The sequence below is a fragment of the Chryseobacterium sp. c4a genome, from assembly GCF_009900745.1.
Taxonomy (GTDB): domain Bacteria; phylum Bacteroidota; class Bacteroidia; order Flavobacteriales; family Weeksellaceae; genus Chryseobacterium.
On record NZ_WXVU01000008.1, the window covers coordinates 57,672 to 115,342 of the forward strand.

A 57,671-nucleotide genomic window follows, 5' to 3' on the forward strand; every position below is an offset into this window, starting at 1 on the left:
AAGCAATGACTGCTACGGCCCAGATCACCAATCTCCTCTTCATCGTGGAAAGGATCTTTTTGCTTCGTACTAAATTTTTTCTGATGGTAGAAACCCTATTCATATCGGGACTTTATGAATGTAAATATAGAAATAGATTTTAGAAGCTCATCTTCTATTTTCAACGAGACCGCCAAAACCAACCCTGAAACGTAAAATCGGGACGTTCAAATGAAGACTAACGTTTCATCACCTGAAAAATACATTTCATCATCATTTTATGCAACATCACAATATTTTTAACAAAAGACTACCTCCTCCTATCCTAGTTTTGCAGTATCAAAATCGGTACAATGAAAACAATAATTGTCTGCACAGATTTTTCTCGAGAAGCTGAAAATGCACTTCATTATGCAGCATCTATGGCTAAGGAAAACCAGTATCATATCGTTCTGTTTAATCTGCAAAGCATTTCCATTCATGCCTTGAATGCACAGGCCTCTGCTGATTTTTTCTATGAACAGACGCTTAAAAATCAAAAAAAACTTGGAGAGAAAGCAGCCGCAATCAGTACCCTGTATACTGTAAAAACTGGATATCATCTGGCATCAGGCAATTTTATTGAAGAGCTCAACACCTGCATACAAGCTATAAATTGCGATTTTATTGTTATGGGTATGGCTGAAAAAACGCTTGAACAAAGGTTATTGGGAAATACTGTCACCAAAGCAATTCACAGAATCAAAAAACCTATATTAATTGTTCCTGAGCATATAGAATACACGGGTATCCGAAAGATGCTATTTGCCTATGATACTCATAAATCAATAACCTGGTCGGCAATGAATGATATTTATTATTTCATTAATGAGTTTAATTCTGAGGTTGAGGTTTTCAATGTAAGTGAGAGGCTTGAAGATTTCGAGGAAGTTATTCACGATATAGATCTGAATTCCGGTTATGATCTTGATGATATTAAATACAGCTTCAAGATGATCCAATCTATTGAAATTATAAAAGCGATTGAAGAGGAAGTTAAATTGACCAGCGCAGACCTGCTGACCATGGTTCCTTACCGATATAATCTTGTAGAATCTCTCTTCCACCGAAGTAAAACAGCCATCATGGCGTATAAGAATAAAGTTCCATTACTATCAATCCCATTGAACATAGATTAAGACTCAATCAATAAAAATCACATTTGAATTATCCTTTTTTGCCTTTTTTAAGGGTTAAATTTTACACTTAATCTTGTTTAACATGACCGGAGAAAAACTCCGGTCATGTTTTTTATGACTATTATCTATTCATGATCATCAAATCGATTAATAAAATTCCGCTTACAATTTAATCCTTCATTTCAAGATAAATTGTATTTTTATAAAAGCACCAAAATATGTTATTATGAAATCTATTCTTTTTCATTACCGATGGTATATGATCTGTTTATTATTCTTTGGATCGAACCAATCATTTGCTCAAATAATCAATAAGGGAGAAAGCCCGGTTCAATGTTCCCAAAAGCTTAAATTGATATCAGACAGAATGATTTTTACAAAAAATCGTCAGGAAAAACCTATCGAAGCAGAAATCATTCTTGATCCAGCAAACTCAACCATAACAACAATATTAAAGGATCCGGATCAGAAACAACAATCCGAACAGACTTATCAGATTAAAAATATGAATTGCACCATAAATGATAATTTTACCTCCGGAAGAATCATTTATACTGTAACAAGTAATAATCCGGATGGCTCATTATCTACAGGCGAGTTTCTTTTGGAAGCTTCAAGACGAGGAGCTTTTTTCTCTAATACGATTGATCCACCTGAGAATAAAGCTGTTATTCCGATTGTGAGATTTGAAAGGTTGTAAATAAAAAACCACTTTGGATCTGAGGTTACTTTTTATTTTTAAGTCTTAATACATAAATCCTACTGCATTCTCAATATTTTAATACATTTGTTATAAAACATACTTCAAATGAATTTCGAGCAGGTTAATCTACACCTTGAAGCTTACAAGGAACATAATCAGATTCTGGATGCAGCAAAATATCTGATTCATTCTTTTGATCTGGAACATGAAAACTTTGCAGGCTTTGGATTCAGAGAAGAGCTTTCTCCTACTTCAATGCTTCTTACAGCAGAAGGAGAACTGGGTGGCCCTCAAACGGTGATGATTCCTAGAAATTTATTTGATTTCGATCTGAATCTTGTGCTTAATATGGTGGCTCACGAAATGCTCCATGTAAGGCAAAAAGCTCCGGGACAGGTAATTGAAGACAAAAATGAAAGAGAGTTTCAGGCGTATTATGAAATGCTTTTTCATAAGGTTTTCCCACAAGTTCCTGAAGTTTCGGACTTTCATAAGAAATTCTTTGGCGGAAAAGCCTTGGAATATTATAAAAGAATGGGGGAAGGTTCAGAATTACAACAAAAATATGCAGAACAGAAAATAGAAGTAGAACATTTAATTAATACATTACCATGAACGTAAAACCAGACATAACTTGGGCAGATTTTGAAAAAATAGACATCAGATGCGGAACGATTATCTCCGTAAATGATTTTGAAAAAGCCAGAAACCCCTCCTATCAATTGGAAATAGACTTTGGCGACTTAGGAATCCGAAAATCATCTGCACAAATTACTTCACTATATCAAAAAGAAGAGCTGGTAGGAAAACAGATTTTAGCAGTAGTCAACTTTCCTAAAAAGCAGATTGCCAATTTCTTCAGCGAATGTTTAGTCTTGGGATTATATGGTGAAGACAAAAAAGATGTCACTCTTTTAGCACCTTCATTACCCACCAAAAACGGAATGCAGGTAGGATAGCAAATAAAAAACACAATGATACAGAACATACCATTAGAAAAGGTCTTATTCCTTGATATTGAAACTGTTCCACAGGCTGAATCCTGGGACGATTTATCTGAAACCGACCAGCACCTTTGGGATAAGAAAACAAAATTCCAGAGAAAAGACGACATCTCTGCTGCAGAATTTTATGACAGAGCCGGAATCATGGCAGAGTTCGGAAAGATCATCTGCATCACGATCGGAATGGTGGAGAAGAATGAAACCTTGAAAATTAAAAGCTTCTCCGGACATGATGAAAAAAAGATGCTTCAGGAATTTGGAGAGATTTTCAACAGTCCAAGACTTTATAATGTGATTCTCTGTGCCCATAACGGAAAAGAATTTGATTTTCCATGGATTGCACGAAGATACCTCATCAATGGGATGCAGCCTCCCGCTCCATTCCAGATGTTTGGAAAAAAACCTTGGGAAATTCCTCACATAGACACTATGGAACTGTGGAAATTTGGGGATTATAAAAGTTTTGTATCCCTGGAATTATTGGCTCATGTCTTTGGTATTCCCACTCCGAAGGATGATATTGACGGCTCAATGGTTTCATCAATTTACTACATAGAAAAAGACTTGCAGCGAATTGTTGACTATTGTGAAAAAGATGTCTTAACTTTGGCAAATATTTTCCGACGTATGCGTCAGGAAGATTTGTTGAAAAGGAATATCAATTTAGATTAAAAAATGAAATTTACAGACGATCAAATTGCAGACATTGGTGAAGAAATCATCGGCGTGCTAAAAACCGTATATGATCCCGAAATTCCGGTAGACATTTACGAATTAGGGCTTATTTATGATGTACAGATCTCCGATGATGCTGACGTAAAAATTATAATGACTCTTACCACTCCAAACTGTCCGGTAGCAGAAACTCTTCCTCAGGAAGTAAAAGATAAAGTAGCCGAAGTAGAACACGTAAAAAGTGTTGACTTAGAGCTTACTTTTGAGCCAAGCTGGAATAAGGATATGATGAGTGAAGAAGCGAAATTTGAACTGGGAATGCTATAAATCGCTGGCATTTTCTGAGTAGATAAAATTACTATTACCATCATAACTCAGTAACCATGGTAAAAAAGATAGGAGCCATTGTTCCTGCTTTATTGGGAGTGTATATTCTTTATTTAGGATCTAAAATGCAGGCTCAACCTCCTTTTATAACAGGAATAGGGTTTATCATTATCGCTTTGCTGCAACTGAGTAAGAAGTAATATAGAATTAAAATATAAAAGGTTGTCATTCATGACATCCTTTTTTGTATTGTTAAACCTCAAATTCAGGCTATTCTTGTACTTCTTTTGCAATTTCTTTTCCTTCTCTTCTGCTCCACTCACTCCAAGATCCTACATAAAGATTCGGGATCTTAAAACCTGCATGAACTAATGCTAAAATCGTATGACACGCCGTAACTCCTGAACCACAGTGAATAATCAGATTGTCAGGTGTATTTTCTAATAATTGGCTATATTTTTCTTTCAGAACTTCAGGGCTTAGGAATAATCCATTTTCATCCAGATTTTCAGAAAAAGGAATATTAATGGCTCCCGGAATATGCCCTGCAACCAAATCAATAGGCTCAGATTCTCCTCTGTATCTGTAGGAATCCCTTACGTCAACGACTGTAGAAGAATTACTTTTCAATTCATTCTCAACATCTTCTAGGGTTGAAAGAGGCAGAGACCATTTTTCTTTTTTAATCAGTTCGGTCTTATCAAATGACTCTTCTCCAGATGAAAATTCTATAATATTCTTTTCTGCAGCCTGTATTCCCCCATCCAAAAGCTGTACGTTTTCAATTCCAAAGGATTTTAACATCCACCAAGCTCTTGCAGCCGCATTTGAACCGTTTTTATCATCATATACCACGATATGAGAATCTTCAGCAATCCCAAGATGAGCAAGGGTTTCTGCAAATTTCTCCAGGGTTGGAAGCGGATGTCTTCCTCCGAAAGCAGCATCATCTCCTATTTCAGCCAAATCTTTATCCAGATCAATGAATCTTGCTCCTTTGATATGTTTTTCAAGATAATTTTGCTTTACATCTTTACCCGTTCTTGCGTCAAGAATGATGAGGTTATGGGTTGAAAGGTTTTTTAATTCTGAAGGTGAGATTATTGGAGACATTTTGTTGATTAGTTTTTAAAGTTCATCTTTACTGGCATACTATATTTATCAAGCTTGGAAAAACCATTTATACATCTAGGTAATATTTTTTCAATTCTATAAAGTGTTAATTCAATCTGTTTGTTAAAATCATTGTTTTCTCCAGTTGTATTAACGTTTCTAATATATCCATCAGCTGTTGTGTAAAAAGTAGCAACACTTTCTAATGAACCACCCCCTCCTTCTAAATTTTCATCTGAAACTTTTGAAACAGTAGGTTTATATTTGGTTTTGACTAGAAGATCAGGCATTTTAAAGTTGCCCTCCATTTCACATTTTAAATATTTTCTGGGCAGTTTAAAGATATCTGATCCTAATTCTTCTCCTTTTATTTTTTCAAGTTGAGCATATTCTTCAATTTTCCTTCTTTCAATAATTTTAGCCTCTTCTCTTGCCATAATTTCATTACGCTCCTTCTTTGTCATATGGGACAATGAGTCTTTAGCTTTCTTCTGATACGAAATCAAGATCGAATCATATTTTTTTTCTAATAATTTCAGCTGTTTTACTTCATTTAATTGAGCATTTATTATACCCCCCAAAAAAAGAATAAGCAAAAAGAGTAGCTTTTTCATATTTTAAAAATGGAAAATATCTTTCGCTTTATTATAAGAGCTTTCAAAGTTTAAAAGATTCAACTTGTGCTCTGCTTTTTCAACACTCATAAAGTTGATCACCTGTTCTGTAGGCATATTCCCTACCAAATCATCTTTAGCCATTGGGCAACCGCCAATTCCTTTGATGGCACTATCAAATCTTCTGCAACCTTGATCATAAGCGGCTTTCAATTTTGAGTAAGAATCTTCATAACGGTTATGGAAATGCCCTCCGAAATTGATCTCAGGATATTTTGAAGGAATTTTTTCAAATAAAAGGGCAATTGTTTCAGGCGTTGCCACTCCTGTTGTATCGGAAAGAAGAATATCTTTAACTCCAATATCTGAAAATCTTTGTGCCCATTGATCTACATCCTCCCAGTTCCACATTTCACCATACGGATTTCCAAAAGCCATGGAGAAATAAATGTTCAGTTGTTTTCCTTCAGTTTTTACCAGTTCAAGCATTTTAACGATCTCTTCAAAAGCTTCTTCCTGACTTTTATTGGTATTTCTATGCTGAAACGTTTCAGAAATAGAGAAAGGGAACCCCAGAATATCCACAGACTGGTGCTTTAACGCTTTTTCAGCCCCTCTATAGTTTCCGATAATAGCAGAAACTTTGGTTTTGGAACGGGATTTATCGATATTCTCGGCTACTTCGTCAGAGTCAGCCATCTGGGGAATTGCTTTTGGAGAAACAAAACTCAGACAATCCAATACATCAAAGCCAACATCCATTAAGGAGTTGATATAATCTATTTTTTTATCAGTAGGGATAAACTCTCCCCATCCCTGCATTGCATCTCTAGGACATTCGGTAAGAAACATTTTTACTTTTTGATTTTCTCAAATATAATAAAACTAAACTACTTAGTATACTGTACATACAAATCTAACATTATTTTGATTTTCAAAGTTTTATATCCGATTTATAATTTCAATCACTGATATTCTATTACCCGGAAGCGATTTAAAGCAACGGATTTGGTTAATTATGGGCAGACTGATGCTTGCATTCCTCTACAAAACAGCCATTTTATTACAATGAAACACTCTATTTTCATTACTCAATTGATTTTTTTTTCATTCAAAAAAATAACACGTCAAGTTTTGGCGCTTTACCATTATAGTTTTACCTCAGACAAAAACAAAGAGATTATCATTGAGCAAATAAACATTTCTTCACACCAATTTAACTTATTAATAAGCAAAAAGTTAAAGTTATTACAAAATTGCATTTCACTCAATGAAGACCTTTTTTGAATAAAGTAATTTAATATATTGATTTAACCAAAAACAAAATTAACGCATGAAGAACACACCAATAACAAATTCTCACTCTACAGAAAAATAACTCTGTATTTTTTTAATCATTGCATCTGTATTTTTCACTCCTCATTTTTAAAGTTTTAATAAACTTTTTTTAAACCCGATTTCATATAGATACGCAATTGATTTCACAGACTAAGGTGTTGTATTCCATAGGACAACATCTAAGGAAAATATTACTGATAAATTAAAATATGATATACCATTGTAAATCTTAGCTTAAGACCGTATCCATTTTTATTTTATCAAAACATTATTAATACTTAATTAAATGACAAACAATACAAAAGATATAAATTCTTATTTCTTCACCGATGAGTCCTTTACTCAAGGGACTAAGTCTTTTGGACCAATTGACTCCAACCGATTTCAAATTACGACCACCATCCAAGGCGCATTGAATGCATATGCTGTGACGAGTGGAATATTATTATTTGGAATGCAGGAAGGATCTACAGACAAAATTAACATTCTCTTAAAACCTATAGAAGACGTAGGATTAGGAGTCAAAATTAAATATTTTGTATATAGAGGAATCACGGCCTCTGACATTTTTAAAAATCTGACAGGCACTCCTTTAGTTAACGACAGTAGTAGTCTCGCATTTGTTACCAAAGCATGCCAGGCTTATACAGCTTTTCACCAGACTATTGATGGCTTTGAAGGATCTCAAATAGGCCTAGTAAGTGGTACTAGTGGAACCAATACTGAAATCATTAAAAATTTTTTCAGTAAGGGCAGCTATAATTTATTACGAGTTGCAGCAGGTACATTGTTAGGTAAATTTTCGGCTGGAGCAGGTGGATTTGAAATTGTACTTGATGACGGAGATTATACACAGGTAAAATTAGGCCCTGCACCAGATTTCATTCCTGAATTAAAGTCCGACACCGGATTAGATTTTAATCGATCTTTTATCACTGCCAAAGAAACTATTTTAAATACAAATAAAGACACAAGCAATTTGAATCTTCCTGGTGTATTTGGTGCATCAAAAAATAATAACTTGGAGGCAAAGATATTCAGAGAGAGTATCTACAATTTTATAGACCCTGTCGCCTTTTATGGCTCCCATATAATAGAGGATACAGACCGTAAAGGTACCATTAAAGTTGGAGGAACGAATGCTTCCTATTCTTCCAAAAATGATATTTATAATAACCTTATCTTCAAATTCAAAAATAAGAATACGGCATATATTTATATCAAAGGAAAAAGAAACCGAAGTTTAAATTTTTATGACAGCACCAATACAGTAAAAATTAGATCTGCACCTCAGAATATAAGCGATCCTAACTGGCCAATTATTGTATTTTCCGAAAACCCTTCTACTAATGGTTTTGATATGGAAATTACCAATTCAACCCTGATGGCTTCCGTTAAAAGTACTTCCTATTTAAAAATAAAACCAGATAATAATGGTAATATTTCTAATGATTTTGATGCGGGATACTTGATCCCTAGATTTAAAGGATCCTATTTGTTGCCATTTATTCTAGAAACTGGAGGTAATAAAATTATTAGCAGCCTGATTTATATGAATTATAATGCTATTCCGGAAAAAACTGATATTTTATTTGGGCCTGTAAACCTTAGCTCAATTTTTGAAAGAGCTGACTTTACCAATAAAAAAGGCGCTGCCATCAACCATTTAAGCTCTGTTCTGGTAAAAGAGAATGGCGACAGTAGTCTTTATCATACAAAAATTGTCTTAGACGGCTATCTTGCGGACTATAATCCTTCTGGTATCCCTGCAGATCTTACAACAACATTAAGAACCTATATCCTAACTCCTCAGGAGACTACCCAGGAATTTGATGCTAATGCCAAGACCGACCTTACAGCAGCATACTACTGTAGTAGTACATCTGATGAATATATAAAAGCTGTTTATAACACAGGGGATATTTGGAAAGGAACTATAAAAGATGGAACAAAAACAATCACCAGTTTATTGTACCGTAGAAGCTCTTTTGAAGAAAAGATTCCTGTATTTCAGATAGGGATTTCACAGGATGATTATAACAAGCTTATTAACAATGTTTATACAATAGATGTTAATGCTACTAATTTTTTCTTTAATTTAGAAGATATTACCCCTTTATCTTCAAGCTTTATGAAATATAAGCTAAAAATACAATTTGATAAGAGTGATGGAACATTGGGAATAACCTCTGATACCCCCGCTAATTATGTTATTGTATATACAATTGACGGAGCTTTTTTCTTTAGTGAGCAATATTCTGCAAGCTTCACTAATTATAAAGAATTTCCAAAGGTAACTGCTGAGTTTTTACCAAGAGATAATTATGTGGGAGAATTTGGTTTTGACTGGTTGAGAAAGGGGGATATCGACGGAACAATTATGGATAAACCATTTAATAAGATTATTGCAGAGAATTTCACCAATGTTACCCCTCCTGTACCAGAAAAAGATGGAAATGTATTTGGTGGCTTATATAAATTTAAATTAGCAAAATATTTGCAGCTAAAAAACAGAAGTTATCAATCAATTCCTGTTAATTGGAAATTAACTACTGAAGGAGCTGATTATGAAAAAGATTTTAGTATTTCTTATTTAAATTTATACAGATTTGGAATTACTCCTAACCCAAGGGCACAATTGAGATTATTAATCCGAGCTAATCAGACATTATCCAGATTTTATATTAAATATCCAAAAGATCTATTTGCAATACGCTTGACTGATGGTTTGGTTACTCCAGATACTAATCCTATTGATTCTACAGGTCAGTTTAGGCTTCTTACAATACCATCCACACAGCTTCCCGCTGTTAATACTAGAAAATTGATTAATCTTGAAATAGAAAATTTAGCTAATATATCAAAAGATACAGAAATCACTATTCATAACGAAACGGATGAGCTATGTGGAAAAATTGTGGTGGTAAAGAACGATGAAGTACTTAGTAAAAAAATACAAATCGTGCAATTTAAAGACAATATGCCTAATAGCGTAAACACATTGTCTGCCCAAGATGCTAAAGTGAGAGGAATTCCAAATATTGATTTCTTCTTAAAACACGCCAATATAAAAGTAGATTATGAACCCTATATGGTAATAGATATTACCAGCGATGCTAATTTTAGTCCACTTCATCAGCCAAACCCACTTCCCCCTTATACATTAATAAATCCATCAATGGGTACGTCGAATAATGAAAATTTAATATCTGAATTTACCATCAATATGACCAATACGACTCCTGTAGGAAATGCTTCCAAAAAAGCCTTTGAAAATCATGTAGGAGCAGCCCTTAAAAATTACAGAAATCATCTCATCATGTGCTATACAGACAGAGCATCCAATACAAATACAAAAGGTTTTGCCCATGATGAAAAGTTTATGTTTATTCCAAAAGATATTCCCATTGATGCCTACGCTCATGAAGTCTATCACGCTCTTGGTATTCCTCATACTTTTGATAATAGCGCAGAATACGTTTACATGCATGGACTGTATAGCTCATTAAATAATACTACCCATAGCCTTACTACTCCTACAAACCCATTTGCCACCAATTATGGAAAGAATGATATCAGTGATAATCTAATGGACTATTTTATCACAAGAAAAACGACTTACAAATGGCAGTGGGATATTATGAGAAAAAAAATAAGAGAAATTAAATAAATTATAAACCTATATCCTAATATGAAAAATACACTTATTATACTATTTACATTTAATTGTGTACTATTCTCATGTCAGCATACCAAAACCTCAAAATTAAAAAAAATGAAATTTTTTGATAAAGAACTTACAATTCCGGATATAAATAAGAACTCTGAAAAACTATCTTCTGGTGAATTAAAAACTATTGAAAATAAAAATAAAATAGAAGTAGAGAGGACTAAAATTAAAAGAAAAGAAATTCAAAGCCTGCAAAATCATGATGTTTTACCGGACACTGTTTACATCAAGTCTACAGCACTTAATGCAGATAATAATGTTACTGAATATTTTTTCAATAATCAAACAAAGGACTTTGGAATTAATACTTATTTCGACAGTGACCCTCTTTTGCAGGATCAGGCTCTGCGCGATTCATATATCAATGCGCAACCTATGAAATTTTTGTTAAGTAAAACATATTATTCCAATGGTAATTTAAAAACTAAAAGGCTGACTTTCAGTTCCGTTATCATCAAAAATTATGAATATGATGAAAAAGGCCTTCTTATAAAAGAAGATGATCTAGCGAAAAGTTCTAAACTTTCAGTGTCAGATATTTTGAAAATTTTAGAAAAAAATGGTATTGAAATAAATTTTAAAATAAATCGCTTATCTGCATCCGCAAATACCTACTTATATTGTATAAATACGGATAAAGGTAAAATCTGGTATTTACAGCAATACGAAAACAATCAGGAAAGTATCATTTTTGATGAAACCGGTAAGATCATTAACCAAGTAAGGTATAGTAAAGATCCTGGAAGCTTTGTCGTTTTAAGTGTTCCTGCATACAGGAATATCTATAAAGATAAATCTATAGAAGAAGCAGAGAAGGAAACCGGTCTTAGGATTTTCCTTATGAAAGAATAAAAACCTCAGAAAATGATGGCCAATAATATAGGCTATCAATTCTTAAAAAAAAAATTCCATGCCAACACCAAAACAATATTATCCAAAGTTATCGGATCTGATAACTTTGGACAAGATTCCTGCGTCCCTAGAGTTCGTACAGAATCTTTCCCAGCAGATATTCGGTAAAGTTTATTATAAAGACTATCAAACAAGTGTAAGTCCGTTGGGGGATAGCGCTTTCCACAGCCTAAGTATCGTCACCAAAGAAAGAATAGATTTTAATCTGCCATTCGGTCTTAAGTTTGTTCTTAACAGGGATGCTCAAAACAATGACATCTCATCCTTCCCTGTTACAGTTCAGTATAACTGGCCCGTAATTGGTTATATTTCTCAATTTAATCTTTCCAATTTCTCATTTTCACCTGAAGAAATTTTCAGAGTTGTTCTGATAAGCTTAAATCTTTCAGAAGAACGTCTGATCACTGAAGCTTTAAAGATTTTTGTAAATACATCAGGAGATCCGATTAATCAATTTGTAGATGATATCAATTCTAAACTGGGAAGTAGTTTAAATACTCTTATTCCCTATCCTACTTCTTCAAACAGATTAGCTGAAGTTATCCGCTCCATTAAGCAAGCTTATGGGAAAAGTGCTGCATTTACAATTTTTGCCGCCTATATTTTGATTAACGGAAATATCAATGCTACAAAGAATAATTTAAAGCTATTTTTCAAAAACCTTCTTCCTGCTGATATTGATCAATATCTGCTTGACATTATCACACCTAAAGCTTTAGTAACTTTAGAAACCACTGCATCTATCGAGTTCCCAAGAAATATTCTAAAACCTTGGAAAAAAGTAGGCGATGTTTTAACTCCTGAAACAGATCCTAACAAAAAAACTGCCTTTGAATTTGCAAAAGCGCTTTTTTATGCAGATACAACAGAAGGAATTGGATATAACCTGGATATTGCAGGAACCTTAAATCCTACCTATTCCGAGATCGGAAATACAGGACTGCTTATTCAGATTGAAAGGCTGAAGCTTGACCTCAGCAAAACCAAGAACATCCCGGAAGCAGATGCTTATGGATATTCGCCTGATTTTACAGGAGTATATGCGAGAGCTGTTTCGGTAACACTTCCACCTAAATGGTTTACAAATGCTGATAATCCTGCCGGAAACACCTCTACTACGTTAAGACTGGGAGGTTATGATATGCTGATAGGAACCGGAGGCGTTTCCGGAACGATCATGCTTGAATCTGTTCCTGTTGCCAATCCCGGAACTTCATTTGAATATTTTAATGATAAGTTTTCTTTTAATTATCCTATTGGTCTGTACAGTAAGGATCCTGTTACCCAGGAATCCCAAACACTGACGCTGAATAATTATCAGGAGCTTAAAAATGCACTGCAGCAGATTAATAATACCAATAATGGTTCAACCGCTCCATACGAATTTAAGTTTCCGTTATCTTTAAAACCTAACGGACTATCGACTTCATTAACATTTAATAATCCTTCAGCCTATCAGACTTATTTGTCTGGTCTTAATAACAATTTTCTATGGAAAAGAGTGGGTGGAGAAAATGGTTTTAAAGTAGGTTTTAAATCGTTTGACATTACATTTAAACAGAACTCTGTAGTATCTTCCAATATTGCAGGTCGCTTATTCATTCCAAAGTTTACGGATTCACAAGGGCAGCCCGCAACGATAGATGTAAAAGGCCACATTGATGGTAACGGAGATTTTTCGCTTACCGCCTCTGCTGTACCTCCTTTTGATCCAACCATCACTTTACCGAACGTATTCAAACTTCATTTAAAGTCTGTTGAATTAGGAAAAGAAGGCGACAGATTCTATATCGGTGCCTCTGCAGATGTAGAGTTCCTGGGAGTTCTTGGCAACTTACTAAAAGGACAAACTTTAAGTATTTCGACACTTCGTATTTATAGTGATGGACATATTGACTTCCGCGTAAACGGAGGAAACCTTATCCTTCCTGAACCAATCAAGATCCCAATCGGCCCTGTAGAAGTATCTGTTACCGCCATCCACTTTGGTTCTCATGAAAGAATGAAAGACGGAAAAATGCGTAAATACAATTACTTTGGCTTTGATGGCGGAGTAAGTATTGGTCTTGCAGGTCTTGATGCCCGTGGAGACGGAATCAAATATTATTATACAATTGATGACGACGAGGAGAACTGCAAAGCAGGTGGTGATCCAGCGAAATGTAAACATCATGATTCTTATCTGCATATTCAGACGATCCATGTGGATATGATCATTCCTGCAAATTCCAGCGATCCAAGCGTTTCGATCAAAGGATGGCTTTCCGTTCCTGAACCGGGAGAATTCCAGGAATATCAGGGAGGTGTCAGCCTGAAAGTGAAAAACCCTCGTATTGCAGGAGGTGTAGAAATGCGTTTAGCGCCTAAATATCCGGCTTTTCTTATTGATGCTAATATTGAGTTACCTAACCCAATCGCATTAGGCCCTGTTTCTATTTATGGATTCAGAGGACTATTGGGATATCGTTATGTTGCAGAAAAAGAAGCCATTGGAATGACCTCTCAGAATACATGGTACCAATATTATACAGCACCAGAGAGAGGAGTCAATGTCAAAAAATTCAACCGTCCGGATAAAACGGAACATTATAGTTTCCCTTTCTCATTAGGAGTAGGTGCTATTATTGGAGATACTATGGCTGCCGGAACAATTATTTCTGCTAATGCCATGCTATTATTGTCATTACCATCCATGGTGATGATAGATGCCAGAATGAAGCTCTTATCATCAAGAGTGAAATTTGCAGACGATCCACCATTCTTTGCCTTCTTTATTTTTGGAGACAGCTCGCTGGAGTTTGGATTTGGAGCAGACTATAAATTCCCTGAAAAAACAGGAGATGTTATTAAACTGTATGCTGAAATTCAGGCTGGTTTCTTCTTCAACAATCCTTCAGCATGGTATATCAATTTCGGTACCCAGCAGAATCCAATTACAGCAAAACTTCTGAAAGATCTCTTTACCCTTAAAGCATTTTTAATGATTTCCGGAAAAGGAATTCAGGCAGGAGCAAGAGGAGAATTCAGATTTGACCGAAGATTCGGGCCTATTAAAGTATTTGTACTGGCTTATCTGGAACTTGGCGGAAAAATCAGCTTCCAGAAACCACAAATGGGAGCTTATCTCGAAGCCGGATTAACTATTGATGTTGATGTCGTCATCCTTCGAGTCTATTTAGCAGTAACGATTCTCCTGGCTGTAGAATCTCCTAGGCCATTCCTTATCTATGGAGCCTTCACACTGGCATTCAAAGTAAGGCTTCTATTCTTCAAGATTTCATTCTCTGTGAAACTTGAGCTGAAGTGGGAGTTTAATAAAGATGTTGACAGAGATCCTATCAATCCATTTATAGATACTTTAAGCGAAAACCCTAATTTTGCTAAAGGTATAGCAGCTCCAGACCAGGCAGACAGCTTAGTAAAAGGAATCAGTATGCTTACCAATGAAACCTTTGATCTTGAAAGACGTTTGATTAGTGAGTTAAATAGCTTAACCCCAGCGTCTATTAAAAAAGTTATTCCTTTGGACACGTATATTGATATTAAATCAACCAAAGGATTACTCCCAACAGCCAGTTCCAATGCCATTGGAGGGTTCACCAATCCTGCGAGCAACTACAATGACATGATTCCGCCTGAAAAAAATATGAAAGGGCTGGAATTGAGACAGGTGAAGCATCAATATACCCTAGATAATATTGAAATCAAAGCATACACCGGAGCAGGTTGGGTAAATTACGAGCCATTTAGAGCAATGGATCCTTCCAATCCTTATTTGAATAATGTGAATAACGTTCCTCTTAAAGTAGGACAATGGCAGAAAAAAGACAATCAGTATAATGCGATCCGTTTACTTGGAACCACGCCTTTCTCTTATACAGAACAAGGAAATCCGGGATGGTTTACCCCTGAGCAATATGGCATCTTGCCTTCTACTCTATTCTGTGAAGGACAACATATAGAAGATTCTATTTCAGACTTCTTGGATAAGCCTCTGAACACGCAGTATTATGCTTCTTCAACCAACTTCTTCCAGAGTAAGGGAGCTTCATACCAGATTTCAGGAGATAATCTTTATACAGTAAATCCTGATGGAAGTATTGCAATGACTGGAGATTTTGCTAAGGTTTCAGATGAAGTTAATATTCATAATTTCGAGAAATCGTTAGAGTTTCCTAACCGTACTCCGCTTACCATTATGCTTCCGGCTTCAGCAGTGAAGATCGAACTTCTTCTAAGCACCTACAGCACCGGACTTAATATCAAGATCTACGCTCCTATTATTGATGCTCACCAATCACTTGTCCAATATAGAATTGTAGATGAGAGAAATATTTCCAAGGATGATCTTACAGAACCTGTTAAGTTTGAATTACAAGCATTGGATGCCGCTTCAAAAATTGTCATTACTCCTGAGATCACAGATATGGTACAAATCAACCTTATTCTTGAACAAATGGCAGCATTGATGAATGAAGGATATCAGATTGCTATGCAACAGGGAGGTTTCATATCAGGAGTGGTACCGCCAAGCGACCCAGCGTTATATGATCAACTTCAAAATAAACTTGAAAAACTTCAATCAAGAGGTTGTGAAGGGTTCAGTCAGCAGAAATTTGAGGAAGCTTGTGTCCTATATCCTGCTTTGGTTGGTATTTATAATAATAATTTTATAATGACTGATGATTTCAATCTCCATACTGCCGAAGAGTTAAGAGCATTATATGCAAACTTTATCCGTGAAAACCTTCAAGCAGGAGTCTATCATGAAGTCGTAAATAAAATTAATTATTTTAATATTCCGTTGGATCTTTTGAAGGCCAATGCTCAAAAATATGACACCCTATTAAAAGATCTCAATGATTATTTAGGATGGGGAACTGATGAAGAGATGATAACTCGCTTCGAGTTATTAAAAGCAAAAATGAAGCAAATTGTTAACTTCTTAGAAACCGTAAATCTTTGTAAAGATACAAGTGTTTGCAATCTTAGCGCTGCTCTTGCTTATCAGACTCATTTTGATGTAAATAATAATTTTTCTCCTTTCATGGAGACCTTTGAAAAATTCATTCAGGATAATCCTTGGAAAGCCAGTCTTAAAGAAACACTGAACAGACAGCTTGTAACCTTACAGCAAATCATAAACTTTGGATATGTAGGATATGAAGCGATGTTTGCTCAATATTGTGAGGAACTCATTTCGCTTCTTAAAGGACTTGGAAACTGTAACGATCATAAAAAATGTCTTACTCTATTCCATGAAGTGAAATGGATGAGTGTTGAAAATTATCAATATAATGTTAATATTCCAGGACAGGGTGCTATTGCACAAGATACACAAGCTGCAGTAAATGCCATTACTCATTTTATTCAACCAATCTGGAGACCAGATACTGCTTATTTTGTGAAATTCCAGTTGAAAGATACGGTAGACAATGGATTAGCAAATAAGGTTTATGATTATGCCTATACATTTAAAACAGCAGGGCCTCTTGGATTCTTCCACTTAGATAAAGATGCTACTTATGGAGAAATTCCAATCAAAGACTCTCCAAATGTTATAGAAGACACCATTGGAGTCATCAGAGATCCAAACGGTAATGTTATTGATAACACTTTAACTCCACATCCGGATCTTTATCCACATACTTCATTGAGAGCATATATTGATTATCAACGTTCTTATCCTAATGCTGACGGAAATATTGTGAATGCAAAACCATTATTCTACGATGATAAAACCACACAAATCTTCCTGTATTTTACATCGAGATATGCTGCTAAACTTTTAAGCGGATGGGATGCTTATAACGGAATGTCAAGACTGGGAGGAACAATGAAAATCCTCATTAAAGATCCTGTAGAAGGTGTAGAAGTAGTCAACCCACCACATCTGGATGCTACAGAACAAACAATTGCTGGAACCTCCATAGAAATCCCTCAAACGATTGAAGCGTGGGCACAGGAAAGTAATCCGGCTATCCCAACTGCGTTAAACCAATATATTCAAATGTTGAACAATGGTGATCACTGTACTGGAAATGTCACATTGACAACCCCTAAGTCTATGTATCGATTGGTAACTCCTAAAAAATTAAAACCACAGAAGCTATATACTGCTCAGGTCATGAATTTCTATTGGGGTAAAGACGAAGTAAGCCTTTCGAATATTACTGAGGAGATCAAACAAAAATATGGAAAAGAAGTCCATAAGTTTGTTTTCCAAACCTCAAGATATAAAAACTTTGATGAACAAGTAGGAAGCTATCTTACTAGGTTTAAAGATGATGAGGATAAAGTTCAGATCAAGACTGCAGTGTATACCATCAAAAAAGCAATAGCTGCAGACAAAATTGCAGCAGCATACAGTGTTATTAAGAACCAGCCTACCTTATTAGGAGATGCGATTGCCAATCAGTACCAGCATCCTTTTGACCGAGTATTCCAGGGATTATTCAATATATCTCCTTTGGAAGATGCTACGACCACTGAATTCAATAAAATTATTGATACCAACACAGGAAAAGTAATTGCTATTTTGATCAGAAATCCGGAACCTTTTAATCATCCTAAAATTCCTTTGGAAAAATTAACAAGAAAAGGAACCAAGTTTGTCGAACCTGGAATGATTGAAGTAATGCTAAAATTGCCTGGTGGAATTATTAAGGACGGATTCAATTCCACTATAAATTCCAAGTTTACCTTCCTTTACTCCAAGGATTACTCCCAAGCAATCCTTATGAAAGGTACTCAAGGGATCGGAGAAATAGCTCTTGATTTCCAATTCATTTATAAAATTTGGGATGACAGCGTCTCTGATTATGTAATATCCAGTGTAGCCAATGCTAATGAAATTCAAATAAACTAAGCCAACATGACACCAACAATAAATTCAAAATTCAGCAACAATATAGCAAAAGCGGGAATGCCCCAAAATATACAATCCAACTGCCTGTACATACAGGCAGCTGGTTCCGAAGGGAAAGAAAGCTCTTTAGGAAATCATCTACGATGGATTTTAAAAGGGCCTCTTGAAAAACACCTTCCTAAAGGAGATCGTTTCCAAAGAGATCCGGAAGGCTTTAATAAACCTGACGATTTTGTTACGATCCAAAGAGCAATCTATAATCCTGTAGTCACTTCTTTTGATTTTACTAAAGTAAACCCTCAAACCATTATCGATCATGAAGCTCTATGGCTGTATGAAGTGAATGGAAGAATGTTCTATGTATATTTTAGAAATAAAAATAAATATCAACAGATCAGAAATTCCATGAACCCGCTAGGAAATGTCTTTGCTTTTCTTAGCCAGTATGGAGACGGTATCATTGAAGTGGAATGTAGAGATATGCTTTTCTTTGCCGTTACTCTACACAGTACCAGCAGAGGAAAAGGAGGAAACATTAAAACCGAAGTCCTTTCTGTAGAAGCCAATAAGATCAATCTGCCTAAAAACACTAGTTTTAGAAAGAATATTACTCAATTTCCTCAAAAAATCTTTGCAGAAAATGGAAGAAGTATCCGTTTTGCAGCTTTTCAATGCCAGGTTACAGGACTTGAGTTTGAGTTCTATGACGATTTCTTAAATAATGCTCAATGGAAAGAAATGGGAAAATATGCTCTTTCTACAGATGATGGAGAAGTGCATGAAAGATTACGCCCTGATCGAATTCATGCTCAATGGGCAAGGTATAATGATGGGGAGTATGTAAATGTCGATAATTACCTTAGAAAATGGAATGGAGATATCAAGGAGACTAGAAATCTTATCAAAAACTCTGTTGAGATGTATCTCAAATTTAGTGATGATCCCGCTAACCCCTTAGCCAATGAGAATTATTATCTCAATGATGACGCTTCTGATCCCAATAATGCACCATTAGAAGTTTCGCATTTAACAGTACTTCAGATGGCTTCACTAGATTATCATGTTGCCAGAATGCTGGGACTGGGAACTCTAGATACTGGTTCAGAAGCCGAACATGGGATCCAATGTGTGTATTTAGCCCAATACACTACGATTGCCGATCTCAATGATGGACAAGGAATAACGGAAGTACAACATCTTTCAATGACTCTTCCTACATCTATTTATGACTCCCGTTCTGTGTTACCAATTGACCTAAAAAAACCAGTTCCTGGAATTATTTCTTCTGAGCCTACAGCAAGTACAGCTCCAAGTCTAACAGATCCCGATGGATATACTCATGATGGAACATCCAGATATCTGAGCTTAATGATTGAAGAAGTAAAACCGGATGAGCCGGCAGACAGTCCTTTTTACTTTACCAGTCATGAGTTTTCTATGGCAGAATTTACCTATCCCGTATATGTAGGTATCGAATACAAACGTAAAGGTGATGACGAATGGAGAATTCCGGAACTGCCTTCTGATCCTATGTATCAAAACGTAAGAGAGGATCAAAGTATTTCTAAAAATGAAACCGTTCCCATTTCTTTACCTGATTTTGGCCAGCCGGCTTATGTCCATAAAGAAACAAAATCAGGGCAGCATATCTACAGTTCTTATGGGGTGAACTGGTTTTCAAGAGCCACTTCTTCACACAAGACCTGGATGGTTGAATCGGAAATTAAACCTTCTAATTCACTGCTTCCACCATCAAGTATTAACGCTTTCCTGATTCAGGAAGAGCTTCCCTTACTTTTGACATCACAAAACGAACAGGATCAGCTCGCATCAATGCCTGCTAACAGTGATAAAACATTGGTCAGACTAACCTTTGAATATGATTCGAATCAGGATATGAAAACGTATCAAAAAGAGGTTAATGGAGTGCCTGTTCCGGATTTTAATCCTCTTCCGGATAGCGAAGAACTATTTGCAGATAATGTGGAAATCTTCTTCCGTCCTGAGATGCCAAAACAGGTATTTGGAATGGTAGATACAGTATCTGATCTTCCCGGAAATCCATTGGTATCAGTGATTACAACCAAAGATCTTCCTATTGTAAGTGGATCCCAAACAGTTTCTCCTAACATTCCATCTCCACAATTCCCTAATTATGTAGGAGGAATTTTCAAAATAGGAGCTGATGATTATATTATTCACAATGTTGTTACCGGAGCAACGTCCAACCATCCTACTTTTCACGTGTTGAAAAAACAGATCAGTACGGCTTTTGGACAAAACCTAACCATTCCGTTTGACCCTGCTAATTTTACAACTCCTCTTACCGGAGAATCTTTTATGGTTGTAGAAAATATGCAGAACCCTTCTACATGGGGAAATTCCAATCCGCACCCTTTAAAGGTAAAGATCGGAAATGCATGGCCTATTCATACAGAAGAAGTAACGATCAGCTCTGGACAAGCCCCCGATATTACTGAAAACACTTACTTCAGAAAGTTTAGAGGAATTCTAAAAAATGCAACTGTTAAACAGTTTACGGATCAGTTAAACCCTCAATTTGCAGGAATGTATGAAATAACATTCCCTGGATATACTTTAAATAATCACCCGCAATTTAGCAGTACCCCTGGCTCAGATTCTGTTCAGTGGTATAGAGGAAGCATCAGAGTTCCTAGAGAGAATAGCTCTAATGACGAAAGAAAAGTGCTTAAAGTAGTCAGAATTGATAATATCAATACTGGAGACTTAGTGGTCTATGCGCTGGATGAATCATATAAAACGGATCCTTTACAGTCTCAAAACACAAGATCGGCAACAGTAAACTTTTACCCAGGATACCGTGTTTATCTTTATAAGAATACTCCTTGTAGATTAACGGAAAATGATATTATTCCTCAAGAGGATGGTGTACTCGAAAAATACTCTATTTTTGGATTAAGAAGCTCTGACCTGCAGTATAGTGATTACAAATCAAGGATCTCTATTCCTTCCATCATGTTTGCGAAAAAAATAGAAGCTCCGAAAACGCCTCAAAAGCCTACAGGATCTAAGTACTCCACAAGACCTGATTATTATGGACGTTCTTCTTATGCATTTTCAACAGTATATGATCACAAACCTTTCAGCGTTACTTTTTTAAGAAGTAATGACAATATTCTGTTGAATGCCTTATATAAGCAAACACCTTATGGAGAACCTATTCAGGAGAATACTGTACAGCACATCAGAAACAAAAATAATGATGCCTTTTTCAATGATCGTTTATTGGCTTTAGCTGATGCAATCATTGAGACAGATAGAGTAAGGTTTAAAGCTTATAATGGTTATGGATTCCCCCTTCCAAACAATGATGATTTATTTAAAGGGATCAATAAATTCATTGATGAGCACAATACTTTCTTTAAAGAATCTCTTCCTCATAAAAGTTCAAGTGATATTACTGATATGGACTCCATTATTATTCCTCTGCATGCCAGTGGAAAGCATGGGGAAGTTAGATTCGTTGATTTTGTAAAACAAACTATTGAGAATGCATACGTTCCTTTAACTGAAATTCCGATTATTTATCAGCATATTAATCCATCAAGCTATCAGCCTATCCCTAAAGCCCAGGTCATCAGAGATCGAAATGGGGTATTATTGAACCCTACTTCTCCTGAATTTGATATGGCTCCCATGATGAAAATTACAGGGACGGCTCCTCATTCCACATTATTTGTAGATTATACCCTGGATGGAGCTTCTAATAATGTTTATTTCTATAAAGTAAAAGAAACCAATGCACAAATGGTTCAGAGTGCCCCGAGCCCTGCTATAGGGCCGGTACGAATGGTCAATTCTTTCCCACTTCGTACTCCGGAAATAAAAACGGTGCTTCCTGTATTAGAAAATCCGGTATCTGGCGAACGTCCAAAAATTTTGGTTAATATCAATTCATATGATAAGATCCATAATGTAAAAAAGGTAAAACTCTATCGTGCCCTTAACATCGCAGATTCTCTTTCTGTCAGGGATATGAAACTGGTGAAAGAAGTCAATTTGGAAAAAGAAGGTATGATTCAGGATCCAGTATGGACTATAGGAGATGATTTTTCAGATCTCGCTCAGGTTCCTTTCAACGATCCTCTGTATTACAAAGTGACCGTAGAAAGAGAAATTCAATATGCAGAGCCTAATTATACGGGACAGCCAGATGTAATTGTAACCGATTATGCTCCATCTGAAGCATCAAAATTAATGATTACTACGATTACAGAAAATGTGATTCCAAAATCACCTGTATTAACATTTACATCTTCAGAAACTCCTACGCAAATTATAGAAGTCGAATTTAGTTGGCCAGCAACAACTTACAAAGGAAAATACCATCTCTATAAAATGGGAAGCCAGGGAACATGGACAAAACTGATGACCGTACAAGACAACGCCTCTTCATTTCAACTTCCATTATCATGGACTTCATGGGGATCTGACATTCTCCCTGCAATAGATAGCAATAATGAGCTTATTTTCCATCATTTTAAAGTGGTTGCTGAAAATACATCCGGAATGCTTAGCCAGGAGGAAAATATTATAACAATTGGGCATCCGCTTGCTTTCTCTATTGAAGAAAATCCACTATTAGCAAGATATAGACCTTATTTTAATACAAACTCATTAACAAATAGCAAAAATATTTATATACCTCCTGCGTATATTTACGGAAGCATTTACAATTCCGGATACAATGGATACATCCCTGACAATGAGGAAATTAGACTTTGGAAGTCAATGTCAGATAGTTACATTGTATTACCAGAAATATTGCAAGACCGCAAAAAAAATCCTCATGCTTATAATATCAATACCAAGAAATTTTCTTGTTATTATTCGGTAACAAGAATGTGGGATGGCTCTATCCAAGGAAGTCAAGGAAATTTCCTTCGTGAATCTGTTAAAAGAGCCAGACAGAGAGGTGCTCGAGAGTGTATTGTTAATCTTGGAAATAATGCTGTTTTTATTGAAAAAAATATTAACAGATTAAAATGGGCCCTCGCATCGAAAAATGACAGAGGAATGGATCGAATTACATTAATTATCAATGGTATAGCAACTCACTATACATTAAAACAGATCGCAGAACTCTAACAAAATAAGATACTTAACAACCAATATTTAATCAATCCGGAGAAACTTTTCTCCGGATTTTTTTATATCCAAATTTGAAATTTGCAATCATAAACAGAAAGAGCTCATCCTTAATTACAGAATAACAGACCTAAAAGCAAAAAAAAAATCACCCCATAAATGAGATGATTTTTTATATATTCACTACCCTTCTAAAGAGCAATAAAAACAAGAACAACCAAAAGCAATTCTATAATTCAAATATAGTAAGAATATTTGATATACACAAATTTATTCAGAACTTTTTACATGTTTTTTTCAAAGGGGATCTAAAAGAATATAAACAAAATCATCACAAACTAAATTCCAGCATCCACCTCAAACCAAAACAGGTATAAAGCAAAAAAAAAAAAAAATCACCCCGTAAATGAGATGATTTTTTATATATTCACTACCCTTCTAAAGAGTAATAAAAACAAGAACAACCAAAGGAAATTCTATAATTCAAATATAGAAAGAATATTTGATACACACAAATTTATCCAGAACTTTTTATATGTTTTTTTTCAAAGAGGATTTAACAGAAAACCGATTGAGTCACCACAAGCTAACACTAAACCGCCGACCACCCTTCTATCTAAAAACAAAACAGGTCTAAAGCAAAAAAAACCACCCCGCAAATGAGATGATTTTTTATATATTCACTACCCTTCCAAAGAGTAATAAAAACAAGAACAACCAAAGGCAATTCTACAACTCAAATATAGAAATAATATTTGATATACACAAATTTATTTACAACTTTCTACATGTTTTTTTTTAAAGAAGATATAATGGAAAATAGATTGAATCACTACAAGCAGACACTAAACCGACAACCACCCACCTATCTAAAACCAAAAACACATAAAGCAAAAAAATCACCCCGTAAATGAGATGATTTTTTTATATATTCACTACCCTTCCAAAGAGCAATAAAAACAAGAACAACCAAAAGCAATTCTATAATTCAAATATAGAAATAATATTTGATATACACAAATTTATTTACAACTTTTTACATGTTTTTTTCAAAGAAGATTTAATGGAAAATAGACTGAGTCAACACAAACCAACACTAAACCAACCTTCCAACTACCCATCTAAAACAAAACAGGCATAAAGCAAAAAAATCACCCCGTAAATGAGATGATTTTTCACATATTCACTACCCTTCTAAAGAGTAATAAAAACAAGAACAACCAAAGGCAATTCCATAATTCAAATATAGAAAGAATATTTGATATACACAAATATATTCAGAACTTTTTTACATGTTTTTTTCAAAGAGAATTTAATAGAAATAGATTGAACCAACACAAGCCGACACTAAACCATCCGTCAACTTCACATCTAGAAACAAAACACCTAAAAGCAAAAAAAATCACCCCGTAAGTGAGATGATTTTTAATATTCACTACCCTTCTAAAGAGTAATAAAAACAAGAACAACCAGAGACAATTCTATAATTCAAATATAGAAAGAATATTTGATATACACAAATTTATTCAGAACTTTCTACATGTTTTTTTTAAAAGAAGATTTAAAGGAAAATAGATCGGATTACCGCAAGCTAACACCAAGCTATCCATATAAAACCAAAAACACATATAAAGCAAAAAAAAATCACCCCGTAAATGAGATGATTTTTTATATATTCACTACCCTTCCAAAGAGTAATAAAAACAAGAACAACCAAAGGCAATTCTATAATTCAAATATAGTAAGAATATTTGATATACACAAATTTATTTACAACTTTCTACATGTTTTTTTTCAAAGAGGATTTAAAGGAAAATAGACTGAATCAACACAAACCAACACTAAACCAACCTTCCAACTACCCATCTAAAACAAAACAGGCATAAAGCAAAAAAAATCACCCCGTAAGTGAGATGATTTTTAATATTCACTACCCTTCTAAAGAGTAATAAAAACAAGAACAACCAGAGGCAATTCTATAATTCAAATATAGAAAGAATATTTGATATACACAAATTTATTCAGAACTTTCTACATGTTTTTTTAAAAGAAGATTTAAAGGAAAATAGATCGATTACCGCAAGCTAACACCAAGCTATCCATATAAAACCAAAAACACATATAAAGCAAAAAAAATCACCTCGTAAATGAGATGATTTTTTATATATTCACTACCCTTCTAAAGAGTAATAAAAACAAGAACAACCAAAGGCAATTCTATAATTCAAATATAGAAAGAATATTTGATACACACAAATATATTCAGAACTTTTTACATGTTTTTTTTTAAAAAAGAAGATTTAATGGAAAACAAATTGGATCACTACAAACTAACACTAAACCATCCGTCAACTTCACATCTAGAAACAAAACACCTAAAAGCAAAAAAAATCACCCCGTAAGTGAGATGATTTTTAATATTCACTACCCTTCTAAAGAGTAATAAAAACAAGAACAACCAAAAGCAATTCTATAATTCAAATATAGAAATAATATTTGATATACACAAATTTATTTACGATTTTCTACATGTTTTTTTCAAAGAAGATTTAAAGGAAAATAGACTGAGTCAACACAAACCAACACTAAACCAACCTTCCAACTACCCATCTAAAACAAAACAGGCATAAAGCAAAAAAAATCACCCCGTAAATGAGATGATTTTTTATATATTCACCACCCTTCTAAAGAGTAATAAAAACAAGAACAACCAAAGGCAATTCTATAATTCAAATATAGCAATAATATTTGATATACACAAATTTACTTACAACTTTTTACATGTTTTTTTTCAAAGAGGATTTAAAGAAAAATAGATTGGATCAACACAAGCTGACACTAAAACAAACATCCACCCACCTACCTAGAAACAAAACAGGCATAAAGCAAAAAAAATCACCCCGTAAATGAGATAATTTTTTATATATTCACCACCCTTCTAAAGAGTAATAAAAACAAGAACAACCAAAGGCAATTCTATAATTCAAATATAGAAATAATATTTGATATACACAAATTTATTTACAACTTTTTATACATTTTTTTCAAAGAAGATTTAAAGGAAAATAGATTGAATCAACACAAGCTCACACTAAATCGTCCATACAAAACCAAAAACACATAAAGCAAAAAAAATCACCCCGTAAATGAGATGATTTTTTTACATTCACTACCCTCCTAAAGAGTAATAAAAACAAGAACAACCAGAGGCAATTCTATAATCCAAATATAGAAAAAATATTTGATATACACAAATTAATCTACAACTTTTTACATATTTTTTTAAAGAAAATTTAAAGGAAAATAGATTGAACCAACACAAGCCGACACCAAACTATCCATACAAAACCAAAAAAACATATAAAACAAAAAAAATCACCCCGTAAATGAGATGATTTTTTTTATATTCACTACCCTTCTAAAGAGCAATAAAAACAAGAACAACCAAAGGCAATTCTATAATTCAAATATAGAAAGAATATTTGATATACACAAATATATTCAGAACTTTTTTACATGTTTTTTTCAAAGAGAATTTAATAGAAATAGATTGAACCAACACAAGCCGACACTAAACTATCCGTCAACTTCACATCTAGAAACAAAACACCTAAAAGCAAAAAAAAACCACCCCGCAAATGAGATGATTTTTTATATATTCACTACCCTTCCAAAGAGTAATAAAAACAAGAACAACCAAAGGAAATTCTATAATTCAAATATAGAAATAATATTTGATATACACAAATTTATTCAGGACTTTTTACATGTTTTTTTCAAAGAGAATTTAATAGAAATAGATTGAACCAACACAAGCCGACACCAAGCTATCCATACAAAACCAAAACACATATAAAGCAAAAAAATCACCCCGTAAATGAGATGATTTTTTTTATATTCACTACCCTTCTAAAGAGTAATAAAAACAAGAACAACCAAAGGAAATTCTATAATTCAAATATAGTAAGAATATTTGATACACACAAATTTATTCAAAACTTTTTACATGTTTTTTTCAAAGAGGATTTAATAGAAAATAGATTGGATCAACACAAGCTGACACTAAAACAAACATCCAGCTACCTATCTAGAAACAAAACAAGTATAAAGCAAAAAAATCACCCCGTAAATGAGATGATTTTTTTTATATTCACTACCCTTCTAAGGAGTAATAAAAACAAGAACAACCAAAGGAAATTCCATAATTCAAATATAGAAAGAATATTTGATATACACAAATTTATCCGCCTTTTTTTATTATTTTTTTTATTAGGCATGTTATATGACACACAAGCACGATTTAAGCAATGAATCCTCCCGCTATATACAAATTACATCGTATATTTGTTCAAATTTATGATAAATCTGATGAGTACAATAGAATTCAATCCCTTATGGAAAGAGAAATTACTGAATCGTTTTCTTAGCTATGTAAAAATATATTCAACAAGTGACGCAGAGAGTGAAGCAACTCCTTCTACTGAACGTCAGTGGGATATTGCCAACTACATCACAGAAGAACTGAAAACCATAGGGTTAGAAAATGTTTCAATTGATGAACACGGTTATATTATGGGCTATGTTCCATCTAATCTTGAAAATGATGACAGACCAACAATAGGATTCATTTCACATTACGATACTTCGCCCGATTTCAGTGGAGAAAATGTAAAACCTCAGGTTTGGGAAAATTATGATGGAAATGATTTATTATTAAATCAGACCACAGGGTTCACTTTATCTCCTTCAAGATTTGAAAGTTTAAAAAAATATATTGGTCAGACTTTAATTACTACTGACGGAAATACTCTTCTTGGGGCTGATGACAAAGCAGGTTGTGCAGAAATTGTTACTGCTGCAGAATACCTTATCGCACATCCGGAAATCAAACACGGAAGAATTGCAGTAGGCTTTACTCCTGACGAAGAGATCGGAAGAGGAGCACACAAGTTTGATGTAGCAAAATTCGGTGCTGAATGGGCTTACACAATGGATGGCGGAGAAGTTGGAGAATTAGAATATGAAAACTTTAACGCTGCCGGAGCTGTAGTAAAAATTCATGGATTAAGTGTACACCCAGGTTATGCTTATGGAAAAATGATCAACGCTGCTTTATTAGCTGCTGAGTTCGCTCAGATGTTACCAGCCAACGAAACTCCTTCAACCACTAAAGGCTTTGAAGGATTCTACCATTTAATGGACATTACTGCTGATATCTCTGAAGCTAAACTTCAATATATTATCCGTGATCACGATGCTGACAAATTTGAAGCAAGAAAGAAATTCATGGAAGAAAAAGTGGCTGAGTTTAATCAAAAACACGGTGCAGGAACTGCCGAAGTGGAGATTAAAGAACAATACAGAAACATGAAGCAGCAGTTTGAAGGAAAAATGCACATTGTAGATCTTGCTGCAAAAGCAATGACAGAAGCTGGTATTGAGCCTAAAATCAAAGCTATCAGAGGAGGTACAGATGGTGCACAACTTTCTTATATGGGACTTCCCTGCCCTAATATCTTTGCTGGAGGAATCAACTTCCACGGGCCTTACGAATATGTAGCATTAGAAAGCATGGAAAAGGCAACAGAAGTGATTATTAATATTGTAAAAGCTTAATAAGATGAAAAAACTCTTAGCATTAGCATTCATATTATCTTTTGCTTTCGGAAATGCCCAGATATCTGCATTTCAGAAGGCTGATTCCAAATATGAAAGAAAGAAAACGGCCTTGTACAACAAATACCCTAAGCCTAATGACCTGAGAACTAAGCTAGAGTGGCTTCTTACAGAAGATAAAATAACATCTTATAAAAATGCTCTGGATAAAATTGCTGAAGAAGATAAAAAAGCATTAGCCAATGATCCGCCAGTTAAAACAAAACTAGCTAAAGATGCGGAATATGAAGCAGGAAAAACAGCTTTTCAAAAAACGTTGTATGATGCTGTTGACCTTGCTTTCTTAAATTTTGCTTCAGACTCCTACAAGGCAACATTAAACTTTGTGGTAGATTCTAAAGGAAATGCTTTGGATGCCCAAGTAAAAGGAAACAATGAAGATGTGAATGCATTTATTGAAGCGGCCTTTTATCGCATTAAAGAGAAGGGCAAGTGGAAACCTGCCGAAGTGAACGGAAAACCGGTATCTTCTACGGTCTCTATACCTTTAATATTAAGTTTTAAAAAATAATACAAAACCCGCTTTAATAGCGGGTTTTCTTTTTACTTGCTTCACGAATACCTAAGAAACAAAACACAAATAGTTCTGAAAATCATTATGTTATTGACATTAATTTAACCCAATTATTTTGTAGACTTTAAATAATTCACCTATTTTAGATAGAAACTTAAAATTTCTGTTTATGAAAATGAAATCTAACTTCTTCAAAATCAGCAGAAAATTCTATTTCTCTATTTTTTTTGCTATTTTCTGCATGCTTATTTTAACGTCTTGTTCTCAGGATGATCCGGCAGAGACTCCTGTTGAAAAAACAACAGAGTCCGCTGCAATGAAAACTCTGGGAAATCTGACCTTACAAAAAAATGTAATTGTTCTGAATGACGAATCTGTAAATGCAATTTCTTCCCATAATGAAGGAACTATTGCATTTAACCGAACAACCCCGCAAACAGACAGTATCTCTGTAGGAACCGTTATTGTAGGAACAAAAATAGATGGCGATCAGGTAAATACCATTCTATCGAAAGTAACTTCCATTTCTAAAGCTAGTAATGGTTTTGTAGTACAAACCTCCAGTGCTAAACTTGAGGAATTTATTTATAGTGGTACTATAAGTGGTGTGTATGATCCTTCAGACACAACACCTTTGAGCATCAATGGAAAAATGCTTAATTATGTACCTGTTGAAGGTTTGGTTTCCAAAGAAATCAATAGTAAAATACTCTCTATTGAAGCCAAAAACCTTCAAAATAAAAAAATAGTTGAATTCAACCGTTATAATTTTGACAAGACCTTTTCATTTCCTTTATCTTCAGCCGGAACATCCAATGTGAATGTAAAAGGAGGATTTACTCCTAAAATTGATTATAATATTTCATTCTCATGGGGGCATTTATCTGATTATTATGTAAACCTCATCATGGATGATATCAAGCTTCAAAGCACGGCAAGTATTGTGGGAAGTCTTGGCTATACAGCAAGTAGTACAGATTATCTGAATATTCCCATTGCTCCCATTGTGCTTGGCCCCACAGGACTTATCTTAAGCCCTACGATTTCCGCCGGGCCATTTCTTGGAGTACAAGCAACAGGAAAAATACAGGGACAGCTTCTGGATCTTGAAGGAAATGCAAACTTCCTGGTAAGCAAAACTCCAGCCTTAAACATTAATCTTCAGAAAAAATCAGATCCTGCCATCACCGGATTGGGCGGAGATTTATCTGCAGAGGTAGGCATGGAAGCCAAAGGTGCTGTAGGCCTTATGTTTATCACTATACCTATTGCTAATTCAGGATTAAGAGGAAGAGCCTCCGCACTATCTTCTTTGGGCTTAACGGTTATCCCTGAAAGAAAAGGTACTTTTTCTGTAAAAGGCAGAATACAAGCTGATATGTTTTATGGTTTTGGAATTGCTCCACTCAGATACGAGGGCACTATTCCTTTATTCAAAAAAGAATATTTGCTATATCAGAAGGATTTTAACTTTTAAAGAAAAAAAATAATTATAGGAAAGCCGCTCATGTTGCGGCTTTTTTGTTTACCCAAAAACTTTCATACCTTATTCATCCATAATCATTTAAGACTATTCATTATATTTACATAGGATGTAATATCCTAAACTATAACATGTAATACAAGATTAAACTATGAAACAAATGAAAAAGCTTTTGAGAAAGGATCTTTCAACGATTCTTGGTAACGGAATAGACAACTGCCATATGGGAGGAGATTCTTACAATTGCCAAAATGATTGTCAATGCGCCTGGGGAAAAGGCTGTGAAACGTATGAAGATGGAAGCCCTGGACAATGCATTGCCTCTGGAGGAGGAACTGGAGGTGGCACCGGCGGTGGATGTATTCCCCCTAATGACTGTACAGATCAACCTTATTAAAATTAAGTTATCATCGGAAGCTCCCATCGCTTCCGTTTTTTATTTTTCATCTGAAAACAAGCTCTCATCAAAAGATTTCTACCATTCATCAAATAAAATTTACATCCATCTCTTAGATCTGTTGTTTTGCATCAAATTCATTAAACAACAATCACTTATGAAAAAAATTCTTTTTTCAATGGCTATTCTAGCAGCAAATTATGCATTGGGCCAAATGAACCTTGAACATTCTTACACCTCTGATGGTAGTCATTGGAATATTTATTCGGACAGCACCACCTCTCACTATCTGATTGGTAAAGCGAATAATACTTTTGAGATCTACCACGCCAATCATACCTTGTATAAAACATTAACGCCCAACATTCCGGCTAACTACACTTTTATCCCTGAATTATTTTGGGAAAGCTATTCTATCTCCAAGCGGATTTTTAATACCGATGATAAACTAGAATTTATCCTCACTTTTCTCAATAATCAGAATGGACAGCACCTAATGCTTATCATTAGTGAAGACGGAAATATCATCAAGCAATTTGGAAATGAGTATCATTCTCTCTATCAGATTTTCCATGATGCCGTATCTAATCAGAATAAATTTGTCATTTCAAAGAGTTCAGGTACTAACACGATTACAGAGGTATATGCACTCCCTACTTCCTCTCTAACCACATTGGAAATTCAAACACAAAACAAAAATAAACTTTCAGCTTTTCCCGTTCCGGCCAACAAGCTTTTGAATATCATGAATCCCAGAAATGGAGGAAACAATGTTCAGGTCTATGATGTTTCCGGAAAAATGGTACTTCATAAAAGCTTTGGCTCAGGAGAGAAAAACATTGCCCTTGATGTAGAATCTCTTAAGGCAGGAGTTTACTTATATAAAATCGGAGATCAAAGCTCCAAGTTTATCAAGAATTAACTCTTTTCTTCATCCTGGTTACTTCCCACTTCAATTGAAGTGGGATTTTTTTTAATGGGTATAGCAAAAATATAAAGCAGCAATATCTACATCTCATCAAAACTCTATGACCATTCATCAAATAAAATTTCATCCAGCCTTCCGGATTCATTGTTTTGCATCAAATTTCTAACAATATTTAAAATTATGAAACAACAGTTTTTAGCATTCAGCTCTTTGTTATTATGCATTACGTGCTCCATTGAAACACAAGCTCAACAAACTCCGGCTCTTCACATAGGAATCAAGGGTGGAGCAAGTTTTACAAAAACCTCAACGGAATCTTCTTCCTTGGAAGGGAAATACGGTTTCGGCTATCAGGCAGGGGCAATGGCAAGATTCGATATTGGAAGCCTGTATGTACAAGGAGAAGCTCTATTCAACAAAAGAAAGACTTCTTACGAAGCAAAAGACAAAGGGTCTGCAAAGCTAACATGGAATGCAATTGATATTCCTGTAGTGATAGGATATAAACTCATTAAAACCGATGATTTTAATGTAAGAGCATTTGCGGGTGGTGTTTACAGCTATGCTTTTAACAATAAATTATCTGTTGCCTCACTGGAGGAAGGTTTTAACAAATTTGACAAGTCTAATATCGGAGTTACAGGTGGAATAGGAGTAGATTATAAAAATTTCACGGTAGATCTTAGATATGAACATGGGCTTTCCAGCATCAGTAAGGAATTTAAAGCCAAACCTCACAGCTTTAGCCTTGGAATTGGTTATTTCTTATTCTAAAAACTTGAATTATCTTTGACTGATTAGAAACTGTGAATCTACAGTTTCTAATTTTTTGTAAATCCTCTTCAGACTTCTCCATGATAAAACCTTTTGTTTTAAAAGAATATATTTTTTCATTTATCTTCTGGCTTGTGTTCGGCTTTGTACTGTGGTGTAATATTCAGATTTCAGCAACAGGCTTATCGGCTCTTATCCAAGTTATTATTATTGTAATAAGCTCCTTTATATTTAGTCATTTTCTCACCAACATATTGCTTCCAAAAGCTTTAAGGTTAAAAAAAATGAAAAAATTCCTTGTTCAGGTAACGTTCATCATTCTAATCTTAAGTTTAATTTATGCTTTGGTATTTACCTATGTTGATGAAGCAGACAAAGGAAATCTTCCCCCCAATTTTATGGATCAAATTCCCATCTTATGGCGGGGTTTTTATATGGCTTTACCCGCATCCTTCCTGATCAATGGTTCTGCTTGTGGAATTAAGTTCTATCAAGAACATTCAAAAATTGAACGCGATCATATTCTGCTTCAACAAGCTCACCTAGAAAATCAACTTAAACTGCTGCAGGATCAAATCAATCCACATGTTGTATTTAATATTCTAAACCATATTCATATCCTCATGAAACACGATACCGAGCTGGCAGATTATTTACTGATGAAATTTTCAGATATTCTGCGGTATCAGCTGTACCACTGTAATCAAAATCTGGTTTCTCTGGACAAGGAGATTGAATATCTTCAAAATCTGATTGAAGTAGAAAAACTAAGATGGGGAAATGAATTAGATGTAAAATCTACTCTGAAAATAAATGACAGGAAAGCTCTTATCGCCCCCTTATTATTGATTCCTTTTATTGAAAATGCCTTTAAGTATGTCTGCAGGCTTCCCGGACAAACCGGTTATGTAAAAATATTCTGTGAAGAAAAAAATAATATCCTTTACTTTTATGTTGAAAATTCATATTCAGAAATAGCAGTTCATAAAAAGAAAGATGGCGGAATTGGTCTTCAAAATGTACAGAAACGCTTGAAATTACAATACCCTGATGCCTATGATCTCAACATTAAATCTGATAATCTTGTATTTAAAGTAACTTTAACCTTAAAACTGTCTGAAAATGAGCAATAATATCCCCAAAATGAAATGCCTGATCATAGATGATGAACCTCTGGCCAGATTCCACCTTAAAGATCTGGCAGATAAAATTGATTTCTTATCTGTAGAAGGTACTTATGCTACAGCTCTGGAAGCAGATGCCAAGGTAAAAGAAACCGAAATAGACCTTCTTTTCCTGGATATCAATATGCCTTATCTGAATGGTGTTGATTTTTTGGAACAGCTTGAAAATCCACCTTTATGTATTTTTACCACCGCTTATTCTGAGTATGCGCTGGAAGGATTTCGCCTTCAGGTAGTAGATTATCTTTTAAAACCTATTGCTTTTAACCGTTTTTATCAGGCTGTCAATAAAGCACAACAGCAATTTATTATCAGTGAAAAATTAAAGAAAAATACCGCTCTGGATGATCCCTTTCTATATGTAAGACAGTCTGACACCTTTATCAAGGTTTCCTGGGTAGATATTTTATATGTTGAAAGTATGCAGAACTACACCAAGCTGCACTTTAAGGATAAGTCCCTTATTATCCATCAAACGATGAAAGCAATAGAAGAATCATTGCCATCAGAACATTTTTTCAGGATCCATAAATCATTTTTGATCAACATTACCCACATTGATATGATTTCCGGAGGTCGCCTGTTTATCAATAAAATAGAACTGCCTATTTCCCGTACCCGAAAAGAAGAACTGCTTAATCAGGTAGTTTATAAGAAACTTATCAGTAAATAAAAGAGATAGACCGGAAGGTGTTGGGGGAATTATTCAAGTTAAAAAATAGATCAAATAAATACATTCCGGTCTCTTGTCTCATATATTAAGGTAAATTCCAGCGTAACGATACAGAGGCATAGAAGCTGCTTGAAAATTTAGGATCTGCAATGTTTTTATCTTTGAAAATGCTTTTGATCTTTCTTTCACTTTCTGTGAAACTTCTCATCAGAGTTGAACCTCCCGTAATCCCTATTTTTAGCTTATCGTTGATCTTTATTTCCGGACGGAGCCCTGCTGTAATCTGCTGATAACCGAACATTATAGATTCTCCATTTTTATTCCTTTCTACAGTCATTCCACTGAGATTAACTACAGCTTTTAAAGTAAAGGCATCTGAGAATTGATACCCAACTTCTGCCCCTTCAGGGAAATTAATTCTGAATTTGATCTTTCCATTGGTTTTCCAGTCGAAATAGATCCATGGCAGAACCATAGGAACCCCAAATGTGTTTGTAAGAACTGGCCCTGCTCCCAAAGCAAGATTGGGATTAAAATGTCTGATGAATACAATACCTCCCTGTCCCAGTACATCATCAAAACTTACCCTTTCCATGTCTGTGTATACTCCAACTGAGGCCATCATCATCATACTCCATTTCTTTCCTAAAGGTCTTATATGCTGCAATCCGACCTGAGCATTCAGCATCTGATCCGGAAATAACGGAGTTTCATAATTTTTGTGCTCCATCTTTGCATAAGAGCCACTCAGAAGCATAGACCATGCTTTTACTTTACCTTCTTTATCTTTTTTTACCGATAATGGAATACTCAAAGTAAGGTCTACTCTTTTAAAATCGCTTTTGGAGTTGGTTTTTACGCTGTCTTCCGGACGGATATAATTGGAGGATGGAATGTATTCTGTTTTAAGCTCAGCAGAGATTCCTGTCTGGGCACTTACCCAATATCCTAACGGCAACAGACAGCAAAAAGCCGTCAAAAGGTTCCTTTTCATATTTTAAATTTTATGCAAAGAGAACCTTTTAGCTATTTTTTACAAAAATTACTTGATTAAGTGCCTGAATGGTATGACCAATAGAAGCAATGGCCGGATAAACATTTGAACCATTCATCCAGAATAGAGAATTAAAGAGAATTGGATGGAAGCCTGAAGCTGGAGGATGGAAGTTACCAGCAGACAGTTTATAACTGAAAGCTTGTAAAATAAAGCCCAAAAATCATTAATTCTGAGGTTTATTTATACTTCCCCTTCAATAACTTCCCTCTTCCTTATTTATTAAGCGACAGATTGCTGTACCGTCGTTTTTTTACTCTTATAGATCTGATATCCAAACCATACCGCAACCAAGGCCATTCCAGCGCGAGTAATTACCATCGGAATGATAGAATTCGCTTCTAAAAGACCTAATACACCTGATGTGACAAAGGTAACCATCAACTGCATGAAACCTAATAATGCAGCAGCCGTACCTCTTCCTTCTTTAAATGGAGATAAAGCATGCGCTGAGGTAATAGGAAATAAAATTCCAATGGCCAGTAATGATAAATACAATAAAGCTATTTCCAACGCTACAGATAGATTTTCAGCAGCAATCAGAATATGCAGTGTACATACCACCAATAGCATCAACGTAGCTCCAAATAAAAGATCTGAATTACTGATTCTCTTAATCAATCTGGGAGTGATATAAGCCGCCGTAATTAGAGCTAATGAATTAAATGCAAAGATAAAGCTAAAGGTTTCACTGGAAAACCCATGAATTTCCATAAATAAGAACGGCGCATTTGAAATATAGATAATCAAAGAGGCAAAGGCAATACTTCCCACCATCGTACTGTTGATAAACTCCTTGTTGGAGATAATCATTTTCAGCTGATCTTTTAATCCTTTCTCATCTCCGTGATCATGATCCGGCTGGCTGATTCTTGTATTGGTTTCCGGAACATATTTGTATACCATAAAGAAGGTAATCAATCCCATAATACATAAGAAAGCAAATGAACTGTTCCAGCCCCAATACTTTAGAAATACACTTCCCATTAATGGCGCTACGATAGGTGCTATCCCACTGATCTGAGATTGTTGAGCGAAAATAGTTACGGATTTTTGTTTATCGTAAAGATCAATAATAATGGCTCTACCAATTACAATTCCTGCACTTCCTCCAAATGCCTGTAAGAAACGCATCGCCCATAAAACATAAATATCAGAGGTGAAATAGATGGCGGTTGCTCCTATAATAAAAAGGAGAAGTCCACAATACAACATCGGTTTACGACCGGTTTTATCTGATAAAGGGCCCCATAATAATTGTCCGATGGCAAATCCGGCAAAGAAAACAGAAATGGAGATTTGAATGTGTCCGATATCGGTTTTAAAAATTTCTGCCATACTTGGGAAAGCAGGAAGATAAAGATCTATACTTAATGATTCTAACGTGTTGAGTAATGCTAAAATAAACACTACAATACCTAACTTCTTCATAAATTGTAAGCCTTCACAGGCGGTTTTTTTTCAGTGTGCAAAAATGCCTTAAAAAGTAAACGATTACAATAAAAGAACTGAAGGAAGTATAGGACAAAATGAAGATCCCAATACTATAACAAATGAAAACCGTGAGTTTAAACCCTTATCTATTGTAAATATTGAAGATTTCTATTTTTCATTATTCTTAAAGTTTTCGGGATTCTGCCCTGTATGTTTCTTAAAAAACCTCGAAAAATATGAAGCATCGTTAAAACCCAGTTTAAAAGCAATCTCTTTCACTGTAAGTGCTCCAAAGCTTAGTTCTCTTTTGGCTTCCAGAATGAGACGTTGGTTGATCATCTTTTTTACCGTTGTCCCTCTTAAAAGACGTACAATATCATTCAGATGATGGGTGCTGATCTTTAATTTTTCTGCATAGAAAGCTGTTTCTTTATGTACTATATAATGTTTTTCAATAAGTCCTATCAAGTCTTGCACACGCTGACGATCATTCAATAAAGGTTCCTGAGGATTAATCTGCTCTCCAATGATGATACAGAATGCCTTCAGATAAGCCTTTAAAAGTTCTGTTCTCGCCGTTCCTTTATATTCCTGTTCAATAAGTGATATCAGTGTACTGCAGGTTTTTTCATTGTTAGGATCTAAAAAAAAGGGAAGCACTCCTCCCGTCAAAACTGATTCAATATCACAAGCTTCATTAAAAATTTCACGGCTTATTGCCATAGCATACCCCTCCTCACCCTCTACCTTCATATTGAACGCCTGGCCTGGTGCGATGATGCAGATTTGATTGTTCTCAAGTTTGTAGCTTTCAAAGTCCAGTTCTAAACGACTTCTTTCATATACCTCTCTAAACCAAATGATTTCAAAAAAATTATGCCGGTGAACATCATGAAAGTTCTCAGGGCCTGCCGCACTCAAGGTACTCATCTGAAATTCTTCAGACGTAAGATGGTGCATGGGTATTTCTTTTTCCGGGGTAATCATCACTATATTTTTAAAACTGGTAAGCTATAAACAAAAACCACAGCAAAAAAAGTGCTGCGGTTTTCTACAATATTTAAAATTAAATAAATTTTATCCGTTTTGGTTTCCTAAAAAAGCATCCCATCCCTGAGCAGTAAGAGCAACCAATTGGTTTGAGCCTCTTGCTACCATAAAGTTTCCTTCCTCTTTTTCAACCGCATGTCCTATAATGGTAAAATCCGGATGGTTTTTAATTTTATCAAAATCGTTTGGTGAGATGGTGAACAATAATTCATAATCTTCACCACCACTTAAAGCCGTTACTACAGGATTTAAGTTCATTTCATCTGCTGTAGAGATTGTAAGATTATCCAATGGAACTTTTTCCTCATACAATCTGAATCCTACTTTAGACTGGTCTGAAAGATGAAGGATTTCCGAAGCTAAACCATCAGAAATATCAATCATAGAAGTTGGTTTAATATCCAATTCTTCTAAAATTGTTTTAACGTCTGTTCGTGCTTCAGGCTTCAATTGTCTTTCCAGAATATAATCATACCCTTCCATTTCAGGCTGCATATTTGGATTAGCCAGGTAAACGGCATGTTCTCTTTCCAGAATCTGTAAGCCCATATAAGCCCCTCCTAAATCACCCGTTACCACAAGAAGATCATTTGGTTTTGCCCCACTTCTCTTTACAATATTTTCATCTGTTTCAATTCCTACAGCAGTAATACTCATTACCAATCCTGCGTTGGAACTTGTAGTATCTCCACCGATAAGGTCTACTTTGTATCTTGCACATGCCGCTTGAATTCCGGCATAAATCTCTTCCAGGGCTTCCACCGGAAAACGGTTAGAAACAGCAAGAGAAACCAAAATCTGTGTAGGAACTGCATTCATAGCAGCAATATCACTTAAATTTACGACCACAGCTTTATAGCCTAAATGCTTTAAAGGAACGTATCCTAAATTAAAGTGTACTCCTTCTGCCAGAACATCCGTAGTAAGAACTACTTTTTTGTTACCAGGGTTAACCACTGCCGCATCATCTCCTACTCCAAGTTCCGAAGACTCATTGGATAAAGGGAAATGTTCTGTTAAATGCTTAATCAGACCAAATTCTCCTAATTTCGAAATGGGCGTAAGCTCCTGTGATTTATCTTCAAACATGATTTTTTGTATTAATGTTCAATGTAAAAAGTATGAATGATTTAAAAATTGCTCCCCAAACTTTAAACCTTGAACTTTGAATTTTAAACTTTGAATTACTTTGTAAATTCTGCCGGATCAATATTGTGGGGATGGAAAGGAAGCTTTTTAAAATCTTCTTTTGATAACACCACTGTTTCCGGGCTTTTATATTTATTCATGGCTTCCACCACATCATCTGGCGGAGTTGTCATTTTTCTAAGCATCATATCAATCCAAACTCCTGTTGCTTCGGAAGTTGCACAATGCATTCCATCCGGAGTATAGAATTTGTGAACGAAACGATAGATGGACGAGTCGTCAGAACATCCGTCTATTTCTACACTTACAATAACCGTCTGATCGGCATAGATCTCCTTGAAGAAAGAATATCTTTCGTGCAGGATAACAGGGCCGATTCCCCATCTGCTTAATTGGGTTACTCCCATTTTCTCCTTGGTCATAAAAGCCATTCTGGCTTGTGCACAATATTGTACATATGATGAATTGGCTAAATGCTTGTTGGCATCAAGATCACTCCAACGCACCTCAAATTTATGGTAGAAAATCATACTGAAATCGTTTTTGGTATAATAAAAAATTATAATCTTCAAAAATACTCAAATAAGATGGTTTATAAAAATTGTACTTTTGAAAAAATAATCTTCAGCATAAGATTACAGATACATGAAACAGATCATCATTATTGGAGGCGGTGCTGCAGGCTTTTTCTGTGCATCCAACCTTGACGAAAAAAAATACAGAATTACGATTTTAGAACAGAACTCTGATGTCCTTCAGAAAGTTAAAATTTCCGGAGGTGGAAGATGTAATGTTACACATGCCTGCTTTGACCCAAGAGAGCTGGTACAATTCTACCCTCGCGGAAACAAAGAATTGCTAAGTGTATTCTCTAAATTCCAACCGGGAGATACGATGGAATGGTTTGATCAGCGTAATGTTCCCTTGAAAATAGAAAATGACAACAGAACTTTCCCTGAAAGCAATTCTTCACAAACCGTCATCAATACTTTTTTGAATGAAACGCAAAAGAAGAATGTAATTGTACAGACCAAATGCACCGTAAAGGAAATTGAAAAACAGGATGAAAAATATCTTGTAAAGACCAATTCCGGTGATTTTGAGGCAGATTATATCGTATATACTACCGGAAGCTCCCCAAAATCTTTAAAAATTGTTGAAAATCTGGGGCATAAGATTGTTGATCTTGTTCCTTCTCTTTTTACATTTAATATTAAAGATGAACTTTTAAAAGATCTTCCGGGAACCAGTTTTGAAAATGCTGGGATTTCGATTCCTAAATTGAAAACCGACGAAAGCGGCCCTCTATTGATTACCCATTGGGGACTTTCCGGGCCAGCTGTTCTGAAAATTTCAGCCTGGGAAGCCATCAGCCTGGCCAAAGTTAAATACAACTTTGAGATTGAAGTCAATTTTGTTTCCATAGCATTGGATGATGCAGAAGAAATTTTCCAGAATTTCAAGCAAAGTAATCCTAAAAAGACCATTGGACAATCAAAAATTTTTGATATCACGAATAGATTCTGGCAGAAAATCTTAGATATTTCAAAAGTAGATCTCAACAAACAGGTAGCTAATATTTCAGGGAAAGAAATGCAGAAAATCCTTGAAAATCTTTGTAAGAAAAAGTTCCAGGTGACCGGAAAATCAACATTCAAAGATGAATTCGTAACTGCAGGAGGCATTGACTTAAAGGAAATTAACTTTAAAAACATGTCTTCAAAACTCCTTCCTAATTTTTATATTGCCGGAGAAGTTTTAAATATAGATGCGGTGACAGGAGGCTTCAATTTTCAGGCGTGCTGGAGTGAGGGATGGCTGATTGCACAGGATTTGAATACTTTATAAGATCAATTAGAATCAAAATAATAACACATGAAAAAATTACTATTTCTATTATTTTCGCTTGCATTCACCGTATGCTTTTCTCAGGAAAATAAAACGGAAATTCCTCCAACACATGATCACTCCAGAGATCAGTTTGTCCCGGAAGATCGTAAACTGGCAGAATATCCTGGTGGAATAAGTGTATTTATGCAAGAAGTCGCAGGTAAAATAAGGACAAATAAAATAAAAAGTCCGAAAGGAAAGATAAAAGCCAAAGCAAAATTTGCAGTGAATGTTTCAGGAGAAATAGAAAAGATTTCTGTAACAGGAGATAATGAAGATTTTAATAAAGAAATCGAAAGAGCTATTACCTCTACACGTAAGAAGTGGAAACCGGAAGAATACAAGGGGACACCTGTATTAAGCTGGTATAACCTCCCTTTCACCATGAATATTGATTAAAAAATGCTCTCAGCCAAAAGAAATATCACATTTATTAAGATCCTTCTCATCATAGGGTTTGTGTATTTCTTTTGGCTGATGTTTAGCATTACCCTTGAATATATTCCCATTACTCCCAATGTCAGCTTTTTAATGATTAAGCAGACTGAAGTGGAACAAAGACCTGAATATCTCTATTTCTTCTTTACCCATGTCTATACCAGTATTTTTGTACTTCTTTCTGGATTTCTGGCTATAATTCGGAAAGATTTTGGATTGAAAAACTTCCACAGGAACATGGGAAAGTCCTATATTTTTTTCATTTTAATTTTGGCAGCACCTTCAGGACTTTATATGGGATTTTTTGCCAATGGAGGAATTTTTTCAAAGATTTCATTCGTTATTCTGGGCTTTTTATGGTGGTTTTCTACTTTCAAAGCTTATCAGCTGGCCAGACAAAAAAGGTTTAAAGAGCACAAGCAATGGATGTGGCGGAGTTTTGCTTTTACATTATCAGCCATCACATTACGAATGTGGAAAGTTATTATCGTATATTTATTTCATCCCAATCCCATGGATGTTTACCAAATCATTGCATGGCTGGGCTGGATTCCCAATATCCTTTTAATTGAATACCTAATTACAAAAAAACAGATATGAAAATTTTAAATTACACCTTCGTTTCCTTGCTTGCTGTTTCCCTGATAAGCTGTAAGAAAGACGGAAAAACAAATGAATCCAACAAAGATTCCCTGACAGCCAAAAAGGACTCTGTGATCATTCCTGAAGTTCATAAAGAATATTACGGAGTATATATCGGTGATTTTGCAGGAATGGAAAAAATGGTTGATAATGTAGACGGAGCTGAATACAATGAGAATGTTTACAAAAAAATCTCCCTGAAAATCAATAGAATTACCAAAGACAGCGTGTATGGGCAAAGTATAGTGAATGGCAACCAACGCCCTGTAAGAGGTGTTTTCAACGAAACTACAAAATCTTTTGTGCTGGATGAACCCGGCAGCAATAAAACCGATGGCAGATTCGAGGTAAAACTGAACGGAGACAGCTTAACTGGAAAATGGAACGCTTTCAACAAGAATGCTGTGAAAGCTCCTCTTAAATCCCTCAAGCTCATCAAAAAGGACTTTGTTTATAATCCAAACTTTATGCTTGATCCGGATTCTAATCTAGTGGACTGGAACAATCCTAAAAATTTTGTAGAAAAGTATACTGACAGTGATGGAAAGACCGAAAGCTACACCACATCCAAAAACCGTGTTGCTTCAGATGCTGTTTTTAAACTGAATGCCTCTAAACAGAAGCTAAGCGAAAAGGATCTTAAAAACCTGAGAAAACTAGACATGGAGATTATCAAAAATTCAGTATTTGCAAGACATGGCTATTCCTTTAAAAAAGAAACTTACAGGGATTTCTTCGAGCAAACGGATTGGTATATTCCTGTTTCCAACAATGTAGATAAAGATCTTTCACCAATGGAAAAGGATAATGTAGCCTTACTTAACCGCTTTATCAAGTATGCGGAAGATAAATATGACAGTTTCGGAAGATAAATTTTAATCCATGGCAAAATCCTTTCTTTTTATTCTGATTTTCTGGGTCGCTTATACAAATGCTCAGAGTGATTCAACTACAGCTCCGAAGGCCCAACCTACGAGCCCTGTTGAATCTGCTCCACGTAAGACTCCGGAATTTCCCGGCGGACACAAAGCCTTCGTAACTAAAGTTCTTAAGAACTTCCGAACCTCACCACTGGTAAAGGCTGAAATTATGAGAGCAAAAGCTTCTGCCAACTTTATCGTAGATACAGAAGGCAATATGGTTGATATCAAAATAGAATCCTATGAACACACCATGGTAAGAGATGAATTTCTGAGAGCTCTTAAAATGGTAAAAACAAAGTGGATTCCTGCTGAACAGGATGGCAAAAAGGTCAGCAGTGTGATGCGACAGCCGTTGGTTTTTAATTTGAGATAGTCTGTTGTGGTTCTGAATTATTAATCTTAGCCCAAATAAAAAGTAACAAACAACCAGCAGCGTAACACAATATATCAATCCACGAAAAAGAATTTCCAACCACAATATACATCAGGCTTCCTTCCGGGAAGCCTAATATTTCTGCAATCTTGAAATATTGAGCCACCTCTATACAACAGGAAAAAATTAAAATTCCAAGAATAAGTTTTTCGTTGTTTACCTTGAAAAAGCTTTTCACTAAGGTATAAAGAAGCATTACCACAATCACATCTCCAAGATAAGCCCGTACAAAGAAAATATCTTTCAATTTGGTTGCAATCAGAACTTCGATAAGGAATATAAAAATGGAAAGAAGAAGGTATTTCAGGCTAAATTTGAATTTCATAGGTATGTTGTTGTATTAAAAATATTTTTTCACAGTCATATTATGACAGTTTCCTCGATCTATCATTACAATAGAATCTATTGGGAATACCACAAAAATAATAAGTTTTAAATTCCTGACAATAGTGATAAAAACGAATGATATAATTAATCATAAGAGGATTCTATTAAAGTATAAAATTTTCTAAACAGACTCAAAAATATACCATAAAACACTATAATCTACCACATTACACTTTTATATTTTTTCACAATTCGTAGATTTAATTGAATATTTTTGTATATTTGAATACAACCAAAACTAATTTATTATGAAAAAATCAAACATTCAAAAGAAAAGATTAACTAAGATTGAATTAAAGGAAATCAACGGTGGAATTCTTCCATCTTGCCTGAGAGGTTTCTGCTATATTCCTGAAACAGGTGAGTTCGTAAGAGGTCTTGTAGCACAAGACGGATCTTGCTGTTAAGTAAAAAAATCAAACCCAATACTCATGAAAAACTCAAATATTCAAAAAAGAAAATTGACTAAAAGTGAATTAAGGGAAATCAACGGTGCAGGCCCTCCATACTGCCCGAAAGGCTTTTGTAAAGTTCCTGGTTTAGATAGAATGGTAAAAGGTCTTGTAGCGAAAGATGGATACTGCTGCTAAACAACATCTTAAACTAAATTATCATGAAAAAATCAAACATTCAAAAGAAAAAATTGACTAAAAGTGAATTAAGACAAATTAATGGCGGTGCTTCAGAAATCTGCGCTGGAACATGTTTTTGTAATATTGACGGTGAAATATCAATAAGAGCATGTACGGCTAAGGGAAGATGCTGTTAATCACACTCAATAAAAATCCAATGTGATCGGAGTGATCTTCGATCACATTTTATAAGGTCTCTCCTTCAAAAGAATATTTATGGAGCAATACCCTAAATTGCCGCCTGTAAAAATACACTTAAACTATTTAAAACTAAATCATTATGAAAAAATCAACCGTTCAAAAAAAGAAACTTACAAAGAAAGAAATGAAGACTATTAACGGAGCCGGAACCATCTGTCCAATAGTATTCAGCTGTATAGATCATACAGGAAATGAGCAATATGGAGTGTATGGAATTCAAGATGGCCCTTGCTGCTAATATAATTCAGAAATTTCAACCAAAAATCAAATCTCATTAACATTATTCTTATGAAAACAACACCAAAACTTCAGAAGAGAAAGCTTGCCAAAAAGGAACTAAAAAATATTATCGGAAGCGGAAGTGATAGCTGCTACGATGGATTTTGCCGTACGGGAATAGATGAACCATGGCAGCTTGGGGCTGGAGATCAACATGGATTCTGCTGCCAACTTTAGAACTTCCAAATAAATTAAGAAATATGAAAAAATCAGTCACTCAAAAGAAAAAGCTTACCAAAACTGAGCTTAAAGAAATCAGTGGTGGTGCTAAAGCCAACTGTGCAGAAGACCTATGCAAACTTAGAGGAGTAAGCAGTCATTTTATGATTATTGGCCCTAGAGGTAAAGACGGATATTGCTGTTAAGCAAGTAGCTAACTTATAAAAAGAAAAATGATTGGATTACTTCCAGTCATTTTTCTTTTTATATTATTCAAATTGTTTACCTATTTCTATATTTGTAAAAATCAAAAAACATGAATAAGCTTGCTTTATTACTATCCTTTATTCCCTTTTCTTTCTTATACAGCCAGGATACTCCTCCTCTCGGCGCTCCCCCTCCTTCTGTACCTCGGTCTCAACAATATATCGACCCTGAAATGATTATCCATACAAAGGTTGATCAAAAAGCAAAAATAAAACAGAAAAATTATTGGGTCTTTTTTGATTACAGTGTTTATGATGGTGAAAAGATGCCTACCGACAATAATTTTAAATTATCTTTTGTTTCAGAAATTGACGGGTCAATATCAAGAATTGAAATTAAAGATCCTATCGACTCCAATACTAAAGGGGAACTTATGAGATGCATGAAAAATTTCGCTATAACAAAAGCTTTTGAACCAGCCATTTTAAATGGCCAGAAAGTAAGATCGCTTGTAAAATATACTGTAGTCTTTGACTTTCCTAATTCTACCTACAAATTTATAGAAGAATAAGTGAAAAAAAATGATTGGATTACCCTCCAATCATTTTTTTTATGGCGTTGAGCTTCATTAAAGCTTCAATCGGTGTTAAAGTATTGATATCAATTTTGGTAAGCTCTTCCCGGATATTTTCCAGAACAGGATCATCCAGTTGGAAGAAAGAAAGCTGCATATTTTCTTCTGTTACCCTTTTGATATTCTCGGAAGTTCCTCCGTTCTGAGTTCTGCTTGCCTCAAGCGTTTTCAGAATCTCATTGGCTCTGTTCACCACTTTTGCAGGCATTCCTGCCAGCTTAGCCACATGAATACCAAAGCTATGCTCACTTCCTCCCGGAACCAGCTTTCTCAGGAAAATAATATTTCCTTTATTTTCCTGGATAGAAACATGGAAATTCTTTACTCTTTCAAAGTTTACAGTCATCTCATTCAGTTCGTGATAATGAGTCGCAAACAAAGTCTTTGCTTGGGTAGTATGCTGATGAAGATATTCTGCAATGGCCCATGCAATGGAAACCCCATCATAGGTAGAAGTTCCACGCCCGATTTCATCTAAAAGGATAAGGCTTCTTTCTGAAATATTATTCAAAATGTTGGCGGCCTCATTCATTTCCACCATGAAAGTAGATTCACCGGCAGAAATATTATCTGTTGCTCCTACTCTTGTAAAGATTTTATCCAGCATTCCAATTTCTGCATGTTTTGCGGGTACAAAACTTCCAATCTGAGCCAAAAGACAAACGATAGCCGTCTGACGCAAAATCGCCGATTTACCGGCCATGTTAGGCCCTGTAACCATGATAATCTGCTGAGAATCTTTATCCAAGAAGATATCGTTCGGAATATATTTTTCCCCTAAAGGAAGAGCATTTTCAATAATCGGATGTCTTGCTTCTTTCAGATCAATTGCATACCCATCATTCAGAATAGGCTTCGTATAACTTTCAGAAACAGCTAATTCTGACAATCCTGCAGCAACATCAAGCTGTGCAATAATATTGGAATTTCCTTGGATCTGATCAATATAAACCATTGTTTCAGCACATACATTTCTGTAGAGCTGGCTTTCCAGAACTCCTATCTTCTCTTCAGCACCAAGGATCTGGCTTTCATATTCCTTTAATTCTTCAGTAATGTATCGCTCCGCATTCACAAGGGTCTGCTTTCTTACCCAGTCATCCGGAACTTTATCTTTATGAGTATTTCGGACTTCAATATAATATCCGAAAACGTTATTAAAATCAATTTTAAGACTTGAAATACCTGTTCTTTCGATTTCTCTCTGGCACATTTCATCTAAGAATCCTCGTCCTTTGCTCTGAAGGTTTCTTAATCTGTCTAATTCTTCAGAAACACCGTCTTTAATTACATTTCCTTTGGCAATACTTACCGGAAGTTCTTCATTAAGGTGATTTTGTAAAAACTTGATCAATTCTTCAAGATCAAACAGAGGCTCTAACCATGCCAACACATCCGCATGAGGATGCAGTAAAGCTTTGATTTTATGAATATTGATTAAACTTTGACGAAGATGTCCAAATTCCCTAGGTGATATTTTTTCAACAGCCAGTTTTCCCATCAATCGGTCTAAGTCAGAAATTGACTTTAACAGCTGTCCTATTTCATATTTAAGATGATCGTTCTCGTTTAAGAAATCAATCAGGGAAAGTCTTCTTGCAATTTCATCTACCGATTTTAAAGGAAGAATAATCCTTCTTCTCAGCAACCTTCCTCCCATCGGAGTTGAGGTTTTATCAATAATATCCAGCAATGATTTCCCTTGTGGATTACTTGGATAAACGATCTCCAGGTTTCTTAGGGTAAAGTTATCCATCATCAGATAATCTTCCTGAGGAATGATCTGAAGTTTAGTAATGTGGGAAAGCAAATTATGATGGGTATCCTCTACCAGATAAGCAAAAATAGCTCCAGCTGCTGTAATGGCTAACGGAAGATTTTCTACGCCAAATCCTTTTAAAGAATTGGTTTTAAAATGATTGGTTAATTTCTCGTAGGCAAAATTATATTGAAATGCCCAGTCTTCAAGTTTAAAGGCATTTTTAGTTCTGATCTGTTCAGGAATCTGTACACTTCTCTGGAAAATGATTTCACTTGGATCAAAAGTGTTGATAATATGCAGTAGTTTTTCAAGGTTACCCTCACTTACCAAAAACTCTCCGGTAGAAATATCTACTAAAGCAATTCCATATTTCTCTTTTTCTTTGTGCAGAGAAAGCAGAAAATTGTTTTTCTTGGAATTTAAAACCTGATCATTAAAGGTTACCCCTGGTGTTACCAATTCCGTAACCCCTCTTTTTACAATTCCTTTGACCATTTTAGGGTCTTCCAACTGGTCGCAGATGGCCACTCTCATTCCTGCTCTCACCAATTTTGGAAGATAAGAATCTATGGAGTGATGGGGAAATCCTGCCAATTCAACACTTCCTTCACCATTATTCCTTTTAGTAAGAACAATCCCTAATATTTGGGACGTTTTCACAGCATCTTGCCCAAAAGTTTCATAAAAGTCTCCTACTCTGAAAAGTAAAAGCGCATCAGGGTATTTTCCCTTGATGGTGTTGTACTGAGTCATTAATGGAGTTTCCTTCTTCGATTTTGCCATAGTAAAAAATGAGCCCCAAATTTAAAAAAATAAATCCAGGGTAGCAGAATTGTTTATCGGTTTATCCCTGAATAACTTTTCCCTATCGGGAATTAATTGTATTTTCACCATAAAATCACATCCATGGAATTTCCTGTTTTAGAAACCGAAAGACTTATCTTACGACAACTCACCCTTCATGACACCCAAGATCTGTTTGAATATTTCTCTCTTGATGAGGTTATGGAATATTATGATCTTGAAACTTTTAAAGTACATGAAGATGCACAGCGTATCATTCAGCACTTCAATGGTGAATTTGAGAAAGGAAAGGGATTCCGTTGGGCTTTACAGCTGAAATCTAATGGCAAAGTGATTGGCACATGCGGTTATCATAACTGGTATCGTGAGCATTTCAGAGCAGAAGTAGGATATGAACTTAATCCTCTTTTCTGGAAAAAATCTTATATGAAAGAAGCTATTCTTCCTATTCTGACCTATGGTTTTGAAAGCATGAGATTACACCGTGTGGATGCCTTCATAGATCCGGCCAATATTGCTTCTGAAAAGCTTTTAACTTCAATCAATTTTCAGGAAGAAGGTATACTTAGAGACTACTTCTTCGAAAAAGGAAAGTTTGTGGATGCTAAAATCTTTGGACTGATTAATAGATAGCATACTTTTTAAGGCTGGAAGCTAGAAGAAGGAAGCTGGAAGTTACTATTTGGCAGGAGACTTCTACAGAATTGTAATAAAAATATAAGAGATTCTTCCTTCGTCAGAAATCGAAGATTCGGTGTAGCCAATGACAATGACACAACATATAAGAATCAAATACTTATTAGGAAGGCTTATACTGACTTTTCGGCAAGAACAACTTCCATCTTCCCGCTCCCATCTTCCAACCTAATAATCTATACTCCTTTCCCCAAATATTTTTCCAACGCCTCAGAACTTTTCTTAAAGGCCCATTTTTGCTTGTAATTCACCCATTTGGCTTTAAATAGTTTACGCATAAGCTTATCTGTATATCTCATGATAAAGACATGATATAACATATTGGCAAACACATCCGGTTTGTTGGGAAGAGCTCTTAATGAAAGAGAAAACCCTGGTTCAAGGTATCGGTTGAAATGCCAGAATGCACCGGGAATAAAGAGAGCATCACCGTGTTCCATGAAGATTTCATACCCTTTTGCATACTTCAGTGCTGGGAATTTTTCATAATCAGGATTCTCATAATCTACATCATAGATCGTATGAACAGATAATGGAACTTTATATAGAAATGGAGATTGCTTTTGATCAAACAACAGAATTCTTTTTTTTCCTTCGAAATGAATATGCATGAAGTCACCAAGATCCACATCATAATGCATCAATACATGAGCTTCACTTCCTCCAAAGAATAAAGTAGGAAGTCTTTTGAAAAACTTCATTCCCAGATCAGGATAGGTAAAGTTTTTAAGAAGTTCCGGAAGTCTGTCTGTAATTATATAGAAGAAAATTCTAAGATCTGAGGGTTTACTTTTTATGGTATCAATATAATCCTTCATTTTCATATTCGCTACTGGTGCATCAGAACTTTTAGCTGCATCCGCAGGTTTATTATCGTATAGAGGAACTTCCTGATCGCCTGCCTTTTCACGGATATAGGCAAGATTCCATTTGTCAAAAGCATCCCAACGGCTTGCAAAATTCTTGATTAAAAGAGGTTTCTGCTTTTTGAAATAATTCTTCTGAAAATCTTCTTTACTGATATCATTGACTACATCTACGTTTTCTAGGATCATGTATTTTGTATTTAATGTGAATTAAAAATAGTGTTTTTTTGAAAACTGTAAAAATTAAGATGATTAAGTTGGAAGCTGGAAGAGAGATGCTGGAAGTTATTATTTGTCTGCAAACTTCTATATCTCATTCTATAAAAAGTTTTTATATAAAACTTAAACTACTTCTTCGGCTTCAATAACTTCCAGCTTCAGACTTCCTACTTTATTCTGAAAAATTTATATTTGTAGTATTAAGCGAATTTATGAGAGTATACAACACAAAACATTTCCTTAAAATCCTTTTCAGTCTACACAAAAGTGATACTTTGAAGATCCTTTTTCCAAGTATGATTATGGTGGGATTATACTCCTGGGGAATTCAGTATCTAGAAGTGGGATATTTTCATCTTACGGCAAAATCAGGAATCAGTAATGTGGGAATGATTCATTCTTTATTGGGATTTGTACTCTCCCTTTTATTGGTTTTTCGTACCAATACAGCCTATGACAGATGGTGGGAAGGAAGAAAGCTTTGGGGAAAACTGGTGAATGACACTCGAAACTTTGCGATAAAAATTAATACCATTCTCGGAGACAATCGCCAGGATGCAGAACAGATCTCAAGATATCTGAAATATTTCCCTCACTTTTTAGCCAAACATCTCTCCAAAGAATCTACCCGTCTGGCACTGGATGAAGATTATTCCGAAATTGAAAAATCATTAAAAAATCATGGCCCGAGTGAAATTATTATTCTTTTAAGCCATAAACTGAACCAATTAAAGAAAGAAGGCAAAATTTCAGAAATCGAAATGCTGTATTTAGATACTCAGCTTTCAGGGTTTTTGGAAGTATGTGGTGGCTGTGAAAGAATTAAGAACACTCCAATCCCCTATTCTTACTCTTCGTTTATTAAAAAATTCATCATTCTATATGTATTTGCTCTTCCTATTGCTTACGTTATCACAATAGGTCTATTCATGATTCCACTTACGGTATTTGTGTATTATGTATTGATGAGTCTTGAATTGATTGCTGAGGAGATTGAAGATCCTTTCAACAATGATGAGAACGATATTCCAATGGAAACAATAGCCCAGAATATTGAGAAAAATGTCCATCAGATTATGAGCAAAAAATAAAAAATCAACCTTTTAAAGGTTGATTTCTTTTAGTTCTCCATCTGCTTTTATTTCTACAAACTTACTTTCTCTGTTCGCAGCATCATAGCCATAGAAAAAGGTTGAATAGATAGGTGATGAATACAAATAGTTACCCAATCCGTTATAAGTATCTGTTGTTCCGGTCTGCTGCTGATAACTTCCTGTTGCTGTAAAGTTCACAATTGTCTCCAGATAGTATTTACCAGGTTTCAGTTTTTCAAATCTAAATCGTCCGTGGTCATCCGTTAAAGCTTCTACTCTATATTTAAAAGCCTCCTCGGACATATACACTGTAGTTTTTTTATTTTCATACTTTTTTCTCATACTATAAAACTCTTCAAAATAAGGAGTTACAGGAAAAAGCATAATAACGGTTCCTTTCGGAGCATAATGTTTCTGTCCAAGCAATGGTTTTATGCCCCAATTATTTTTTTGCTTAGTAGAAGCTACCCCTTCAATCGTTGAATTTCCGAAGGCTAGCATATCACGGGCTATTTTTTTATCAAAAAAAACCTGCGGATAATAGGTATTCTGTGCCTGTGTATGCAAAAAAGCAAACATCAGTATGAATAAAGTGAATAATTTTTTCATAGTATATTTTTGAATCAAATATAAGTATTTTACTATTTTTGAAATAAAAATAGCTATGAAATCCGTTTTTCTATTGTTTTTCTCCATTTCCTCCCTTATTTTAGCACAAAAACCTTGTGGATATAAGGATGGATTACAAGAAGGAACCTGCAAACAGTTCTATGACAACGGCCAACTAAAATATTTTGTTGAATGGAAAAAAGGGAAGCAGGATGGTGATGCTACTTTTTATTATGATAATGGAAAAGTAGAATCAAAGGGTGAATTTAAAAAAGACTATAAGGTAAAGGAATGGTCATATTATGATAAAAACGGAGTTCTGACTTCCAAAGAAGCATTCAGGAACGGTGAAAAGAATATTTATGACAACAGCCTTACTGCCACTTTTTACTCACCTGCCGGAAAGATTACAGAAATCTCAAATTATAAATTCAATAAACTCCACGGCGAAACCAAGACATTCCATGAGGACGGAAAATCGGTAAAACAATGGGGTCAGTACGACAACGGACTTGCTACTGGAAAATGGAAAGTATTTTATCCATCAGGAAAGCTGCAGCGTGAAACAGAATTCGTTAACGATAAATGGAATGGCAACAGAATCCATTACCGTGAAGACGGCAGCATTGAAAAGACAGAGGTCTATAAAGACGGAAAATTAATCTCAACAAAATAAAACAATTGGTACAGAAACTAAAACTGGAGGAACTAAACAGAATAGATGTAGAAACATTTAAGAAAGTTGAAAAAATTCCGTTGGTCATCATTTTAGATAATATCAGAAGTATGCACAATGTAGGGGCAGCCTTCAGAACGGCAGATGCCTTTTTAATTGAAAAAATAATCCTTTGTGGAATTACTCCGCAACCGCCTCATCGTGAAATTCACAAAGCAGCATTAGGCGCTACGGAAAGTGTAGATTGGTCTCATGAAGAAGATACCAACAATGCGATTTCAGATTTGAAAAGCAAAGGATATGAAATTATAGGAATTGAACAGACTACCGGCAGCCAAATGATCACAGATTTTGCAATTGACAAGTCAAAAAAATATGCTTTGATTTTAGGAAACGAAGTAGAAGGAATCAGTGATGAAGTACTCCCTAATGTTGATGTATTTTTAGAAATCCCTCAGCTTGGAACCAAGCATTCTCTTAATGTGAGTGTATGTGGCGGAATTGTGATGTGGGAATTTGCTAAAGCCCTAAAATAAAAAAACTGCATATGTCGTTAGTAGACAGTGCAGTTTGAAATAAATCTAATAAAAAGTAAAAATGAAAGGCGACAAAGGTACTTTTTTTTTCTTTACAAACAAATTTTAACGGCATTTTTTTTGATTTAACTTAAAAAAAGTCGTGTTTTCAGAAAAAGTTTCGTTTAATTTTTTATAAATTAGCACAATGTTTATCAAGGACTATATCTCAAAAGATTTCCCATGTTTTAACCTGTCGGACTCTATAGAGTCGGCAAGAAATACATTGGATGATTTCGGATATTCTCATATTTTCATCAAAAAATCCCATCACTTTTACGGAGCCCTTGCAAAGGACTTTTTGTATGAAGAGGATGGAGGAACTTTGAAGGATCTTGAGCATCAAATCGAGAGATTTGCCATTCTGGATGATAATAACATCATGGATAGTATTCGCCTGTTTTACACTTTCAATACCAATGTGATCCCGGTGATCAACAAGAGCGAAAAGTATTTGGGCTATATTACCTGTGAAGATATTTTCCAGGATCTTTCCCGTTATCCGCTATTTTCGGAATCAGGAGCTATTCTTACGGTAGAAACTCCTGCCAGAAAGTACTCCATGACGGAAATTGCTAATATTGTAGAAAGCAATAACTCGAAATTTTATGGCGGATTCATTAGTTCTATGTCTGATGAGGTAATTCACGTTACCATAAAGATCAGCAATGAAAATTTAGCCTCGATAGACTCAACTTTTGACCGGTACGACTACAGGATTGTTGAAAAATACTATTCTGATGAGAAATCCGATCTGTTTAAAGACCGATTCGGTTTTTTCCAAAAATTTATAGAAATATAACATGAAGGCAGCCATATATTCTCAGAAAAAAGATCTTGATACTTTTTTATATTTAAGCAAGTTTATCTCTGAACTTGAAACCAGAGGTGTAAAATCTGTTCTGTACGATGAAATGGCTGAAGCACTTCAGTTTTCGAAAATTTTCGAAACATTCAATAATAAACAGGATCTTTTAGATAAGGAAGTTGATCTTTTCTTCACCTTCGGTGGAGACGGAACCATTGTAAACTCTCTTACTTTCATTGAAGATCTTGAAATTCCTGTGGTGGGAGTAAATACCGGAAGATTAGGATTCCTTGCTTTCTTTACAAAAGAAGAAGCCTTTAAAGAACTGGATGCCATCTTAAAAGGAGATGTAAAAACAAGCCGCCGTTCTGTAATTGAAGTGGTTTCCCCGAACCTGGAAGGATTTTTTCCGTATGCATTAAATGATGTTACCGTGTCCAGAAAGGAAACAACCTCTATGATCACAGTGGATTCTTATATTAATAATGAATTTCTAAATGTATTCTGGGGAGACGGAGTTATTATTTCCACTCCTACAGGGTCTACGGCTTACTCTTTAAGCTGTGGCGGGCCGATCATTTCTCCGAACAACGAAAACTTCGTCATCACCCCTATCGCTCCTCACAATCTGAATGTGAGACCCTTAGTAGTAAATGATAAAGTAGAAATCAAATTCAGAGTGGAAAGCAGAGTACCACAATATTCATTGTCTTTAGACTCCAGATTGATTCATATTGAAACCGATAAGGAAATTATCATCAGGAAAGCCGATTTTCAGCTTCTTTTGGTACAGCCTAATAATTTAAGTTTCTACGAAACCATCCGTCAGAAGCTACTTTGGGGGCGTGACAAAAGAAATTAATGATTTCTTAAAAATGATTACCTTTACACGAAAATAAACACCTAATAAATTTATAATAAAAAGTAAAACATGAGCAGAATTTTTCCGGCAGGAGTTGCCACAGGTCAGTTAGTTACTGATATCTTTCAGTATGCTAAAGAAAACAAATTTGCATTGCCTGCAGTAAACGTAATTGGATCAAGCAACGTAAACGCTACGATGGAAACTGCAGCGAAATTAAACTCTCCTGTAATTATTCAGTTTTCAAACGGAGGTGCTGCTTTCAATGCAGGGAAAGGATTAAGCAATGACGGACAAAAGTCTGCAATTTTAGGAGCTATTGCGGGAGCAAAACACATTCACACTCTTGCAGAAGCTTACGGAGCAACAGTAATTCTTCACACAGACCACTGTGCAAAGAAATTATTACCTTGGATTGACGGATTAATGGATGCTAACGAAGAATTCTTCAAGCAGACAGGAAAATCTCTTTACTCTTCTCACATGTTAGACCTTTCTGAAGAATCTCTAGAAGAAAACCTTGAGATTTCAGCTAAATATTTTGAAAGAATGGCTAAACTTCAGATGACTCTTGAAGTAGAAATCGGAGTAACTGGAGGTGAAGAAGACGGTGTTGACAACTCAGACGTTGATAACTCTAAATTATATACTCAGCCTGAAGATGTAGCTTATACCTATGAAAAATTAAAAGCTATTTCGGACAACTTTACGATTGCAGCAGCATTCGGTAACGTACACGGAGTTTACAAGCCAGGAAACGTGGTTCTTACCCCAAAAATCCTAGACAACTCTCAGAAATATGTTCAAGAGAAATTTGGAACTGCAGATAAGCCAATCAACTTTGTATTCCACGGAGGATCTGGATCTACTTTGGAAGAAATCAGAGAGGCGATCGACTACGGAGTAATCAAAATGAATATCGATACTGACCTTCAGTTTGCATACACAGAAGGTGTTAGAGATTATATGGTAAACAATATTGATTATTTAAGAGCTCAAATCGGAAACCCTGAAGGAGAAGAAAAACCTAACAAAAAATTCTATGACCCAAGAGTTTGGGTAAGAAAAGGTGAAGAAACATTCTCTACAAGATTAGTACAAGCATTTGAAGATTTAAATAACGTAAATACTTTAAAATAAGAACTGTACATTTGTACCAATGTAAAAGCTATTCCTGATGGATGCATTTACATTGGTACATTTTACATTTATACATTAATACAATTAAAAATGGCATTCGACTGGTTTAAAAGAAAAGCAAAAAACATTACCACTTCTACTGATGAGAAAAAGGACGTTCCCAAAGGACTTTGGCATCAGACTCCATCTGGAAAAGTTGTGGAACATGATGAATTAAAGAGAAATAACTATGTTTCTCCTGAAGACGGGTTTCATGTAAGAATAGGAAGTGCGGAATTTTTTGACATCCTTTTTGACGGTGGTAAATTTACCGAACTGGATGCCAATGTTGAAAGTATTGATATCTTAAACTTCAAGGATACAAAACCTTATAAAGACCGTTTAAAAGAAGTAAAAGCAAAAACGAAGCTTACTGACTCTATCAGAAATGCTGTAGGAACTGTAAAAGGAACTGAAATGGTAGTTTCTTGTATGGATTTCGCTTTTATTGGAGGATCTTTAGGATCTGTAATGGGTGAAAAAATCAGAAGAGCTGTTGATTACTGTATCAAAAACAAACTTCCGTACATGATTATCTGTCAGTCTGGAGGGGCGAGAATGCAGGAAGCAACTTACTCTTTGATGCAGTTGGCTAAAGTACAGGCTAAACTAGCTCAGCTTTCAGAAGCTGGTCTTTTATACATCGCTTACCTTTGTGACCCTACTTTTGGTGGAATTACAGCATCTTTCGCGATGACTGCTGATATCATCATGGCTGAACCGGGAGCATTGATCGGTTTTGCAGGGCCAAGAGTAATCCGTGAAACCATCGGTAGAGACTTACCGGAAGGATTCCAGACTTCTGAATT

53 protein-coding genes (2 of these 53 cut by a window edge) are annotated in these 57,671 nt (G+C 35.1%); 39 read left to right on the forward strand and 14 right to left on the reverse strand.

The features are described from left to right. Positions 1-103: the beginning of a sensor histidine kinase gene (locus tag GTR01_RS12325; protein WP_160138142.1), read on the reverse strand. It extends 1,016 nt beyond the left edge of the window; the window shows 103 of its 1,119 coding nt (coding positions 1-103); the start codon lies at positions 101-103; the stop codon falls past the left edge of the window. A 229-nt stretch (positions 104-332) separates the two neighbouring features. Between GTR01_RS12325 and GTR01_RS12330 the strand changes: the two genes are divergently transcribed. From GTR01_RS12330 to GTR01_RS24500, 7 genes are all read left to right on the forward strand, one after another. Beyond that, positions 333-1,157, forward strand: coding sequence for a universal stress protein (locus GTR01_RS12330; protein WP_160138143.1), 825 nt, complete (start codon positions 333-335; stop codon positions 1,155-1,157). 226 nt (positions 1,158-1,383) lie between these two features. Then, complete coding sequence (locus GTR01_RS12335) at positions 1,384-1,857, forward strand: hypothetical protein (RefSeq protein WP_160138144.1); 474 nt, start codon at positions 1,384-1,386, stop codon at positions 1,855-1,857. A gap of 108 nt (positions 1,858-1,965) precedes the next feature. After that, positions 1,966-2,475: a hypothetical protein gene (locus tag GTR01_RS12340; protein WP_160138145.1), complete on the forward strand. Its 510-nt coding sequence runs from the start codon at positions 1,966-1,968 to the stop codon at positions 2,473-2,475. Then, on the forward strand, positions 2,472-2,819 hold the full coding sequence (locus GTR01_RS12345; protein ID WP_160138146.1) for a tRNA-binding protein: 348 nt from the start codon (positions 2,472-2,474) through the stop codon (positions 2,817-2,819). The genes GTR01_RS12340 and GTR01_RS12345 overlap by 4 nt, the downstream gene beginning before the upstream one ends. A 15-nt stretch (positions 2,820-2,834) precedes the next feature. Then, positions 2,835-3,536, forward strand: coding sequence for a 3'-5' exonuclease (locus GTR01_RS12350; RefSeq protein WP_160138147.1), 702 nt, complete (start codon positions 2,835-2,837; stop codon positions 3,534-3,536). Between the two features lie 3 nt (positions 3,537-3,539). Further along, entirely contained in the window at positions 3,540-3,866 is a 327-nt protein-coding gene (locus tag GTR01_RS12355; protein WP_047376050.1) for an SUF system Fe-S cluster assembly protein, read from the forward strand. A gap of 56 nt (positions 3,867-3,922) precedes the next feature. Then, a complete protein-coding gene (locus GTR01_RS24500) occupies positions 3,923-4,066 on the forward strand; it encodes a hypothetical protein (protein WP_185155124.1) in 144 nt (47 codons plus the stop codon). A gap of 70 nt (positions 4,067-4,136) precedes the next feature. Here GTR01_RS24500 and GTR01_RS12360 read toward each other — a convergent pair whose 3' ends face one another. The 3 genes from GTR01_RS12360 to GTR01_RS12370 are packed head-to-tail and all read right to left on the reverse strand — an operon-like array spanning position 4,137 to position 6,445. Beyond that, a complete protein-coding gene (locus GTR01_RS12360; RefSeq protein WP_160138148.1) occupies positions 4,137-4,979 on the reverse strand; it encodes a sulfurtransferase in 843 nt (280 codons plus the stop codon). An 8-nt stretch (positions 4,980-4,987) separates the two neighbouring features. After that, positions 4,988-5,593 (reverse strand): hypothetical protein, encoded by a 606-nt coding sequence (locus GTR01_RS12365; protein WP_160138149.1) that lies wholly within the window; start codon positions 5,591-5,593, stop codon positions 4,988-4,990. A 3-nt stretch (positions 5,594-5,596) separates the two neighbouring features. Next, positions 5,597-6,445 (reverse strand): hydroxymethylglutaryl-CoA lyase, encoded by an 849-nt coding sequence (locus tag GTR01_RS12370; protein ID WP_160138150.1) that lies wholly within the window; start codon positions 6,443-6,445, stop codon positions 5,597-5,599. A 772-nt stretch (positions 6,446-7,217) separates the two neighbouring features. Here GTR01_RS12370 and GTR01_RS12375 point away from each other — a divergent pair. The 12 genes from GTR01_RS12375 to GTR01_RS12430 all read left to right on the forward strand — a co-directional run bounded on the left by GTR01_RS12375 (position 7,218) and on the right by GTR01_RS12430 (position 35,200). Continuing rightward, a complete protein-coding gene (locus GTR01_RS12375; protein ID WP_160138151.1) occupies positions 7,218-10,601 on the forward strand; it encodes a hypothetical protein in 3,384 nt (1,127 codons plus the stop codon). A gap of 105 nt (positions 10,602-10,706) precedes the next feature. Further along, positions 10,707-11,513, forward strand: a complete 807-nt coding sequence (locus tag GTR01_RS12380) for a hypothetical protein (protein WP_160138152.1) — start codon at positions 10,707-10,709, stop codon at positions 11,511-11,513. Positions 11,514-11,571: 58 nt separating this feature from the next. Further along, positions 11,572-18,441 carry a hypothetical protein gene (locus GTR01_RS12385; RefSeq protein WP_160138153.1) on the forward strand — a complete coding sequence of 2,290 codons (6,870 nt, stop codon included), beginning with the start codon at positions 11,572-11,574 and terminating at the stop codon, positions 18,439-18,441. Between the two features lie 6 nt (positions 18,442-18,447). After that, on the forward strand, positions 18,448-23,571 hold the full coding sequence (locus GTR01_RS12390) for a hypothetical protein (RefSeq protein ID WP_160138154.1): 5,124 nt from the start codon (positions 18,448-18,450) through the stop codon (positions 23,569-23,571). A gap of 4,368 nt (positions 23,572-27,939) precedes the next feature. Then, positions 27,940-29,187 (forward strand): peptidase T, encoded by a 1,248-nt coding sequence (gene pepT / locus GTR01_RS12395; protein ID WP_160138155.1) that lies wholly within the window; start codon positions 27,940-27,942, stop codon positions 29,185-29,187. 4 nt (positions 29,188-29,191) lie between these two features. Continuing rightward, complete coding sequence (locus GTR01_RS12400) at positions 29,192-29,758, forward strand: energy transducer TonB (RefSeq protein WP_160138156.1); 567 nt, start codon at positions 29,192-29,194, stop codon at positions 29,756-29,758. 172 nt (positions 29,759-29,930) lie between these two features. Beyond that, on the forward strand, positions 29,931-31,238 hold the full coding sequence (locus GTR01_RS12405; protein ID WP_160138157.1) for a hypothetical protein: 1,308 nt from the start codon (positions 29,931-29,933) through the stop codon (positions 31,236-31,238). A gap of 166 nt (positions 31,239-31,404) precedes the next feature. After that, complete coding sequence (locus tag GTR01_RS12410) at positions 31,405-31,641, forward strand: hypothetical protein (RefSeq protein WP_160138158.1); 237 nt, start codon at positions 31,405-31,407, stop codon at positions 31,639-31,641. A 157-nt stretch (positions 31,642-31,798) separates the two neighbouring features. Beyond that, positions 31,799-32,563: a T9SS type A sorting domain-containing protein gene (locus GTR01_RS12415; protein ID WP_160138159.1), complete on the forward strand. Its 765-nt coding sequence runs from the start codon at positions 31,799-31,801 to the stop codon at positions 32,561-32,563. Positions 32,564-32,749: 186 nt separating this feature from the next. Then, positions 32,750-33,343, forward strand: coding sequence for a porin family protein (locus GTR01_RS12420; protein WP_160138160.1), 594 nt, complete (start codon positions 32,750-32,752; stop codon positions 33,341-33,343). A gap of 284 nt (positions 33,344-33,627) precedes the next feature. Beyond that, positions 33,628-34,476 carry a sensor histidine kinase gene (locus GTR01_RS12425; protein WP_228452227.1) on the forward strand — a complete coding sequence of 283 codons (849 nt, stop codon included), beginning with the start codon at positions 33,628-33,630 and terminating at the stop codon, positions 34,474-34,476. Next, a complete protein-coding gene (locus tag GTR01_RS12430) occupies positions 34,466-35,200 on the forward strand; it encodes a LytR/AlgR family response regulator transcription factor (RefSeq protein ID WP_160138162.1) in 735 nt (244 codons plus the stop codon). The genes GTR01_RS12425 and GTR01_RS12430 overlap by 11 nt, the downstream gene beginning before the upstream one ends. An 85-nt stretch (positions 35,201-35,285) precedes the next feature. Here GTR01_RS12430 and GTR01_RS12435 read toward each other — a convergent pair whose 3' ends face one another. The 6 genes from GTR01_RS12435 to GTR01_RS12460 all read right to left on the reverse strand — a co-directional run bounded on the left by GTR01_RS12435 (position 35,286) and on the right by GTR01_RS12460 (position 40,417). Continuing rightward, a complete protein-coding gene (locus GTR01_RS12435) occupies positions 35,286-36,194 on the reverse strand; it encodes a DUF6268 family outer membrane beta-barrel protein (RefSeq protein WP_160138163.1) in 909 nt (302 codons plus the stop codon). A gap of 28 nt (positions 36,195-36,222) precedes the next feature. Continuing rightward, a complete protein-coding gene (locus tag GTR01_RS12440) occupies positions 36,223-36,414 on the reverse strand; it encodes a hypothetical protein (protein ID WP_160138164.1) in 192 nt (63 codons plus the stop codon). A gap of 62 nt (positions 36,415-36,476) precedes the next feature. Further along, positions 36,477-37,685: a multidrug effflux MFS transporter gene (locus tag GTR01_RS12445; RefSeq protein WP_160138165.1), complete on the reverse strand. Its 1,209-nt coding sequence runs from the start codon at positions 37,683-37,685 to the stop codon at positions 36,477-36,479. A gap of 171 nt (positions 37,686-37,856) precedes the next feature. Further along, complete coding sequence (locus GTR01_RS12450) at positions 37,857-38,675, reverse strand: helix-turn-helix domain-containing protein (RefSeq protein WP_160138166.1); 819 nt, start codon at positions 38,673-38,675, stop codon at positions 37,857-37,859. A gap of 90 nt (positions 38,676-38,765) precedes the next feature. Further along, positions 38,766-39,827: a thiamine-phosphate kinase gene (gene thiL, locus GTR01_RS12455; RefSeq protein ID WP_160138167.1), complete on the reverse strand. Its 1,062-nt coding sequence runs from the start codon at positions 39,825-39,827 to the stop codon at positions 38,766-38,768. 95 nt (positions 39,828-39,922) lie between these two features. Next, complete coding sequence (locus GTR01_RS12460; protein WP_160138168.1) at positions 39,923-40,417, reverse strand: acyl-CoA thioesterase; 495 nt, start codon at positions 40,415-40,417, stop codon at positions 39,923-39,925. Between the two features lie 115 nt (positions 40,418-40,532). On the opposite strand from GTR01_RS12460, the gene GTR01_RS12465 reads away from it, so the two are divergent. The 5 genes from GTR01_RS12465 to GTR01_RS12485 are packed head-to-tail and all read left to right on the forward strand — an operon-like array spanning position 40,533 to position 44,153. After that, a complete protein-coding gene (locus GTR01_RS12465) occupies positions 40,533-41,735 on the forward strand; it encodes an NAD(P)/FAD-dependent oxidoreductase (RefSeq protein WP_160138169.1) in 1,203 nt (400 codons plus the stop codon). A gap of 27 nt (positions 41,736-41,762) precedes the next feature. Further along, the gene (locus GTR01_RS12470) at positions 41,763-42,176 is read left to right on the forward strand and encodes a TonB C-terminal domain-containing protein (RefSeq protein ID WP_160138170.1); all 414 of its coding nucleotides are present in this window, start codon (positions 41,763-41,765) and stop codon (positions 42,174-42,176) included. A 3-nt stretch (positions 42,177-42,179) separates the two neighbouring features. Then, positions 42,180-42,815: a DUF2306 domain-containing protein gene (locus tag GTR01_RS12475; protein WP_160138171.1), complete on the forward strand. Its 636-nt coding sequence runs from the start codon at positions 42,180-42,182 to the stop codon at positions 42,813-42,815. Next, complete coding sequence (locus GTR01_RS12480; protein WP_160138172.1) at positions 42,812-43,729, forward strand: YARHG domain-containing protein; 918 nt, start codon at positions 42,812-42,814, stop codon at positions 43,727-43,729. Before GTR01_RS12475 ends, GTR01_RS12480 begins: the two co-directional genes overlap by 4 nt. A 10-nt stretch (positions 43,730-43,739) precedes the next feature. After that, positions 43,740-44,153 (forward strand): hypothetical protein, encoded by a 414-nt coding sequence (locus GTR01_RS12485; protein WP_160138173.1) that lies wholly within the window; start codon positions 43,740-43,742, stop codon positions 44,151-44,153. Here the strand turns inward: GTR01_RS12485 and GTR01_RS12490 are convergent. After that, positions 44,140-44,538: a DUF2809 domain-containing protein gene (locus GTR01_RS12490; RefSeq protein WP_160138174.1), complete on the reverse strand. Its 399-nt coding sequence runs from the start codon at positions 44,536-44,538 to the stop codon at positions 44,140-44,142. The two genes, GTR01_RS12485 and GTR01_RS12490, sit on opposite strands and share 14 nt — an antisense overlap. 310 nt (positions 44,539-44,848) lie before the next feature. On the opposite strand from GTR01_RS12490, the gene GTR01_RS12495 reads away from it, so the two are divergent. The 7 genes from GTR01_RS12495 (at position 44,849) to GTR01_RS12525 (ending at position 46,649) form a co-directional block, all read left to right on the forward strand. Beyond that, the gene (locus tag GTR01_RS12495; protein ID WP_160138175.1) at positions 44,849-45,007 is read left to right on the forward strand and encodes a hypothetical protein; all 159 of its coding nucleotides are present in this window, start codon (positions 44,849-44,851) and stop codon (positions 45,005-45,007) included. A 24-nt stretch (positions 45,008-45,031) separates the two neighbouring features. Next, positions 45,032-45,190, forward strand: coding sequence for a hypothetical protein (locus GTR01_RS12500; protein WP_160138176.1), 159 nt, complete (start codon positions 45,032-45,034; stop codon positions 45,188-45,190). Positions 45,191-45,213: 23 nt separating this feature from the next. Further along, the gene (locus tag GTR01_RS12505; protein ID WP_160138177.1) at positions 45,214-45,369 is read left to right on the forward strand and encodes a bacteriocin; all 156 of its coding nucleotides are present in this window, start codon (positions 45,214-45,216) and stop codon (positions 45,367-45,369) included. Positions 45,370-45,512: 143 nt separating this feature from the next. Further along, a complete protein-coding gene (locus tag GTR01_RS12510; RefSeq protein ID WP_160138178.1) occupies positions 45,513-45,671 on the forward strand; it encodes a hypothetical protein in 159 nt (52 codons plus the stop codon). Positions 45,672-45,721: 50 nt separating this feature from the next. Further along, a complete protein-coding gene (locus tag GTR01_RS12515) occupies positions 45,722-45,889 on the forward strand; it encodes a hypothetical protein (RefSeq protein ID WP_160138179.1) in 168 nt (55 codons plus the stop codon). A gap of 23 nt (positions 45,890-45,912) precedes the next feature. After that, complete coding sequence (locus GTR01_RS12520) at positions 45,913-46,077, forward strand: bacteriocin (RefSeq protein ID WP_160138180.1); 165 nt, start codon at positions 45,913-45,915, stop codon at positions 46,075-46,077. Between the two features lie 110 nt (positions 46,078-46,187). Next, positions 46,188-46,649, forward strand: coding sequence for a hypothetical protein (locus tag GTR01_RS12525; RefSeq protein WP_160138181.1), 462 nt, complete (start codon positions 46,188-46,190; stop codon positions 46,647-46,649). A 19-nt stretch (positions 46,650-46,668) separates the two neighbouring features. Here GTR01_RS12525 and mutS read toward each other — a convergent pair whose 3' ends face one another. Further along, positions 46,669-49,257 (reverse strand): DNA mismatch repair protein MutS, encoded by a 2,589-nt coding sequence (gene mutS / locus GTR01_RS12530; protein WP_160138182.1) that lies wholly within the window; start codon positions 49,255-49,257, stop codon positions 46,669-46,671. 123 nt (positions 49,258-49,380) lie between these two features. On the opposite strand from mutS, the gene GTR01_RS12535 reads away from it, so the two are divergent. Beyond that, complete coding sequence (locus GTR01_RS12535) at positions 49,381-49,911, forward strand: GNAT family N-acetyltransferase (protein ID WP_160138183.1); 531 nt, start codon at positions 49,381-49,383, stop codon at positions 49,909-49,911. Positions 49,912-50,150: 239 nt separating this feature from the next. Here the strand turns inward: GTR01_RS12535 and GTR01_RS12540 are convergent, their stop codons facing one another. Beyond that, positions 50,151-51,029, reverse strand: coding sequence for a cupin-like domain-containing protein (locus GTR01_RS12540; protein ID WP_160138184.1), 879 nt, complete (start codon positions 51,027-51,029; stop codon positions 50,151-50,153). 242 nt (positions 51,030-51,271) lie between these two features. Here GTR01_RS12540 and GTR01_RS12545 point away from each other — a divergent pair, with 242 nt between their 5' ends. Next, entirely contained in the window at positions 51,272-52,150 is an 879-nt protein-coding gene (locus GTR01_RS12545) for a bestrophin family protein (protein WP_160138185.1), read from the forward strand. Positions 52,151-52,162: 12 nt separating this feature from the next. Here GTR01_RS12545 and GTR01_RS12550 read toward each other — a convergent pair whose 3' ends face one another. Beyond that, positions 52,163-52,762 carry a carboxypeptidase-like regulatory domain-containing protein gene (locus tag GTR01_RS12550; protein ID WP_228452228.1) on the reverse strand — a complete coding sequence of 200 codons (600 nt, stop codon included), beginning with the start codon at positions 52,760-52,762 and terminating at the stop codon, positions 52,163-52,165. A gap of 55 nt (positions 52,763-52,817) precedes the next feature. Here GTR01_RS12550 and GTR01_RS12555 point away from each other — a divergent pair, with 55 nt between their 5' ends. The 6 genes from GTR01_RS12555 to accD form a co-directional block, all read left to right on the forward strand. Beyond that, a complete protein-coding gene (locus GTR01_RS12555) occupies positions 52,818-53,438 on the forward strand; it encodes a toxin-antitoxin system YwqK family antitoxin (RefSeq protein WP_160138186.1) in 621 nt (206 codons plus the stop codon). A gap of 5 nt (positions 53,439-53,443) precedes the next feature. Further along, positions 53,444-53,974 (forward strand): RNA methyltransferase, encoded by a 531-nt coding sequence (locus tag GTR01_RS12560; protein ID WP_160138187.1) that lies wholly within the window; start codon positions 53,444-53,446, stop codon positions 53,972-53,974. A gap of 187 nt (positions 53,975-54,161) precedes the next feature. Continuing rightward, complete coding sequence (locus tag GTR01_RS12565; protein ID WP_160138188.1) at positions 54,162-54,815, forward strand: CBS domain-containing protein; 654 nt, start codon at positions 54,162-54,164, stop codon at positions 54,813-54,815. A 1-nt stretch (position 54,816) separates the two neighbouring features. Then, positions 54,817-55,683, forward strand: coding sequence for an NAD kinase (locus tag GTR01_RS12570; protein ID WP_160138189.1), 867 nt, complete (start codon positions 54,817-54,819; stop codon positions 55,681-55,683). Positions 55,684-55,752: 69 nt separating this feature from the next. Continuing rightward, complete coding sequence (fbaA, locus tag GTR01_RS12575) at positions 55,753-56,823, forward strand: class II fructose-bisphosphate aldolase (protein WP_047095042.1); 1,071 nt, start codon at positions 55,753-55,755, stop codon at positions 56,821-56,823. A gap of 90 nt (positions 56,824-56,913) precedes the next feature. Next, positions 56,914-57,671, forward strand: the 5' portion of a protein-coding gene (gene accD, locus GTR01_RS12580) for an acetyl-CoA carboxylase, carboxyltransferase subunit beta (RefSeq protein ID WP_160138190.1). The gene runs 97 nt beyond the window's last position; only the first 758 of its 855 coding nucleotides appear in the window; its start codon is at positions 56,914-56,916; the stop codon falls past the right edge of the window.

Bases quoted from the DNA above. Each gene is read 5' to 3' on its own strand.
- GTR01_RS12330 (WP_160138143.1), top strand. From the start codon at position 333: ATGAAAACAATAATTGTCTGCACAGATTTTTCTCGAGAAGCTGAAAAT.
- GTR01_RS12335 (WP_160138144.1), top strand. From the start codon at position 1,384: ATGAAATCTATTCTTTTTCATTACCGATGGTATATGATCTGTTTATTA.
- GTR01_RS12340 (WP_160138145.1), top strand. From the start codon at position 1,966: ATGAATTTCGAGCAGGTTAATCTACACCTTGAAGCTTACAAGGAACAT.
- GTR01_RS12345 (WP_160138146.1), top strand. From the start codon at position 2,472: ATGAACGTAAAACCAGACATAACTTGGGCAGATTTTGAAAAAATAGAC.
- GTR01_RS12350 (WP_160138147.1), top strand. From the start codon at position 2,835: ATGATACAGAACATACCATTAGAAAAGGTCTTATTCCTTGATATTGAA.
- GTR01_RS12355 (WP_047376050.1), top strand. From the start codon at position 3,540: ATGAAATTTACAGACGATCAAATTGCAGACATTGGTGAAGAAATCATC.
- GTR01_RS24500 (WP_185155124.1), top strand. From the start codon at position 3,923: ATGGTAAAAAAGATAGGAGCCATTGTTCCTGCTTTATTGGGAGTGTAT.
- GTR01_RS12360 (WP_160138148.1), bottom strand. From the start codon at position 4,979: ATGTCTCCAATAATCTCACCTTCAGAATTAAAAAACCTTTCAACCCAT.
- GTR01_RS12365 (WP_160138149.1), bottom strand. From the start codon at position 5,593: ATGAAAAAGCTACTCTTTTTGCTTATTCTTTTTTTGGGGGGTATAATA.
- GTR01_RS12370 (WP_160138150.1), bottom strand. From the start codon at position 6,445: ATGTTTCTTACCGAATGTCCTAGAGATGCAATGCAGGGATGGGGAGAG.
- GTR01_RS12375 (WP_160138151.1), top strand. From the start codon at position 7,218: ATGACAAACAATACAAAAGATATAAATTCTTATTTCTTCACCGATGAG.
- GTR01_RS12380 (WP_160138152.1), top strand. From the start codon at position 10,707: ATGAAATTTTTTGATAAAGAACTTACAATTCCGGATATAAATAAGAAC.
- GTR01_RS12385 (WP_160138153.1), top strand. From the start codon at position 11,572: ATGCCAACACCAAAACAATATTATCCAAAGTTATCGGATCTGATAACT.
- GTR01_RS12390 (WP_160138154.1), top strand. From the start codon at position 18,448: ATGACACCAACAATAAATTCAAAATTCAGCAACAATATAGCAAAAGCG.
- pepT (WP_160138155.1), top strand. From the start codon at position 27,940: ATGAGTACAATAGAATTCAATCCCTTATGGAAAGAGAAATTACTGAAT.
- GTR01_RS12400 (WP_160138156.1), top strand. From the start codon at position 29,192: ATGAAAAAACTCTTAGCATTAGCATTCATATTATCTTTTGCTTTCGGA.
- GTR01_RS12405 (WP_160138157.1), top strand. From the start codon at position 29,931: ATGAAAATGAAATCTAACTTCTTCAAAATCAGCAGAAAATTCTATTTC.
- GTR01_RS12410 (WP_160138158.1), top strand. From the start codon at position 31,405: ATGAAAAAGCTTTTGAGAAAGGATCTTTCAACGATTCTTGGTAACGGA.
- GTR01_RS12415 (WP_160138159.1), top strand. From the start codon at position 31,799: ATGAAAAAAATTCTTTTTTCAATGGCTATTCTAGCAGCAAATTATGCA.
- GTR01_RS12420 (WP_160138160.1), top strand. From the start codon at position 32,750: ATGAAACAACAGTTTTTAGCATTCAGCTCTTTGTTATTATGCATTACG.
- GTR01_RS12425 (WP_228452227.1), top strand. From the start codon at position 33,628: ATGAAAAAATTCCTTGTTCAGGTAACGTTCATCATTCTAATCTTAAGT.
- GTR01_RS12430 (WP_160138162.1), top strand. From the start codon at position 34,466: ATGAGCAATAATATCCCCAAAATGAAATGCCTGATCATAGATGATGAA.
- GTR01_RS12435 (WP_160138163.1), bottom strand. From the start codon at position 36,194: ATGAAAAGGAACCTTTTGACGGCTTTTTGCTGTCTGTTGCCGTTAGGA.
- GTR01_RS12445 (WP_160138165.1), bottom strand. From the start codon at position 37,685: ATGAAGAAGTTAGGTATTGTAGTGTTTATTTTAGCATTACTCAACACG.
- GTR01_RS12450 (WP_160138166.1), bottom strand. From the start codon at position 38,675: ATGATTACCCCGGAAAAAGAAATACCCATGCACCATCTTACGTCTGAA.
- thiL (WP_160138167.1), bottom strand. From the start codon at position 39,827: ATGTTTGAAGATAAATCACAGGAGCTTACGCCCATTTCGAAATTAGGA.
- GTR01_RS12460 (WP_160138168.1), bottom strand. From the start codon at position 40,417: ATGATTTTCTACCATAAATTTGAGGTGCGTTGGAGTGATCTTGATGCC.
- GTR01_RS12465 (WP_160138169.1), top strand. From the start codon at position 40,533: ATGAAACAGATCATCATTATTGGAGGCGGTGCTGCAGGCTTTTTCTGT.
- GTR01_RS12470 (WP_160138170.1), top strand. From the start codon at position 41,763: ATGAAAAAATTACTATTTCTATTATTTTCGCTTGCATTCACCGTATGC.
- GTR01_RS12475 (WP_160138171.1), top strand. From the start codon at position 42,180: ATGCTCTCAGCCAAAAGAAATATCACATTTATTAAGATCCTTCTCATC.
- GTR01_RS12480 (WP_160138172.1), top strand. From the start codon at position 42,812: ATGAAAATTTTAAATTACACCTTCGTTTCCTTGCTTGCTGTTTCCCTG.
- GTR01_RS12485 (WP_160138173.1), top strand. From the start codon at position 43,740: ATGGCAAAATCCTTTCTTTTTATTCTGATTTTCTGGGTCGCTTATACA.
- GTR01_RS12490 (WP_160138174.1), bottom strand. From the start codon at position 44,538: ATGAAATTCAAATTTAGCCTGAAATACCTTCTTCTTTCCATTTTTATA.
- GTR01_RS12495 (WP_160138175.1), top strand. From the start codon at position 44,849: ATGAAAAAATCAAACATTCAAAAGAAAAGATTAACTAAGATTGAATTA.
- GTR01_RS12500 (WP_160138176.1), top strand. From the start codon at position 45,032: ATGAAAAACTCAAATATTCAAAAAAGAAAATTGACTAAAAGTGAATTA.
- GTR01_RS12505 (WP_160138177.1), top strand. From the start codon at position 45,214: ATGAAAAAATCAAACATTCAAAAGAAAAAATTGACTAAAAGTGAATTA.
- GTR01_RS12510 (WP_160138178.1), top strand. From the start codon at position 45,513: ATGAAAAAATCAACCGTTCAAAAAAAGAAACTTACAAAGAAAGAAATG.
- GTR01_RS12515 (WP_160138179.1), top strand. From the start codon at position 45,722: ATGAAAACAACACCAAAACTTCAGAAGAGAAAGCTTGCCAAAAAGGAA.
- GTR01_RS12520 (WP_160138180.1), top strand. From the start codon at position 45,913: ATGAAAAAATCAGTCACTCAAAAGAAAAAGCTTACCAAAACTGAGCTT.
- GTR01_RS12525 (WP_160138181.1), top strand. From the start codon at position 46,188: ATGAATAAGCTTGCTTTATTACTATCCTTTATTCCCTTTTCTTTCTTA.
- mutS (WP_160138182.1), bottom strand. From the start codon at position 49,257: ATGGCAAAATCGAAGAAGGAAACTCCATTAATGACTCAGTACAACACC.
- GTR01_RS12535 (WP_160138183.1), top strand. From the start codon at position 49,381: ATGGAATTTCCTGTTTTAGAAACCGAAAGACTTATCTTACGACAACTC.
- GTR01_RS12540 (WP_160138184.1), bottom strand. From the start codon at position 51,029: ATGATCCTAGAAAACGTAGATGTAGTCAATGATATCAGTAAAGAAGAT.
- GTR01_RS12545 (WP_160138185.1), top strand. From the start codon at position 51,272: ATGAGAGTATACAACACAAAACATTTCCTTAAAATCCTTTTCAGTCTA.
- GTR01_RS12550 (WP_228452228.1), bottom strand. From the start codon at position 52,762: ATGAAAAAATTATTCACTTTATTCATACTGATGTTTGCTTTTTTGCAT.
- GTR01_RS12555 (WP_160138186.1), top strand. From the start codon at position 52,818: ATGAAATCCGTTTTTCTATTGTTTTTCTCCATTTCCTCCCTTATTTTA.
- GTR01_RS12565 (WP_160138188.1), top strand. From the start codon at position 54,162: ATGTTTATCAAGGACTATATCTCAAAAGATTTCCCATGTTTTAACCTG.
- GTR01_RS12570 (WP_160138189.1), top strand. From the start codon at position 54,817: ATGAAGGCAGCCATATATTCTCAGAAAAAAGATCTTGATACTTTTTTA.
- fbaA (WP_047095042.1), top strand. From the start codon at position 55,753: ATGAGCAGAATTTTTCCGGCAGGAGTTGCCACAGGTCAGTTAGTTACT.